The organism is Streptomyces sp. NPDC014727, assembly GCF_043083485.1.
In the GTDB taxonomy this organism is placed as follows: Bacteria; Actinomycetota; Actinomycetes; order Streptomycetales; family Streptomycetaceae; genus Streptomyces.
Window position 1 is genome coordinate 1 of sequence record NZ_JBIBYR010000003.1, and the last position, 56,249, is coordinate 56,249.

Consider the following 56,249-nt stretch of genomic DNA (forward strand, 5'->3'; position numbering starts at 1 on the left):
CCGTCAGCACCATCGTGCCGCTCAAGCCATCTCCCAAGTCCGTGGTAGCACCGGGGAGACATGATCACCCCGGACAGATTCCACGTAACTTTTAAGATGCTCAAACGCCAGATGTTCGGCCGCGCAGGCTTCCACCTTCTACGCATTGAGGGGGACTACATGGGCCAGATCCATCCCGCCCCTGCCAACGACCCTCACCGCACATCGATCAGCGAACGGAACATCGCCGCGACCTGATCGAACTACGTTGCTTTGGCCAGAGTTGACTGATTTATACCAACACGGTGAACATCCTCGAAGAGTCGGTGATCAACCGTGCCATGGGCGGGCAACGGGGTCAGAGTCGCCCAGAATGACTACCGTGAGGCCCAAACAGTAAGAGCGCCGTCATCCACGGTTCCTGCTTCACGGAAAGTGAGCCAGAAACCGAGGAACGACAGCACTCCGGATCTTCGCAGCGCCTCCTGCTCAGCAGGTGATTCGGAGGTTGTCGCCGGGTTCGAGGCGTCCACGCACGGCCCGCACTGGCCATCGCTCTGGTTGCCTCAGGACTGTGCCCAGCCCCGTACCGCCTCCCAGCGGGCGTCGGTGAACTTCGCCCCGACGGCAGTCGGTGCACACCGGTCGGCGTGCCTCACGCTCAGCCGCCCGGCGGCGCGTCTCTTCCTCGTGGGCCTTCGCGGCCCGGAGACGGTAAAGGGTGTCGCCGTCGGGGGTGTCGAGCGCGTCGGTCGCGGTGTGGCCTCCGCCATCTGGCCGCCGCTCCCGTCCGTCGCGTACGAGGGGCAGGTGCGGTGGAACCGGTTGGACGCCCGGAGACCGGGCCGCCGACCGCGGACGCGAACGCGTGACGGGATCCACGAGGCTGTCAGGTTCCAGACATGCCGGTTTCAGACAGTGAACGACGCTTCTTGATCCGGTAGTTGGACTTACAGACTGAGCGTCGCCCTTGGATGCCCTACCGGGGCACCCTCGAAAGGAGACCTCGTGAAGAAGACCCTGTCTGTGGCAGCGAGCCTGGCGATCGCCGCGACCTGTGGCCTTGGCATGGCGCTTCCCGCGCACGCCGCTGACGCGACCGGTGTCACAACTGCGGCGAGCCGGTCGCTGCAGTCCTCCATCGACACCTCCTCCATGGACCCGCAGCACCAGGCCGTCGTCGACCGGATCCTGGCCAAGCTGCCCGCCGACTGGGAGGCCCGCCTCGACGCGGCCAAGGCCAAGTACGGTCTGAAGGGCGAGGAGTGGCAGCAGATCCGCGACAGCGCGATCAACCCCGGCGACTACCAGTGCCAGACGACCGATCTGTCGAAGTACGCCAACTCCCTCCTCGATGACGCCCAGGACCCGTGGACCATCTTCATCCTGTCGCTCTTCGGTGGCTTCGACATGCCCACCTACGACGCGCTGATCTACGGCAAGGAGTCGTCGTCGAACAGGTTCGGCGTCAAGGGTGAGTACACCCAGCAGCTCAACTCCGAGATGAAGAACCTCAAGCGCTTCTGGGACATCGACTCCGCGCGCATCGAGCTGATTCCCATGCACGGCGCGGACGTCTTCACCAGCCCGGACCGGCTTGCCCGCACGCTCTCCGTGCTGTACGGCGGCACGCCCGAGGAGAACCTCGACTTGGCCGACATGTTCATCGAGCTGGTCGACTCGGAGCCGGTCCTCCAGGGCGGCGCCAACCCGATCTTCACCTTCAACGCCTTCGCCTACAGCGAGAAGGACGACCCGGAGCCGCTCGGCATCACGGAGCGGATCATCATGGGTGACGGCATCCTGCAGGGCATGAACGCGGTGAGCCTGGGCGACGTCGCGCCGCGCGGCATCCTGGGCCACGAGTTCGGTCACCACGTCCAGTACCAGAAGAACCTCTTCGAGAGCGACCTGACCGGCCCCGAGGCCACCCGCCGCACCGAACTCATGGCGGACGCGTTCGGCACGTACTACCTGACCCACTCCCGCGGCGAGTCGCTGAACGCCGCCCGCGTCCTCAAGTCCGAGAAGTCGTTCTACCAGGTCGGCGACTGCAGCTTCACCAGCTCCGGTCACCATGGCACGCCCAACCAGCGGCTCGACTCGGCGACTTGGGCGGCGGGCGTGGCCAACGAGGCGCCGAACCAGGGCCACATCCTGCCCGCCCTCGCGTTCGACACGCTCTTCGAGGCCAAGCTGCCCGACCTGGTCAAGCCGGACAGCAAGTGACAATCACCGCCACATCGCGGGGCGATGAACGCCTGAGCGGCTGAGGACCCGCGCGGGGCGGGCCGGATCACGCACCGGCCCGCCCCGCGCGCCCACGCCGCGAGCCGGGCCGTGGTCCGGGGTCACAGCCAGCCGCGGCGGCTGGCCTGGACGCCGAGCTGGAACCGGGTCTTGGCGCCGAGCATCTCCTGGAGGCGGGCGATGCGCCGGGCGACGGTGCGCTCGCTCACCCCGAGCTCACGGGCGATCGACTCGTCGGTCAACCCAGTGCTGAGGTAGCTCAGGAGCTGCCGTCCCTCGGAGGTCGCCTCGCTCTTGACGGCTTCACCGGCCGGCGGGAGCGGAACGGCGATCTGCCAGTACGACTCGAAGACGCCGATCAGACCCTCCAGGAGCCCCGACGGCTGCACGACGACACTGTGGTGTCCCGTACGGTTCGGGGCGGCGACGGAAACCACGGCGAAACGGTCGTCGCAGACCAGCACGTTCAGCGCGACATCGGGGAAGACCCTGGCCTGTTCTCCTCGGGCGACGCACTCGTGCGCCACTTCCAGCGCTTTGGGGTCCTGCAGGATGTTGGCGCTGTACACCACCCGGTAGGCGATCCCGCGGTCCAGCGCGTCGAGCGTGCCGGGGCCGACCTCCGGCATCCGGTCGCCCCCGCCCACCGGCCCGATCGACAGCGCGCGCACCTGGGACACGGCCCCGTTGTGCACCCGCGACTGGATCTCTCCGCGCCGCTCGGAGGTGTCGACGACCTCGACGTAGCTCGCTCCGGCGGTGTGGTCGAGCCAGTACTGCGACAGGGCCGTGGCGCTCTCGTAGGCGATCCGGGCCTGGCGCGCGCGCCGCTCGGCGACCGCCTCCAGCACCGCGCGGGGCGGCTGGGCGGTCAGCCTGCCGTCCGTACGGGACACCAAGCCGATGTCGCTGAGTTCGGCGACGGCGTCCTTGAGACCGTCAAGCAGCGACCCGACCAGCGCCGGCCGGTCGGTGAGTTCGGTCAGGGTCTGCGGTCCCCATTCCACGAGCGCGAGGTAGGTGGCCTCCGCTGTCGCGGAGAGACCGAGAGCCTGCAACGGGCGCAGCGTGCGCATGTCCCCCCAACCCGGCGGTACCGCACGGCACCACCCCCGACCCCATTTCTACGGTGGCTGTCATTCCGCCAAAGATCGTCACCCTAACACCGGCATGATCACGCGGACCAGGAGCGGACGGTGTGACGAGCGCGCTGGTGAAAGCGTCGGCGTGAACGCCGACGGAGACGCCGGCGGAAGCGTCGGCAGTCGGCCCGCGCCCGCCGGTACCGGGGGCGGCCGGTCACCCCACCGGCTGACCCGAGGAGAAGCCACCCGTGCCGAAAGGTGTCACCAAGCGCGCCGCCCCGCACCCGCGCTGCCCTGCTGAGGGCGGCCCTGTTCAACCTCCCCGGCAACTGGGCCCTCCCCGGCGCGGGCTGACCGCGCAACCGCCCGGTGCGGTGTCCACCGGCTGGGCCTGTTTCGCCACCCGGTTGTCCCACTCGCCGACTGCGCCTGGAGCGACAACGGCCCGTGACACTCCTGCACGTCCGACAGGCGCCGGATGCGTACGCGTACCGGAAGCCGTAGCGGTGGGCCATTGAAATCGGGCCATGCGAAAGTCGAGCGATTTCGCCGTTCGGTCAGCCGATACTGCGGCTGGTCCGCGAAAGGTTCGTAACCAGTGCCGCCGGGCACTTGTCCCGCATCGGCCCGCGTCCCGTCTCACGGGATCTTGCCGCTGATCCACCTGACGTTCTGCGATGCGCACGCGAGGACAAGCCCGCGCGAGACTGCAAGTCGCAGGAGGCACAGGATTTCCCGGATAGTGCTCCGTACGACGGGGAGGACACCTGGGAGAAACACGCGGCGGAGGCCGCCCGGTGCGAGTTCTGGCAGGAGGGGCCGTGGCTCATGGGACGGGTGGGAGACGGTGAGTGCGCGGCGGCGGCTGCGCCGGTTCGGTGCGTGGGCGCGCAGCGCAGTGAAGGTCGCGGGCGGGGTGGCCGTGACGGCTTTGGCGGCGTTGCTCGTCGTCCTCGGGTACGGATTCGTCCGCCAAGGGCTCGACGGGCTGAACGACGCCTCCGCGACAGCCGCGCGTGGACAGCCGGTCGACGGGGTCGTCCTGGCGAAGGACGAGGTGGCCGGGCCCCAGGGAAGCCGCTTCAAGAGGATCGAAGTTCGTTTCACAACGGCCGCCGGCCCTATCAGTTCTGGGAGGCCGGCGACGCGGACATCGGCGACACGATCCGCGTCCACTACGAGCCGGGGCATCCCGAGACGGCGAGCACCCACTCCGTGACAGGCAACAGGGTGGCGTACGGCATTCTGGCCCTGAATGGGCTCGCGCTCGTGATCCTCATGCCGCTACTGGTACTCAGGGGCGGCTGGGAAGGTCTCCGCGGCATTCGGCGGGCGACACGGAAGCGGATTCGGCCGGCGGCGGGATGACGCTGCCGGCCCGGAGACAGCCTCGTCCTTGCGCTCACGGATGCCGTGAGCCGGTCGGCGCGGACGGAGCCGGCCCGGATTCCGGGTGCCCGACCGCCGCAGGGCAGTCGTCACAGCCGCCGCGTCATGACGGCTTCGCGGACTCCTTCGACCGCCTTCCGGCAGGCCTCGATTCGGGCTGTGTCGCGCATCACATCCGGTCCATGTCACGTCCAGGCCGCCTGCTCCCATCTGGTGTGTGTCCGCAGGCGAGCCGAGGAGGACGGAACGTTGAACGCACGACAGGAGACCGGCACCACGACCGCGCACCGCGTGGTGGTCCTGGGGGCGGGGTACGCGGGCATGGCCGCGGCGATCCAGCTCGCGGCCCGGGTCAGGGGGCGCGAGGGCGTAGAGGTGACCTTGGTGAACGCACAGGAGCTCTTCACCGAGCGGATGCGGCTGCACATGACGGGGACCGGGCAGCGGTCCGCCGAGCTGAGCATCCCGGAGCTGCTGGAGGGCGCGGGCGCGCGGTTCGTGCGCGGCTGGGTGACGGCGATGGACGCGGACGCCAGAACCGTGCGGATCGACGACGACCGGGTGCTGCACTACGACACGCTGGTGTACGCGCTGGGCGGGGCCGCCGACACCTCGACGGTGCCGGGGGCCGAGGACCACGCGTACACCCTGAGCAGTGCCCAGGACGCCGAGTTGCTGGCCGCCCGGCTGAAGCGACTCGGAAGCGGCACCGTGGTGGTCGCCGGCAGCGGGCTGACCGGCATCGAGTCGGCTGCGGAGATCGCCGAACAGCATCCGGAGCTGAATGTCGTGCTGTTGGGCCGGGCCGGGCCCGGTGCGGCCATGAACCCCAAGGCCAAGGCGTACGTGCGGGCCGCGCTCGACCGACTGGGCGTCCAGGTGCGCGCCGGAGTCGAGGTGGTGAAGGTGCTGCCCGATGCGGTCGAACTGGCGGGCGGGGAGAGCATCGCCGCCGACGCCGTTCTGTGGACCAGTGGTACGCGGGTGTCGCCGCTGGCGGCCGCCGCCGGGGTGACGGTCGACGAGCGCGGACGCATCGTCACCGACGCCACGCTGCGGTCGGTGTCGCACGCCGACGTGTACGCGGTCGGTGACGCGGCCGCGATCCGCCAGGGCTACGGCGTCATGCACGGCACTTGCCAGGGCGGCATGCCGACCGGGGTGCACGCCGCGCTGTCGATCGACCGCGTGCTGAAGGGCAAGCAGCCCAGGCCGTTCCGCTTCGGCTACTACCACACGCCGGTGAGCCTGGGGCGGCACGACGCGGTGGTGCAGTTCACCCGCCCCGACGACAGCCCTCGGCGAATTCACCTGACCGGCCGTATGGCGGCCCGGTATAAGGAGACAGTGACTGCCTCGCCCTGGCCGACCTACGGCCGCATGAAGAAGATGCCCGCCTCGGGCGCGTTCTGGCCCCGAGGGGGCCGCTTCACCCGGGTCGGGGAGGCCCGATGACCAACCTGGCCGCCCGCCCCGACCAGCAGGTCTTCCACGAGCACCGGCGGCTGCTGTTCTCCGTGGCCTACCGCCTCCTCGGCTCCGCCGCCGACGCCGAGGACGCGGTCCAGGACACCTGGATCAAGTGGTCCGCCGCCGACCGCTCGCAGGTGGCCGACCCCAAGGCGTACCTGACGCGGATCGTCTCGAACCTGGCGCTGGAACGGCTGCGCTCCACCCGGCACAAGCGCGAAACGTACGTGGGCCCGTGGCTGCCGGAGCCCATCCTCACCGGCGGGGACGCCTCCGAGATCGTCACGGACGCCGAATCGGTGTCGATGGCCATGCTGGTGGTGCTGGAGACACTCAGCCCGCTGGAGCGCGCGGTGTTCGTGCTGAAGGAAGTCTTCGACTTCAGCCACGCCGAGATCGCGCAGGCGGTGGAACGTTCCGAAGCCGCAGTGCGACAGGCCGCGCACCGGGCCCGCGAGCACGTGCAGGCCCGGCGGCCGCGCTTCGCCGCCGACAGGTCAAGGCAGCGCGAGGCCACCGAGCGGTTCTTCGCCGCCGCGACCGGCGGGGACGTCAACTCCCTGATGGAACTGCTCTCCCCGGACGTGACCCTGTGGACCGACGGCGGCGGCAAGGTCCGCCAGGCCCTGCGCCCGGTCGTCGGCGCGGCCACGGTGGCCGCCTGGTTCGCGGCGATCGGCACCGTCACCTACCAGGGAGTCGATCCCGCTGACATGAATGCCCGACTCGTCGGGATCAACGGTGGGCCGGGCATAGTGTTCAGCGGGCCCGAACGCGTGATGGCCACCGTCACCTTCGACTTCGACGCCGACGGCCGTATCACCGCCATCCACAACGTGGCCAACCCGGACAAACTCAAGGCAGTCACCGACGGCACCACTCACGGCATCGGCACGCGGTGAGCACCGCAACCGCGTGCTGCCGCCGGGTGCAGGAGACACCGTCGAGTGCCGCCTCGTCCGCCAGCGGCTGCGGGGCACCCAGGGTGATCCGGGCGTCGTAGGTGTGCACCGCGACCTCCTGGAGCTGATGTCGGGCGACGGCGCCGGAGACCGGGGAAGCCGCAGCCGGGCCGGTGACCGTGGCCCAGAAGCGGTGCACACCGCCCAGATGCTGCACCAGATCGAAGCGTCCACTCAGGACAGGTCGGCACCTGCACGTCGAGGCTGGGCGTGGAGGCGACCGCGGCCCGGACGCGGTCGACCGTTCGTCGATCAGGCGCAGCAAAGCACAGAACCCAGGTGTCGTTGTCACGCCGACTGTCCGTCACTCGTGCTCCGACAACGGACGGGAAATCCCCGGCCGACGCGGCGGGCGCGCGAACGACTTGAGTCCGCATCACAAGAGCGGAGACTCCACTGGAGTGTGATAGATTTCCTTTCAGTATTTAAGCCTCCCCGGCCGGGCCCCGCCCCCGCCAGGGAGGCTTTTTTCATGCCCTGATCCACCCCGGGCACAACGGGAGACCACCGCCGTCCTGCCACAGCCGAACAACCCCGTGATGCCCCGGACACCACCCGACCGCCGAACATGGAGGAAATTCATGACCGACATATCCGTGCGCCTCGCCGGCCAGGCCGACCGACCGACACTGGAGCGCCTCTGGTTACTGTTTCGACATGACATGTCGGAGTTCAGCGGTGTGCTGCCCCGCCCGGACGGAACCTTCCGAAGCGATCGGCTCCACGCCGCCTTCACACAGGCCGACTGGGCGCCCTATCTCGTGACCAGGGGCGAGTTCCCCGTCGGGCTCGCATTCGTACGCAGCCTGACAGGCCCGACGCGCGTGCTGAGCAGCTTCTTCGTGGTGCGTGGCGTACGCAGGACGGGGATCGGGCTACGCGCTGTTCACGAGGTCGTGACGAAGCACCCGGGGCCCTGGGAAGTCGCCTTCCAGGAAGGCAACGACACCGCAGTCGGATTCTGGCGCCGCGTTGCTGCCGAGATCGCAGGCGACGCATGGGCCGAGGAGCGCAGAGCGGTACCGGGTCGCCCGGACCTGCCACCCGATACCTGGATCTCGTTCACCGCCCCGGCTACGACCCAGGACTGAATGCCGAGCGCAGCGTTGCTGCCGAGAAGGACTCGGCAGCAACGAATGCCCCGTGCCCGAGGGCATTGCACCATCCGTAACACCCGGCGCCACCAAGAGGATTGCAGTTCTCCGGGGTGGCCGAGGTGCGCGGTGGTGGGGATGCGCGAGCGTGCCGTACGCGGTCTGTCCGTGCGGCCGAGATCACCGGCCGGGGCGGCGCCCGCGCATGAGCCGCAGAGTCCACGAGGCCGACTGACCACTGCCGTTGCCGCACGCATCAAGGGCTGGCCGCACCGGCACGAGGCTTCGGCCGACTCGCGGCATGCGACCTGAGGGTGACGACATCTACGTCGCACGGCGTGAGCGAACGCCGGGACGTCCAGCCTGCCGACGGATGACCGGGACCACGCGAACTCGCAGGATGGATCCCGTCAAACACCGGCTCCTCAAGAAAGGCAGGAGATCATCATGGCGTCTCTTCCACTGGGCAGGACCGTGGCCGTCCTGGCCGCACTCGCCACAGGTCTCACCCTGTCCGGTTCCGCCGTCGCTTCTCCCGGACACCGGGAGGAGAAGCCGATCCGCGCGAGCGTCGTCGGAAGCGCCGAGTTCGTGCTGCCCTACTACAAGGACGACGACATCCGCTCGTTCACCTTCGACGCCCATGGCGCCCCGTACAGCCGTCCGCTGCCCACGATCCCCACAGGTCTGCCCACCGACGCACGGGGGACGATCGAGATCTCTCACTACTCGGCCGAGCGACACATCACGTACACGTCCAAGGGGCGCGTGGACTGCTTGGTCACCGGACCGCGAACCGCGACACTGACAGCGGTCATCACCGAGGTGAGCCCCGGCGGACCGCCCACCGTCGGGCACCGGGTCGGGCTGAGCGTCTACGACGGGGGCAAGGACGAGGGCCGTTCTGCCGACCGTGTCGGCTTCTCCTGGAACGGCGTGAACCTGCTGACGGAGAGCGGCACCCCACCCGAGGAGGCCCCGGTCGGCACCTGCATGGCCCCCGCCCCGTACGCCCCGGTGACCAACGGCGGGTACACGGTCACGCACGCCGAGCTGCCGCCGCCACCGCCGACGCCCAGCCAACCGGAACATCCCCTCTCAGGCCTCCCCGGCAACACGGCGCACCCCCAACCGTCATGGGCGGCTCACAGATAAGTGTCGACGGGCAGCTGCCGGGCCACCGGGGGAAGCGGCATCGGCAAACGATCAGGACGCAGTGCGGCGGTGCCGGCCAGTTCCTCACGGATGCAGGTGTAGGCATGGTCGAGTTCCCTGACCCGAATGCGGGGGTCGGCCTGCCGGCAGGCCACCGGCTCCCGCCCGGGCCCGACGATCCCGCCCTCGGACTCCTGCCCGAACGGTCCGCCCCCACATCCCCTCGTATTCTGTTCCCGTGCCAGCCTCCCGCCTGCATCGCGTCGCCGTCCTTGTTCTCGAGGGCGCGAAGCCGCTCGATGTCGGCATTCCTGCTCAGGTGTTCACGACCCGCGCGAGCATGCCGTACGAGGTGCGGGTGTGCGGCGCCGCGCCCGGTCTCGTGACCGGTGGCGACGGCCTGTCGTACTGCGTCGCCCACGGCCTCGACGCGCTCGCGTGGGCCGACATCGTCTTCATTCCCGGCTACCGGTTCCCGGACCGCGACGACCCGCCCCAGGCCGTCGTCGATGCGCTGCTCGCGGCCCACGATCGGGGCGCACGCCTCGCCGCCATCTCGACGGGCGCCTTCGCGCTCGCCGCCACCGGCCTGCTCGACGGCAAGCGCGCCACGACGCACTGGCATTACACGCGCGCGCTTGCGGCGAAGCATCCGCTCCTCCAGGTCGACGAGAACGTCCTGTTCGTCGACGAGGGAAGCGTGCTGACGTCGGCCGGCGCCGCCTCCGGCATCGACCTGTGCCTGCACATTCTGCGCGGCGACCTCGGAGTGGCCGCATCGAACCACGCGGCCCGACGCCTGGTCGCGGCCCCCTACCGCAGCGGCGGCCAGGCGCAGTACGTGCCACGCAGCGTGCCCGAGCCGCTCGGCGAGCGGTTCGCCGCCACCCGCGAGTGGGCGTTGCACCGGCTGGGCGAGCCCCTCACCCTCGACGTGCTCGCCCGGCACGCGACGGTGTCGCCACGCACGCTCTCGCGGCGCTTCGCCGAAGACACGGGATACACGCCGATGCAGTGGGTCATGCGTGCCCGCATCGACGTGGCCCGCGAGCTGCTCGAACGTTCGGAACGGAGCATCGAGCAGATCGCCGCCGACACCGGCCTCGGCACCGGTACGAATCTGCGGCTGCACTTCCAGCGCATCCTCGGCACCACGCCTAGCGAGTATCGGCGCACCTTCACCCAGGGCGAGTAGCCCGCCACCGTGGCGCGATCCTTTCGAGCCGTGGCACTCACGCCGCTGTCACGGGCGGACGGTGCAAGCGAACCTGATGGCGAACCGAAGGGACACCACTCATGACTCGTATCGCCATCAACGGATTCGGCCGCATCGGACGCAATGTGCTGCGCGCGCTGCTCGAACGCGACAGCGACCTCGAGGTCGTCGCTGTCAACGACCTCACGGAGCCCGCCACCCTTGCGCGGCTGCTCGCGTACGACACGACGGCCGGCCGGCTCGGCCGCCCGGTGACCGTCGACGGAAACGTCCTTGTCGTCGACGGCCGTCGCATCACGGTGCTCGCCGAACGCGAACCGGCGCAGCTGCCGTGGGCCGAGCTCGGCGTCGGCATCGTGCTCGAGGCGACCGGCCGCTTCACGTCGGCCACGGCCGCCCGAGCCCACCTCGACGCAGGCGCGAAGAAGGTGCTCGTCAGTGCTCCGTCGGACGGCGCCGATGTCACGCTCGCGTTCGGGGTCAACACCGACGCGTACGACCCGGCCGTGCACACGATCATCTCGAACGCCTCGTGCACGACCAACGCGCTTGCACCGCTGGCCGCGGTCCTCGACGAGCTCGCCGGCATAGAGCACGGCTTCATGACGACGGTTCACGCCTACACCCAGGAACAGAACCTGCAGGACGGCCCGCACCGTGACGCCCGCCGCGCCCGCGCCGCCGCTGTCAACATCGTGCCGACCACGACGGGCGCCGCCAAAGCCATCGGCCTCGTGCTGCCGAACCTCGATGGCAAACTGGCGGGCGACTCGATCCGCGTACCGGTTCCGGTGGGTTCGATCGTCGAACTCAACACGACCGTCGCCCGCGACGTGACGCGCGACGACGTGCTGGCGGCGTACCGCACCGCAGCACAAGGGCCGCTCGCCGGCACCCTCGAGTACTCGGACGACCCGCTCGTGTCCTCCGACATCACGGGCAATCCCGCCTCATCGATCTTCGACGCGGCCCTCACCCGCGTCGACGGCCGCCACATCAAGGTGGTCGCCTGGTACGACAACGAATGGGGCTTCTCGAACCGCGTGATCGACACACTTGAGCTCATCGCCACGCACTGACCGGACGTCAGGACACCCGCCACCTGCCCAGAGCTTGAACCTTCGTTTGGATCAGGCCGGATCAACGAGCGGGGGCCCGGTGCCGTGGACGCAAGGCGGAGGAGGGAGTCATGGCGACCGACGACAGCGCGGCGAGGCGCGGCACCGGGCCCCGCGAGCCCGGCCTCACCCGAACGAAGCACCTCAGCCGCGGCGGATCCGCGCGAGCAGACGTGGAGGTGCATCGCGGGCGTGAAGTCCGCCGGCATGGGCTCCGCCACGAAGCGATCGCGGTCTGCGTGACCGCGATCCGATCAGTCGGTCTTGGCGGCGAAGGGACCGCCGTCGCCGAAAGCGAGCCGCGCGAAGTTCTCGCCGATGCGGCGGTGTGCTGCGGGATCGGGATGGACCTCGTCCGGCAGGGGGAACTCGGCGTAGTCCGTCTCGCCGTACAGGTCGCGTCCGTCCAGGTAGTGCAGGTTCCGGTCGTCGGCCGCCCGCTGGTGGACGATCCTGGTGAGTTCGTCGCGGATGACGTTGAGCGTCAGTCGTCCGGCTGCGCGTTCGGCTGGATCGCCCGTGGCCTTGAACCGCAGGGTGCCGCCGTCGAAGTCGGGCGCGAGGGGGCCGGGAGTGTCCTCCTGGACCGGGCACAGGATGGAGGACACGACCAGTAGCGGCGTGGTCGGATGCCCCTCGCGGATGGTGTCCAGGAAGCCGTGGACTGCGGGGGTGAAGGCGCGCAGGCGCATCACGTCGGAGTTGACGACATTGATGCCGATCTTGAGGCTGATCAGATCCGCGGGTGCGTCCCGCATCGCGCGGGCGGTGAACGGGTCGAGCAGCGCGCTGCCACCGAACCCCATGTTGACCAGCTCCACTCCGCCCAGGGCGGCTGCCAGGGCCGGCCAGATGGCACTCGGATGAGCGGCGTTCGAGCCGTGGCTGATGGAACTGCCGTGGTGCAGCCACACCCTGCGCCCGTTGTCCGGAGCCTGTTCGATGGAGGCGTTGGTGCGCAGCGCGATCAACTCGGTGATCTCCGTATGCGGGAGCCAGATCTCGATGTTCTTGTCACCCGTCGGCAGACCGTGGAAGCGGGCGGTGCCGGGAGGCCCCTCGGACAGCTCGGCGGACTGGGTGAGCATGTCTGTGATGGTGCGGACGTTACCGCCGGTCACCGTGGCCTGGGCGGCGAGATCGCCATCGACCAGCAGGTCGTACACGCCGTCCGCCGGGGCGGGGAAGCCTTGGTAGACCCGCTTGGTGGGCAGCGTGTCGAGTTCAATCGCGGTGGCCCGAGTACGAAAAGCCAATCGCACGCCGGAGGGCTGCGCCTCGGCCATGGCCAGTTGGTCGTCGGGGATCTGTCGGCGCGCCCGGGCGGGCAGCCGATGCGGCAGCAGACCGTGCGAGGTCGCCTCCACATCGAGGAAGCCGCGCAGGATGTCCGCAGTGACAGGTGTGGTGATCCAGTGGTGCTCGGTGTTCATTGCCTCTGCCTGTTGATCAAGAATTTCGGAATGTTCATTTGCGCCGGGGCTCGGCGCGACGGACCCCTCCGGTTCCGCGGTCAGTCCCACTCGAACCATAGCCTTCCCCCCATCCAGCTATATCGATCATGCATTTGCCTAATAGATTTAGGCAAATTAGCGTGTCGTTCATGAAGCCTCTGTCTGAGCAAGAGATCCACCAAGATCACCACATGAAGCGTCCAGCCAGGCACACACCTGAGACCGTGTACCGGCACGTCGGCACCGGCCACCTCTCGCCCCGGATGGCCAAAGGCCGTCGGCGGCACTCGGGCTGGCGATCACCGACGCGATGGTCGAGCGCGGCTGTTCCACCAGGCGATGCAGCGGCGGAACACGCTGCTCTGCTCCTTGTGGCCGGCGCGGTCGGTGTCGCCCAGGGCGAAGTGGCGCAGGGCGGTACCGGTCGACCGCCGCCCTGTGGAGTCACAGTTGGGGAGGTACGTCACCACCGAGGAGGGTGATCAGCTGAGCGAGGAGGGCGTCGAGTTCGCGGCCGACGTCGGCGATCCCCGGGTTGCCGTAGTCGGCGAACAGCAGGCTGGGCTGTTCGACGGCGAGTTTCGTGTCGCCGTCGGGGTCCGCGTAGAGCAAGGTCCGAAGCGGTGCATGCAGCATGACCGAAGGGTCGTGGCGGAACATGCGTTCGGCGATGGTGTGGTTGCCCATCAGGTACTGCGTGGCCTTCCAGAGGGATGGTGATCCCGCCATGACGGCGGTGATGTCGCTGCGGAAGTAGCGCATGAACCCGTGCGGTGCGTTGATCTCGGCGAGCTCGAGCGTGGCCTGCCAGGAGGCCATCTGGAAGAAGCGGTCGAGATCGACCTCGGGGACAAGCATCTCGTAGTGCTCGCGGGCAGCGTCGTAGGAGCGCGGGAGCGCCACAACGAGCCGTCGGGCGGGGTGGTCGATGACGGCGGTGTCCGTGGTCATGGTTGTGCCTGTTCGTCGCCGGAGTGAACGAGTTCGACGTCGTGGATGTCGAGTGTGATGGAGGGGAGGTTGAGGTTGACGCTGTTGTCGGGATTGCGACGGAAGACTCGTCGGCGCGTGGCAACGAGCAGACCGTCGAAGCTCTTGTGGCGGCTGGTGTAGTGGCCGACGAGTGTGCTGCCGTTGACTTCGGTGATGTAGTCCATGCGGCGCTGCATTCCGAGGGCGTCGAAGTAGAACACCTGGTCAGGGTTGTGCGTGGCGATCTCGGGCGGGAAACGCACCTGCAGGCGTCGCCAGGTCTGCCCGGCCTCGCGCCACGGTTCGATCTCGTGGACCCGCACGTCCGGATGGGTGAAGAGGAACGGGGTGGTGAAGTAGTTCCAGCACGCGTAGCCCAGAAAGTAACCGAGATGTGGAGCGTCCCAGGCGCTGTTGCGGAGCATTCCCTTGAAGCCGGCGCGTGCGGGGGCGAGGGTCTCGACCGGTTCACCGTCTAGGGTCTGCATGGTGACGCTGTCGGCGGCGGCGTCGAAGACCATCCGCTGGTCGGGGCGGGTGAACGGGGTGAACACGATGTGCTCTCTGACCGTGTCGAGCGTCAGGATCTGGTCGAACGTCTTGTCCGGCGGCCAGCCCTTCATCGCCCAGATCGGGCCGCCGATGGAGATGTCGACGTTCAGGCCACGCAGAGTGTCCCAGGACTCTTGGCCGCCGGCGGTGGCGATGGCCAGATCGAGGAGTTCGTTACTCATGAGCCACTTTCCGTCGCGATGTGTATGCCGGTCACAATCCGGGGACCACCAGGCCTTCCGGCGGCTGTCAGGGGCGGACGAGAACGAGGCCGACCTTGCCGGGCCGTACCGCGTGCTCCACGGCGTCGGCCAGCTCGCCGAGGCCGTACGTGGCGGCCACCTCGAACTGGTCCTTGAGCTCCAGCGCGATCTGCTTCGCGGTGGCGACGTCGGATGCCCTCCTCTCGGCGGAGGCCTCGGACAGCCACCGGCCGATGTTCTTGCCCCTCAGCGTCAACGATTTGTTGAGCAGTGTCGACGCGTGCACCGGGATCGAGTCTTCGGCAATTTGCCCGTAGCTGACGAGTCTCCCGCCCGGCACCAACAGGTCCAGAAGGCTCTCTGCCAGCTTCCCGCCGATCGGGTCGAGGGCCACACCGACCGGACGGCCGCCGGCTGCCTTGCGGACCTCCTCGGCCCAGCCCGAATGCGCTGTCGACACGACCGGCACGTCGGGGAACCGCTTACGCAGCTCGGCAGCCCCGCGGTCGCTGCGGACGACATTGACCAGTGCCAGGTGGTGAAACCGGCATATGCCAGTCACCAGCCGCCCGACCGACGAGCCCGCGGCGGTCTGCACCACAAGACCGTCGTATCCGAAGGCCAGGTGCTCCTGCGCCTCACGGCGCAGCATCACCGCGGTGAGCGGGTTCGCGAGCATCTGCGCGGCGACCTCGTCCGACAACTCGTCCGGTACGGCGACGACCACCTCGGAGTCCGCCACGATCCGCTGGGACCACGCCCCCGGCTGGGGGAAGACCGTTACGCGGCCACCGACCTCGACACCCGGGGCCAAGCGCGCTCCCGGGCCGATCGCCTCCACCACGCCGGTGGCCTCCAGGCCGGCCGGAACCGGCTGTGCACCCTTCCCCGGGTAGGCTTCGATGGCCTGGAGATCACCGGGGTGCACCGAGAAGGCCGTGGTGCGGATGAGGACCTGGCCGTGCCCGGGCGCTGCCGACTCCGGCTCCTCGATCACGGTCAGGACGTCGGCAGGCACCCCTCCACGTGTGTGGACAACACGACGGTTCATGGTTCTTCTCCTGCGCGCTGGTACGGCCCTGTTCTCCCGAAGCTACGGCGAAGTGACATGTAGCTCTCTGTAATCAGAGTGGCGCTCGGTCAGGGAGAGCGGGGCGAGGTCCGGGGACTTCGCCGATCTGGAGGGCGGCGAAGTCGGCGCGGGCCTGTTCGACGGCTTCGGGGTACGCCTCGCGCTTGGCGTGCTCGGCGAGCGCCCGGTAGATGCTCGCGACGGAGGGGTTGCGTCCCTTGCGCTTGCCGGTGGGGATGATCAGGTCGGGCTGGATCTGCTCGACGGACTCGCCGCCCGCGCGGCGGCGGAGCACGGTGTGGAGCATGTCGTCGGTGATGACCGGCGGCCGGCCGCCGTGCTGGCCCTTGCGGGCCGCGGTGTCGAGCCCTTCGAGCGTGGACTCTCGGATGTTCTCCCGTTCGGTCTCCGCCATCGCCGCGAAGAACGCGAACAGCAGCTTGCCCGGACCGGTGGGGTCGTAGATGCCGGGCAGGGGGCCGGCGAGCATCTCCAGGACCAGGCCGTGGGCGGTGAGGTGGTCGGCGAGGGCGGTGAGTTCGGCGGCGTCGCGGCCGAGCCGCTTCATCTCGTACACGGTGAAGATGACCCGGCAGTGCGGCGCGTGCGCCTTGACCTCCCGCGCCGTCCTCAGCGCCTCCTCGAACTTCGGGCGGACCCGCACCCGGGTGCTGATCTTCTCGCTGAAGATCTTGTCGCGCGGGATGCCGTGCCCCGCGAGCGCGTCGAGCTGGGAGTCGAGTTCCTGCCCGAGCGTCGAGCACCGCGCGTACCCGATGCGGATGTCCGCGCTCGGCAGGTCCGGGTCGATCGGCGCCGGGGGCGGGGTGCCCGGCCGCCACGGCCGGCCCGGGCCGCGGTCGGCCGGGGTGGGCACGCGCAGTGCCTTCTTCAGCCAGGGCACCAGGGTGAAGCGGCGGGTGTGGTAGGCGGAGGCGACCGCGCCGCCGCGCGAGCGGCACGGCGAGCCGGGCTGGGCGTCACACTTCGGACAGGCGTGCTGTTCGACGTTGTCGGCGTCCGACCGGTCGGTTGAGGAAGGCTGCTGAGGGCCCGTCATGAGCCTGGATTTTCGCACAATGCAACTCTCAGAAGGGGGGTCCGTCCTGCTTTTGAGCGAGAACGGGTTCTGAGAACGAATCCGGGTGCGGCGGGGGTCCGGCGGCCGGTTGCTGATCTTGCTCGCGCAAAGGAACGTTTGTGAGAGTAACCGCGTGTGTCAGTCCCCGAAGTCGGCTGCACAGATGGCTGGAGTCGGGTGCAGTGAGCACCGCCTCCGCTCGCGGGCCGTCGGCCTCTGGCGGCTGCTCAGTCGGGTGGGACGGCTGGGTCGATGATCCGATACCCCACGCCGGGTGTGGTGGCGATGGCCGGGGGGTCACCGAGTTTGCGGCGCAGGCGGCTGATGGTCACGGTGACGGTGTTGGTGAACGGGTCGGCGTGTTCGTCCCAGACCTGTTCGAGGAGGTTCTCCGTGCTGAGGAAGGCGGGGCTCGCGTTCATGAGGGCTTCGAGTACCGCGAATTCCTTGACGGAGAGGTCGAGTTGGTGGCCGTCGCGGCTGGCGGTGCGGCGCATAGGATCGAGTTCGATGCCCGCCGTGCTCAGGGTGCGGGACCGGGCGGCGGGGCGGCGGCGGGCCAGGGCGCGGATGCGCAGGATGAGTTCGGGAAAGTGGAAGGGCTTGGCGAGGTAGTCGTCGGCGCCCAGGGTCAGGCCGCTGACGCGGTCGCCGGGTGAGTCGGCGGCGGTCAGCATCAGGACCATCACGCGGCCGTCCCGCTCGGTGATCATCTGGCAGAGGGTGTCGCCGTGGATACCTGGCAGATCGCGATCGAGCACGACGACGTCGTACGCGTTGACGTCCAGCTTGGCCGCGGCGTCGAGCCCGTCGTGGGCCACGTCCACGGCCATGCCCTGGTCGCGCAGTCCCTCGGCGATGACTTCGGCGAGGGGGCGGGCGTCCTCGACCACCAGGACTCTCAACGCGCCACGTCCATCTCTGTGTTGGGAGCTTTCGCCGTCGCCCTGCCGTCCGTACGGGGGAAGGTGATGGTGACGCGCAGTCCGCCGTCGGGGCGGGCGCGCAGGTTCAGGGTGCCGTGGTGGGCCTGGGTGATGGCCGCGACGATGGACAGGCCGAGGCCGCTGCCCTGGCCGGTGCCGGAAGTCCGGTCGGCGCCAAGGCGGCGGAAGGGCTGCGAGAGGTCCGCCACCCGCCGCTGGTCGAGGACCGGGCCGCTGGACTCGACGACTAGGGACACTGCGCCTGCGTCGTCTCCTTCGGCCCGTACCGCGACACTGATCCAGCCCCCGGGGTCGTTGTGCGCGATCGCGTTGTCGACCACGTTGTCGACCGCGCGGCGCAGCAGCGTCTGGCTGCCCCACACCCACGCGGAGTCGTCGATCCCGTTTTCACGCACGGTCAAGCCCTTGGCCGCAATGTCCTTTGCCCGTCCGGTCAGGGCGGTCAGCGCGAGTTGGCCGAGGGTGAGGGGCGCCGAGTCGGTGAACTCGGCGTGCTGGGTACGAGCCAGGACGAGGAAGCTCTCCAGTAGCCGGTCCACTTGGTCGAGTTCGGCGCGCATCCGGGCGGCCAGCGTGGCCGTGGTCTCGGGTACCGGGCCCGGTTTGGCGAGGGCCACATCCAGGGAGGCCCGCATCGTGGTGAGCGGGGTGCGCAGCTCGTGGGAGGCGTTGGCGACGAAGAGGCGCTGGGCGTCGAAGGAGCCCTCCAGGCGGCCGAGGAGGTCGTCGATGGTGTCGGCGAGGTCCTTCACCTCGTCGCCGGGGCCGCCGATGGCCAGGCGTTCGTGCAGGCTGTCGGCGGTGATCCGGCGGGTGGCCGCTGTCATCACGCGCAGCGGGCGCAGCACGCGGCCGGCGACGAACCAGCCGAGGCCGACCGAGATCACCGCCATGACGCCGAGGGCGATGGCGGAGCCGATCAGGATCTGCCGGGACTGGGTGTCGTGCGCCTGGGCCAGCTGCTGCTCCAGCTCGTCGATGCGGCCCTGGGCGTGTGCCGCCGTGGCGGGCTGATCGGTGCCGCCATTGGGGGCGGTCTGGCTGGAGCGGGATCCGCCGGATGCCACCACGGCCGCGATGGCCAGCAGCGCCGTTCCCGACAGCAGGAACAGGGTCACGTACAAGGCGGTGAAGCGGGTGCGGGCAGTGCCACGGCGCAGGCCGAGCCGGGCGGTCAGGCCCGCGAGCCGTCGGGGCGGACCCCATGTCATACGCATGCTTCCCTCTCGCCACCGCACCAGGACACGTACCGGGCCAGGCTAAGCCGAGGCGCCTAACAGCGAGATGACAGTGGCCGTTCGGCCCCTGTAATTCGGTCCGTCACAGGGTGGGGGCCATGAGCGATGAGAGTACGAAGGCGACGATCGAGGTCATCGGTCTGCGTAAACGCTTCGGGCCACAGCTGGCTCTGGACGGGATGACGTTCACCGTGCGGCCCGGACGGGTGACCGGCTTCGTCGGCCCGAACGGCGCGGGCAAGTCCACCACCATGCGCGTGATCCTGGGCCTTGACGCAGCTGAGGAGGGAAAGGCCCTGGTCGGCGGGGTGCCGTACCGCACCCTGCGTCGCCCGCTTCGGCATCTGGGGGCACTGCTCGACGCCTCCGCGCTGCAGCCGAGCCGCACCGCCCGTAACCACCTGCTGTGGCTGGCCCACTCGCAGGGCGTGCCACCCCGGCGCGTGGACGAGGTCATCGAACAGGCCGGCCTGGGCACGGCGGCCCGGCGCAAGGCCGGCGGCTTCTCGCTGGGCATGCGCCAGCGCCTGGGGATCGCGGCGGCGCTGCTTGGTGACCCGCCGGTGGTCATGCTGGACGAGCCGTTCAACGGCCTCGACCCCGACGGCATCGTGTGGATGCGCGGCTTCCTGGCCACGCTTGCCCGGCAGGGCCGCGCCGTCCTGGTCTCCAGTCACCTGATGAGCGAACTCGAAGACACCGCGGACCATCTCGTGGTGATCGGTCGCGGCCGGGTCGTCGCCGACACCAGCGTGTCCGAGCTGCTCGCCGAGGCGTCCGGCGGCAGGGTCACCCTGCGTACCTCCGCGCCTCCGCGCGCCGCCCAGGTCCTGCACGGCGCGGGCGCCACCGTTCTCACCACCGGCCACGACACCCTCGGCGTCACTGGCCTGCCCGACGAGGAGATCGTGGCCCTGCTCGCCCGGAACGGGGTGCCGTTCTCGCAGGTGTCCGCGCACCGGGCGACGCTCGAAGAGGCGTACATGGAGCTCACCCGGGACGCGGTGGAGTACCGGGGCATCCCGGCGGGGGAGGCCACGCGATGACCGCCACCCTCACCCCTCGCCCCCCGGTCACGAGGCGCGCTGAGCGGAGCGGGTTCCTCAGGACGCTGCACGCCGAGTGGACGAAGTTCCGTACGGTACGCGGCTGGGTCCTCGCCATGGCGGGGGCGCTCCTGGTGACGATCGTGGTCGGCCTCATCGGCACGGCCGCCCCCGCCCCCGGCGGTCGCGGCGCCGACTCCGCCTCGTACCCGAAGGGCCCCGGCGGCGAGGCCGTCAACGACAACTTCTACTTCGTCCACAGGACGCTCACCGGCGACGGCGCTCTCACCGTTGCCCTGCGGTCGCTGACCGGTGTGACCGACACCGGGATCGGCAAGACGGCCCAGGGCGCCCAGCCCTGGGCGAAGGCCGGGATCATCGTGAAGGAAAGCCTCCGCCAGGGAGCCCCGTACGCGGCGGTGATGGCCACCGGCGGACACGGCGTGCGCATGCAGTACGACTACACGCACGACACGGCGGGCCCTCCCGGCAAGGTCACCCAGGAGTCCCCGCGCTGGCTGCGGCTGGTCCGCTCCGAAGACAGCCTCACCGGTTACGTCTCCACCGACGGCTCCCACTGGACCAAGGTCGGCTATGCGAAGCTGCCTGGGCTTGCGCGCACCGTGCAGGCCGGGCTCTTCGCCACGTCACCGGAGGCGAAGCAGGACACCGCGGCGGGCACGGGCTTCAGCCCCGCCGTGGCCACCGGCACCTTCGGCCGTCCTGGCCTCACCGGTGGCTGGTCCCAGAGCGCGTGGAGCGGCACACCGGTGGGCGCCGACGCGGGCACCTCCGGCAGCTACACGAACACCACCAAGGGCGGCTTCACCCAGACCGACGGCGGCGGGTTCACCGTGACCGGGGCCGGTGACATCGCACCGGTCGTCGGCGGTCCCGTCATGGGCGTCGGCTTCTCCGTCGAGAACTTCCTCGTCGGCACCTTCGCCGGGCTGATCGTGATGATCGCCGTGGGCACGGTGTTCATCACCGGCGAGTACCGGCGCGGTCTGCTGCGTACGACCATGGCGGCAACTCCCCTGCGGGGCCGGGTGCTTGGTGCCAAAGCATTGGTGGCCGGGGGCGTCGCGTTCGCCATCGGCCTGGTCGCCGCCGCGATCACCATTCCCATCGGGGCACGCAGCGCGCGCGGCAGGGGCTTCCATGTCTTCCCCGTCACGTCGGCGACCGAAGTGCGCGTCATGGTCGGCACCGGCCTGCTCTGCTCAGCCGCCGCTGTGCTCGCTCTCGGCGTCGGTGCCCTGCTGCGGCGCAGCGGCACGGCGGTAGCCCTGGTCATCGCGTCGATCGTGCTGCCCTTCCTGCTTGCCACCTCCGGCGTACTGCCCCCGGGCGTCTCGGAGTGGCTGCTGCGGGTGACCCCGGCTGCGGGCTTCGCCATCCAGCAGACCCTGCCGCAGTACGCGCAGGTGCTCAGCGTGTACGAGCCGTCGACCGGCTACTACCCGCTGGCGCCATGGGCCGGCCTCGCCGTGCTGTGCGGATACGCCGCGCTCGCCTTCGGTCTGGCCGTGGTGCGGCTGCGCGGGAGGGACGTATGAGCCTCCTGAGCGGTGCACGACTCACGAACACGGCGGACGGCGCATGGCGAGGGGACTTCGGCCGCGCCCTGCGCGCGGAGTGGACGAAGCTGCGCACCGCGGGGGACATGGGCAAGTTGCTCCTGCTCGCCGTCGCGCTGACCATGGCCGTCGGCTGCGGCACCGCCAAGGCCGTGAAGTGCCCGGACGCGGGGTGCGGCCAGGACGCTGTCAAGCTCGCCCTGACCGGCGTCACCGTCGGGCAGGCAGTCATCGCCGTCCTCGCGGTGCTGGCCGTCAGCGGCGAGTACGGCACCGGGATGATCCGCACCACGCTCACTGCGATGCCGAACCGGATCACCGTACTCACCGCCAAGGCGACGGCCCTCACCACGGTCGTCCTGATCTCCGGGACGGCTGCCGTCCTCGCCTCGCTCCTTGCCGGCCGCTACATCCTGCCCGGCAACGGATTCACCGAGGCCCACGGCTATGCCCCGTTCTCCCTGGCCGACGGTCCGACCCTGCGCGCGGCCATAGGCTCGGTCCTCTACCTCGCCCTGGTCGCCCTGATCGGCCTCGGCGTGGCGACGGCGGTACGGGAGGCGGCGAGCGCCATCGGGATCGTGCTCGGGCTGCTCTATCTCTTCCCGGTCGTCACCCGGGTGGTCCACGACCCGGAGTGGCAGCGCCACCTCCAGCAGATCTCGCCCATGACCGCCGGGCTCGCGATCCAAGCCACCGTCCATCTGCACGAGCTGCCCATCGGCCCATGGGCCGGCCTGGGCGTGCTCGCCACGTGGGCCGCGGCCGCGCTGCTGGTCGGCAGCCTGCTGCTGCGCAGGCGCGACGCGTAGCCGAATCGCGCCGTCCGCGAGGCACGGTGGCTTCGGGCCCCTCCCCGGCCCGGCGCCTCACCCGGTTAACGATTCAGCCGCCCGCCAGCGACATCGGGGACAGGTCTTCAGGATGCCGACCCGGCCGCACCCTCTGGCGCCGGTTCGGGAGTCCGCGTATCGGGTGCGGTACGGGGGCCGGGCACCATGGACACCACGGCGGCGAGGGCGAGGTGCGAGTTCATGTCCAGCTCGAACCGGCCATAGGGGTTCACGTGGGTCCAGAACAGTGGGGACAGGGCCCGCCGGTCGGCGTCGGTGAGTCGCTTCTGCCACTTCTCCTCGCTCAGGGTGTCCTGGAGCAGCAGGGTGTTGACATGCACCAGAGCGGACTGGAGCAGGTGCAAGGCGAGCATGGAGACCTCCTGGGACTCCTTGTCGGAGCCGGTCAGGTCGCCGTCCTTGCCGTAGAACAGGTCGTGGTTGGCGGAGTTCCAGTTCTCCACGACCTGGAGGCCGTTGTTGATCTCGCGGCGCAGGTCGGCGTCGGCGAGGTAGTCACAGATGAACGCCGTACGCACCGTCCGCCCGAGTTCCTCGATCGCGCGGTAGGTGGGGTGCTTGGGCCCGCCGCGGGTGAAGCGGCGCAGGACCTGCTCGGCCTCGGCGGTGCCCAGGCGCAGGGCGGTGGTGTACTTCACGATCTGGTCGTACTGCTGGCGGATCAGGTCCCAGTCGATCGTTTTGGTCGACAGCACCGGCGCCAGGTTCGGCCACTTCTCATCCTGACCAGCCGCCGGCCGGTACAGCCGCGCCGAGCCGACGTTCTTCAGCCTGGGCAGCAGGTTGAAGCCGAGCATGTGGGCGAAGGCGAACCCGACGATGGAAGCGCCGTGCGTGTCGGTGTACTGCCGGTCGATTTCCACGTCCGTGCAGTGCCGCAGCACACCCTCGATCATCGCGGCGACCTCGGAGGCCGAGCACGACTTGAGCTGGCTGTAGACGCACAGCGACTTCTTCTCGACGTGCCAGTAGATCATCACCCCGGGCCCGCGGTACCGCTGGTGCCACTCGGTCATGAAGTTGCTGGACCAGGAGCCGAACCTCTTGGAATCGCTCGCGCACGCGGTGCCCTCGCCCCACCACGCCGCATCGCGGGCGGCGAAGGTGGCGTTGACCAGCCGCACCAGCGCCGCGCGCAGGTTGGTCCGGTTGACAAACAGGTGCCGCACCCGGCGCAGGACGGCCTCGCTCTCGCCGTGCTTGCCGGTGACCGCGACCCGCTTGATGCCCATGTTCGTGCCCAGGGCGAACAGCACCAGCAGCAGCCGGCGCCGCAGCACCGCCTTCGGGACCGCCTCCCTGGTGGCGACCGAGGTGAACTCACCGGTGAAGCCGGTGGCGAACTCGGCCTCCTTGAGGATGTCGATCAGGTCGATGGTGCCCCAGCGGCGTTCGATCTCCGCCTTCAGGGCGACGAGGTTCTCCGGCTCCTCCTGCTTACCCAACGGCGAGACCTTGATCCACGGCTCGCCGTGCTTCCTGACGATGTCCACCCCGCCCGTGGTCCCCAGCTCCAGCGCGGTGTCAAAGCGAGTCAGGGCCTCGCGCAGCCGCTTCTGAAGGGCCTCGATGAACTTCTCCGGGTCCTGCGGCTGGCGGATCGCGTCGTAGTGCACATCGCGGTTGTCCTCGAAGTCCGGCGGCAGATCGTCCTCCGGGTTCCGCCACCGGTTCGCGCCCGGCACCCAGATCTCGCGGCGCCGCAGCGCGTCCCGCAGCGCCACGAGCACGCACAGCTCGTACGGGATGCGCTCGACCCGGCTCCGCTCATCCACTACCGCCTTGCGCCACTCCTCGCGTACCACCCCGCCCAGCGGGATCCTCTCTGCCTCGTCGAAGAACGCCCCCTCCTTGGCGAGGGGCTGGTCCAGATACCGCTTGAGCAGGTCGATGGCGTCCATCACCGGCCGGTAGGCGGTGTTATTGCACTTCAGTTCCAGCGCGTTCAGCAGCGGCGAGAGCATCCGCCGCCAGTGGTTGGAGTATGACGAGCGCAGCACCGTACGCACCCGGGCCCGGTAGCGGGCCTCGTTCGCCGCGGCCTCCGCGGCGAGGGCCTTCAGTGTGGACTCCCCGGCCACTGGATAGATCACCTTGCGGACCGTGCCGCTCGGCTCGGCGACCGCCGCCTCCGCCAGCCGCAGCAGGATGCCCTCCTTGCCACGGACCCGCTTCATCTCCTTGTTGAACTCGCCCTCGACCTTCTTTTCCGCGCGCGTGTTGATCTTCTGCACGAGCTGGATGAACAGCTCCACCAGCGAGTCGGTGATCTCCGTCGCCCGTACGTGGCACAGCGTCGACAGCAGCGTGTACCGCACCGGCCCGGCCGCAGCGCGCAGGTCCGAGGGGTACTCCTTCGCCGCCCGCGCCCGCCAGGCCGCCACCAGCTTCTCCGACACGTCCGCGAACAGCTCCGGCGGAAGCTTTAGCCCGCGCACCCGCTGGAGCTTGTTCACCTCGGCCAGCAGGCTGTCCAGCCCCAGCGCGCCCGGGTCCGCCTTCAGCTCGGTGAAGAAGGTGCCCCCGCCGCCCGCGCTCTCCTCGTCCGCTCCGGCGTCCTCGGCGATCAGGTCGTCCAGCCGGGACCGGGTCGCCGCCGACAGCCTGCTCACGGTGGTCGCGCAGAACCGTTCCTCGAAGGTGCTGACCGCCTTGCCCACGAGCCGGGCGATCTGTCCTGGGGCTGGCGGCTCCAGCCGGTCCTTGCGGCAGCGGGCCACCACCGCCTCCGCGAGCCGGTCGCGGTTCAGCTCCACCCCGCACAGCTCGACCGCCAGCCACTCGGCGTGCTGGGCCTGGTCGTCCTCGGAGCACTCACGGAAGCCAAACGCTCCCCGGACCTCCATCCGGTGCCGCTTGATCGCCCGCCCCGACCAGTCGTACGCGGCCCACTCCTCCGCAGACACCTTCACCTGCTGGGCGACGTACGACACCGCCAGCACCGGGATCTCCCCGGCGTCCTCCGGGAACCGGGCCTCCACCTCGAAGAACTTCAGCAACAGCGCGAACCCCAACCGGTTCGCCCCCGACTTGTTCCGCAGCCGCTCCTGGTCCTCCTCCAGCAGCGTCCAGACCTCGATCAGGTCCTCCGGCTCCCACTCCTGCCGCACCCCGCGCTCCCTCCGGTCGTCATGACCGGACCAACCTCGCCGAGCACAGCCCCCGATGGGCCCAGAAGATCAAAAACCCTGACAAGCGCACCCCAGATCCGCTACAGAGAGCTACTTGTCACTTCGCCGTAGCCTCGGGAGAACAGGGCCGGTACGTGTGGGTCCTGGCCCGGACATCGACCGCCGTCCTGCGGCCCCAGTTGCACTCCGCCGACTGCACTGCGGAACAAGCGTTTCGTAGCGCACGCGGCCTGCGCCGTACGGGCGGTCCTTGCCGTCGGTTCGTCGTGATTGCCAGGTCAAGCAGTTCGTCATTCACGGGCCGGGTCCTTTCGGGGCGGTGTCGGCATGAGAACCCGATCCGGCGTCCGTGTGGCGGCCGGCCCCATGCACGACGGCCCGTCGGCGCCTCCAACGGGTCAGCCCGTAACACGCTCGACAACGAACGACGAGGAGGTGACTTCAGGGGCTGAACAGCCCGGGGTTCTCGCGGACGTAATCGGCCACTCCCGACGGAGGCCGCCCGGTGACCTGCTCGACCCCGTCCGCCTTGCGGTCGTAGCGATTCTCCGCGTGAAGGCGAGCCATGGTGGAGATGTGCTGGAAGACGTGGTCGGCCAGCCGCAACGGCCTGAGATCGTCGTCGATCCATTCCTGCAAGGGGACGTCGATGTAGCCGACCTGTCGGCCCAGGACTGCGGAGACCTCCGCCGCCATGGCCGCGACGTCCTGCGACCGCGGGCCGGTCAGCTCATAGATCCGGCCGACGTGCGGGGCAGGATCGGCCAGGATCTCCCCCACGACCGCAGCGACATCCCTGGCCGCCACAGGGGAAGTCTTCGCCCGGCCGAAGGGCAGCCTGATGCTTCCGTACTTCACGATCGAGGAAAAGCCCACACGGAACAGCGGGTTCTCCATGAACACGGTGGGCCTGACCTGGACGACGGGCAGGCCCGACCAGCCGAGGACCTGCTCCACCAGCCACTGCTGCCGCTGCTGCACGGACTCGGAGGTGCTGGTGAGGTGCATCTCGGAGACAGTCAACTGCGACATGTTCACGAACACTTCCAGGGACCCGTACGCACGCGTGACGGCCGCCACCGTCACCGCGGCCTCCAGATACTGCGCCGACACGCTCATGCCGAAGTACATACGTCCACAACCGGCCAGGGCGTCAGCGACGTCGCCCGCGCGCGTGAGGTCGCCGACGACGGTCTCGGCGCCCGTCGCGCGCAGCGCCTCCGCCCGCTCGTCATCGCGGTGCACCATGGCCCGGACGGGCAGGCCCCGACGTCGAAGGCCTTCGACCACGGAGCGCCCGACGCCGCCGACACTGCCCGCCGCGCCTGTCACCAGAATGGGTAGCGCACTGGCTTCCGGGGTGCGGTCCATAGGTGCAGCTTGTGACGCGTACGACCAGGGCGCAACCGGAGCCCGCAGAACCGTAGGCACCGCGACATCGGTCGTCGCCACGGACTTTCGTGGCATGCGCCTCGGACGGATCATCACAGCCGACGGAGGACGTCGCCTCGTCGCCGTGCAGCCGCAGGGCCGGCCTGATGTCCCCCCGAGTGGTTGCCGGGGGCATATCGGCTGCAGGCGCCGTCGGCTTCGCGCCGGTGCGGAGCCGGAGTTCCCGGCGGGTCCGCAGGCATCGACCCGGGTGGCGCCTTGAGTTGTGACGGTTTGCGTTCGTGATGCTGTGTGTTCGCGTCCTGCTCCGCGATCGAGGCGAGGGCCTTGTGGACCTGCCCGGCAGCGAGGGAAGCCGGGGCCGTTGTCAGTGGGGCCGTCTACTGTGCCGATCATGTCTGACGATCTGCGGAACGACGGCCTGCGGGCCGAACCCATGGCTGTGGATGAGTGGTTGCCGGATCCCGGGCTCCCGATGGTGCCGTTGGAGCCCGGGACGCGGAGGGGGGCAGCCGCGTACTGGGGAGCCCGCTCCCCTGTCGCCCTTCGTTCCGCCGACGAACTCGACACCGGGGCCGGGGAGAAGCACTTCACCGGGGACTTCGAGATCCATCTGACGGTACGTCTGCGCGAGAGGGAAGAAGCGTCGTTGCTTCGCTTCGCGGAGCACAACGGGGTGAAGTACTCCCGAATCGTCCTGGATAGGGGGAAGACGCCGGACCAACCGATGCTCACCACCACCGGCCGTGGGACTTTGGCCCTGCAACGGGCCACTGCCGGAGGGCGCGTGGAACAACTGCGCAGTGAGGGCTTCGAGGTCGCACGTGTGAAGATCGAGGCGGCACCATGGAACAAGGACGTGCCGCAGACAACCCGGGAGGCTGCGGCGCTCCCGCCGCAGTGCTACTTCGAGCACCATGTGAAGCTGGCGCTGACCGATGTCGATCAGGTGGCAGCCGTACGGGAGCTGTGCGCGCCCCACGCGGCGCACGTCTCCCGCAATGCCCGCCGTCCACTCAGCGGGGGCCGCCACGAGCGCTTCGTCACGCAACGCTGCCGACCGGTCGGCCGTCCTGCTGCTCGCGCGCGACTGGACGCCCTGCTGGCATCGCTCGCCGACGCCGGGTTCTCGGCCGTGGAGGTCGAGGAGGAGTTCGTTGTGCACGACGACAACCTCCTCATGGACGAAGGCTGGATGGTCGCGGACGGGAGCGGTGCCGCATGACGAAGAGCGATCGGAACCGTCCGACTCCCCCGGCACCGAAGGAGGCGATCGAGGGCTGGGAACCACCGCCGGAGGAGTTCGACCGTCGATCGCGGGCCGGGGAGCCGGAGTTCGCGGACCCGGCACAGGCCGTACGCTGGCGGACCGCCCGCCGGGCGGCGATCGATCACGTGCTCGCTCTGATCGCCGGATCCTGGTGGAGCGACAGTCTGGTACTGCGGGGCAGCCTGCCGCTACAGGCATGGGCCGGTGAGCCGGCCCGGGAGCCGGCTGACCTCGACTGGGTGGTGGTTGGCGACATGCTCAACACGGGCTGGCAGTATGGAAACCTCATCGACCTGACCCGCACCTGGCCCGCCGTGGTGGACGCGCTGGAGCCAGCTGACGATGCGCACGGCATTCAGGGGACCTGGGATGCGAGGCAGCCGTCGTCGGACCTGAAGCGGCTGCTGGAGGCCGCCTCGACGGACGGGGAAGCCGAATCCTTGTACGGGGACCTGCTTGAGCGGATCAGGGAACGACCCGAGGCACCGGGCGGCGTGCTGCTCGACGCCGATCAGGCGTACGCGGAGTCGAGCGACGGGGGATGGTCGTACCACGGGCCGGGGGTGCGGCTGGAAGTGCCCTGGCGGGCATTCGGGTTGCCGCCCGGCCGGATACGCGTGGACTTCGCCACCGACGACATGTTCTCCGATCCGCCGGAGTTGGCGGCCTTGCCGGTCGGCTGCGGCGAACCACCCGCCGTGGTCCAGACGGCCAGCCGGGAACTGTCGCTTGCCTGGAAGATCCTCTGGCTGCAAGTCGAGTCCGAGGAGGACGGCGGCGCCCAGGGCAAGGACCTCTACGACGCCGTCCTCCTGGCCGAGGACAGCCGTACCAGGCTGTCCACGAGTCTCCTGGAAGACGTCTTGTCCGGCGGATACGGCCACACAGACGCCAATGGGCTCGACCCGGACCGGGTACGCCAATGGCCAATGGCATGGGGGCAGTTCCAAACCGAGTATCCCTGGGTGCAGGGGAGCGCGGAGGAATGGTTGTCCCGCTTGACCGCGGCACTCACTTCGATGTTCGCGGCGGCGGTACCCACAACGACCGATCTCGAGGTCGGCGACTCGGTGACAATCAGCGGTGGCCCCTTTGCCACCTTCCAGGCAATCGTCAACGAGGTCAGTCCGCACTCGAAAAGGGCCAGGGTTCTGGTCCATGCGTTCCACCGGGAGACCACGGTCGACCTCTCCTTCGACCAAGTGCGGAAGAATTGATGAGGTGGGCACCGGACGTGTTCCTGGCTCACGCCCAGGGCCGCGAGTTCCGTGTGACCGATGGCTTCAAGTCGGTGCCCATGACCACACATCCGCCATCCCCCAGGGCTGTCGCCGGACGGATCCTCCGCCGCCCCGAACTCTTTCCGAGATCGAACAGCTCCAGCTCAAGAACGCCCGAGCCCGCCGCCCAGGGCCGGATGCCCTCACCTGCTACGTCCGACCCTTCGCGACCAGGCTCTCCCGGCTCCGCAATCGGGTCGACGCCGGGCTCGGCCGGGACTTACGATCGGGCGTGGCGATCAAGTACGTGTGGCGCGGCGACTTCGACAACACTTCACTCAACGCGCTGCACGCCGACGGCTTCGGTCACCCGGTCGCTCGGACCGACTGGCGGGCACGACTCGAACGCCACAGCCTCGGCTGGGTCTGCGCCTGGGAAGACGACTCCCTGATCGGCTTCGTCAACGTTGTCTGGGACGGCGGAGCCCATGCTTTCATCCTGGACACGGTGGTCGCTCGGCATCGCCAGGCAAAAGGAATCGGTGCCGGGCTCGTTGCGATCGCAGCAGACGAAGCCCGTGCCGCGAAGTGCGCGTGGCTTCACGTCGACTTCGAGGACCACCTGCGTCCGTTCTATTTCGATGCCTGTGGCTTCAAAGCGACGACAGCCGGACTGATCGCGCTGTAGCGCGGCAATACCAGCCCTCGATCTTCTGTACACGACCAGGCGCGGAGCAACGGTATCTCCTACGAACTCCGCCCGACCTCAGCTGTCACGGAGCGTGGCCTCGCCACAGAAGTTTGCCTGTACGTGGCGGCCGGCGCGTCGTTGCTCGGCCGTGAGCCCTCGGCCAGGAACCACCCGATCGGCTGCAGGCAGGGGCCTCCGTCCGCACGCCAGAGGTGATCGTGCCGGCCTTCGCGTTGGCGCGCAGCAGGCGGTCGGGCGCCTGGGCCTCCGGGCCGAGCGCCGGTGCTGCCGGGCCGCCCGGTGAATGGGCGGCCCGGCGGAGCGCGGCGGACCGGCTCGGCAACGACGTGTCCGATCCCCGCACCCACGCCCTGGCGTGGTCGCACTGGCGCGGACACCACCAAGCCGTCTCGCAACGCTCCCCTACGGAAAGAGAGGCATTGCAGGAATCGAAATCCCACTGGAGTACCGGATCACCGGCCCATCGGCGGCGTCCCGGACGTTCGTCGGACTCGACTGCCTTGAAACGCCGTGGCCCCGATCCCTATGGCACTACGACAGTCAGTGATGTGTCGATCAACTGGAAGCCGAGCTTCTCGTAGACGCGGCGGGCCGGATTCGCATCACTCACGGCAAGCGAGACCTCGGCCAACCCGTCGGCCGCAGCCACACCGAGCACCCGTCGCAACAGATCGGCACCAAGGCCCTTGTAGCAGGCTTCGGGGCGGCGGAATACGTCCGCAATCCATGGCCGACCGTCACGGTCGGTGAGGATCGCCCCAGCGACAACGCGGTCCGTCTCGTCCACCACCAGGGCACTGCATGGAAGGACCGGCCCGAGGACGGAGCCCGCCAGCATCGGTTTCAGGAGCTCGTTCAGGGCTTCTTCGTCGCTGCCACGGTGATGGTCCGGATGACCGGCAGGAAAGGCGGCTCGCCACGCCGGGAACACGGCGCCGGCATCACGGTCGCAAGGGACTGCCCGCAGTCCCTTGCCCAAGACCCGCGAGGACCAGTCGGTCGGCGGCGGGCATCCGACCAAGTCTCTCCGCATCTCGTGGGCGTGTCTCATCACCCGTCCACCACGGCGCAGCAGGTGCTCGCCGAGCTCCATAGATCCCGAGACCGCCCATCCGGACATGCCGGAGACGATGGTGTCCACCGGGTCGGGGCCGACCACTTCGACCAGGTCCGCCCACGGGTGCCCCTCGCGAACACCCTGCTGATAGGTCAGGACCGGCACTCCCTGCCGATTGGTCAGGGTCTGGCGCTGCTCGTCGTTCTCAGTCACTCGTCATCCTTGATAGACCGCATGTACCTCGGTGCGGCATTCTCCGGTTCCGCATTCGGCATGGCAACAGAATTCCGCAGTTCACACGCCTGCACGACAGCTCGATGGTCTGCAAACCGCAGCAGCGGGGCAGATCACCGCCAAGGCCCGGGATCCGCCCCAGCAGCCCCGCTGAACTTCCAGGCAGTGGCTACCCGCTGCACCGTGAGTTGCGTCGAAAGCCCGGATGCGGTGTGCACCGCCACCACTCGGACAGAACCAGGCCCCGCTCGGCCACGGCAGGCCCAGAAGTCATGGCCCCCCTTCGCACGCCGACCGCCCCGCCCCGGGAAACACGCACACCCGACCGTTGGCTCGCGGGCCCCGCACGCCTCCCCTTCGGCAGCCGTGCGGGTCCCGCGTACTCACCGTGCGCGACACACAGGAAGAACCAGCGGCGCGCGGAAGGGCCCCGGACCGAACCGACGATGCTGTTGGGTTAATCCGGGGCATGGCGTGACGTCTGCCTTCGAGACCCGGTTGTGGTCTTGAAGGCCGACGTTGTCGTATGGGGTGGGTGCGGATGTCGATGCAGCCGAAGGGATCCGGGGAGATCCCGGCGGAGCGGGTTCCGGGACCGGCTGGTGGAGGCTGACGCCGGGCGGCGGGTGCTGGACGGCATCCTGGTCGCGGCCCGGGAGAAGGGTCTGCTGAAGACGGCGGGCCGAGCCCGCACTGACGCCACGCATGTGCTGTCGTCGGTGCGGGAGCTGTCGTGGTTGGAGATGGTGGCCGAGACCCTGCGATCCGCGCTCGACGCACTTGCCCAGGCTGCCCCGGACTGGCTGGTGGGTGTCGCGGAGCCGGACTGGTTCAGGCACTACGCCACCAGGGCCGAGGACTCCCGGTTCCCCAAGGCTCGCGCCAGGCGCGATGAGGTGGGCTTACGGGTCGGTCGTGACGGGATGCTTCTGCTTGAGGCGGTCTTCGCCGCTGACGCACCGCCTGGCCTGGGCACCCTGACGGAGGTGGAGACCTTGCGGCAGATGTGGGTCCAGCACTTCCACCTGGTGGAGGGCGAGGTGAGGCGGCGGGACCCAAAAGACCGCCCGCCGGGCACGTTGCGCCTGGTCACCCCCTATGACACCGAGGCCGGCAGGGCTGCTCCGAGCCGGACCGGCCGGGCCTGCCATGGGGGTCGGTGCCAATGGCGCGGGAGAGGCATGTCCGGGCACATGCCGATGAACCGGACGCCGCGGCCGAGCACGGAGAGGCGACCGGATGAGGCGAACCAGGTGGCCGCATCGATCAGGAATCGAGAAGCGCGGGTCACAGAGTCGCACCTAGCATGATCTCCATGGACATCACCATTCACACGAGCGTTCTTCCGCACGACGACCCGGACGCGTCCCTGGCCTTCTACCGCGACATCCTCGGCTTCGAGGTCCGCAGCGATGTCGGACAGGGCAAGATGCGCTGGATCACGGTCGGTCCCGCCGGCCAGCCCGACACGTCCATCCTCCTGGCACCGCCGGCCGTCGACCCCGGAGTCACCGAGGACGAGCGCCGCACCATCACCGAGATGATGGCCAAGGGCACCTACGGCTGGATCCTGCTGGCCACCCGGGACCTCGACGGCACCTTCGAGAGGGTCCAGGCCGACAACGCCGAGGTCGTCCAGGAGCCGACCGAACAGCCCTACGGCATCCGCGACTGCGCCTTCCGTGACCCCGCGGGCAACCTGGTCCGCATCCAGGAACTCCGCTGAGCCGCCCAACGGCATGCCACCCAGCACCTACCGCCGGCACGCGATGAGTTCCGCGGCGGGGATACCGCCATGCGTGGCAAAACACGTGACCAGACCGGTCAGGAACCAACAAGCGCCGACCACCGAGCTGCAACCGGCTTGACGACCAAGACATCCACCAACCCGGTCACCCTCCACTCGGCCGGCCTCACGACCAACCAGTCACCAGGGCGCGCTCGATCCGCCCGGTCCACCGGTCGGGTCCCGGTCGAACAGCATGTGCCACCACCAGCAGCAGAACCCGCCGGCTGCAGAGCCCACCGGCTCGCGACATCCCTGTGGCAGCCGGCCGGACGTGGCCGTGCCACCATCCGGTTCATCGATACGCCCGGCCCCGCACATAGGCGATGACGAGGGCAACAGCGGTGACGGCGCACACCAGCATGCCGAGGGCCAGGAAGGCGTAGCCCGCCTCGCTGATACCCGGTTCGGAGGTCTGTACCGCGGTCATGCCGTTGCCGACGGAGATCCGGTGTTCCTTGTCCGGGTGGGCGACGATGTAGAGGACCATGGCGGCGACGGCCGCCACGCACACCACCACCCCGGCCAGCGGCCAGGCGCCCGCTCTGCCGTACCAGGGGACCTTGGGGACCAGAGCGACATGCGGGCACCGCGTCAGCAGCGCACGCCCCAGATCAGCAGGGCGCTCGGCCAACCCGTCCGCCCGGAGCCGTCGGCCGTCGTCCAAGCCGATCACGCAACGGTGTCCATTCCCCAGCCGGGCTGCGAGGGCGTTGACGGATTCGCCATCGACGTGGAGCGAGGTGACACGGTCCCAGGACCAGCCCGACACCCCGCGCCCGGACCCGTGGACCAGCCCGCCCTCCCGCACCTCGAAGTACTCCCCCGGCTCGCCGCGCACCGCCCGGACGACCTGGGTCACCGCCACGCCCATGGCGCCCAGCGCCACACCGAGCAACAGCCCGATCGCCTTGTTGCTGCCGGCCGACCCGTCGCCTGTCGCGGATATGCCCCACACGCCCAGCCAGCCGCAGGGGACGGCTATGAGCAGGGCCCAGCCAGCGTTCACCCACCGCTTGCGGTGGTCGACCGCGTGCCGGCTGACCACGGGGCCGAGCTCCTCGAAAGCGTTTGCTCCCTCGATTTCCATCACTGCGCAAGTCAAACACCAGGCGTGGCCGGCCTCAAGATCCAGGCGATACAGTTCGGTTGCTGTCGAACGGAAGAGCTCGGAGGACCTCGGGATCACGGGCTGCCGCTCAGGCGGCTGGGGGCGCCCGCCTGTCCGGCACCCGGGCGATGAGATCTGCGTGTCCGATCGGTCCACAGAACGGGCCGGTGGCGAAATCGCGCGCCGGTGCGCTGGTTGACAAGGTTGACACGGCGCCGGGCGGATCACTCATGCCGTCCCGGCGGAACAGGGGGGTCGAGGCCTTCCCCGACTGCGAACCGAGACGTGCCTGGATCCGTTCGACGTCGGGTACGTCCAGTCGTCTGGCGATCACGAGGGAGAGCGACAGCCAGGCTACATCTGGGATCTGCGGCCGTCCCCGCCCGGCTCCGCCCGTTGGGCCGGGAGACCGGCCGGCTCACGCTGGCGCAACCACTTCCCCTGCATGTCGGAGAGCGTGTCCTGCTGCGCGACCCCGGTATGTACCGGATCGTCGCCGGAGCGACGATCCTCGAAACGAGGTCCGCGCCCCTGCGTCGCCGCGGCGCGGCAACCGCGCGTGCCGTGGAACTCTCGTCACTGCCACAAACCCCCGACTGCGCGCGGTACATGCGGCTGCACCACTGCGCCAAGCGGTCCGATCTGCTGGAAGCCGGCCTGCTGCGGCCCGGTGCCGAGCCTCCCCCGACGACCAGGAGAGTCGGGGGCTGGGTGATCCACAACAACCTCTGGGAATCGTGGCGCCAGCGGCGGCTGCGCACCGGAGGGCCGGCGGCCTTCGGACCGTACGGATCCGACGGGTGAGCGACCTCGGGCGTGAGCCGTTCCCGATCCGAAACGCTCAGTACCGGGGCCGCCGTCACGCTCGTGATCAGGCGTGTCCCCTGGAAAATGCCGACCTCCCTGAGACTCTTCCGGCGCCCGGGACACCTTCGCCGCGGCCGGACCGGGCCACTGCGCCACCCGGACCTCGCGCCGGCCCCGTCCACGCGCGTCCGGTCATCGGGATGCGTCGGTCGGCTGTGCGGGACACCATGGGGGAATGGCGACAGCACCCATCACCGTCCATGCGCCGACCCCGTCCGGCGGGCGCCCCGTGACGGTGCACATCAACAACCGTGAGGAGAGACTCGGCCTCGCTCACAGCGACCACGACCTCGTCGTCTTTCTCGCCGATGCCGGAATGGCGGATCCGGAACGGATCCTCGACAACCCCGCCGTGGTCCGATGGACAGGCGCCGAGGCCCATCGGTACGAGTCCCCCGCGCAGCGGTCCGACCCCGGCTGAGCACCGGCCGAGCGGTCCCGGTCCGCTACGGCACCTTCCCGTCGGCGCCGCTCTACCGATCATGTACCGGGACGGAGTGGCCCTCGGAGTAGTCATTGACCCATCCGCACCCCGCGCAGGCGTAGCGGCCGTCGAGTCCCGCGATGTGGGTGCCGCAGCGGGAACAGTCCATATAGGTGATCACTGGCTGGTGGGCAGGCAACCGGTCACCGGAGCGGCTTCGAGCTGTGGGGCGTTCGTCAGCCATGGTCCGAGGCTACCGAAGCAGCGCCACCCCTGACCCCGGAAGACCAGCCGCAACGGCCGGAGCATGCCTCCCGGCTTCCCGAGGCCGTACACCCGTGGCACACCGGTCCGTGAGGGCCCCGCCCGGTCCCGCACGGGGCCGTCCGGCGTGCACCGCGCGGTGGAATCGGGTATCGGAACTGTCTGAATGCCTGCGGTCCGGGGCCCATGTGCCGCCCCGGCCGCCGGTGCCGGTTGCCGTGCGTGGACGTGTATGACGTGGACGTGTATGACGTGGACGTGTCCGGAGCGGTCAGACCTGTTCGAAGTGGAACGCTTTGATGAAGCAGTCGCGGGGTTGGGCGACCGCGAAGAGGATGCACCCCACGAGTGACTGCGCGGTGAGGGCGTCCTTGGCCTCGCGCGGTGTGGTCTCCCACTCCTCGGACAGCGGGTCAGGGTTGTCGAAGTCGGGTGGGTAGAGGGAGATCACCCGTACTCCCTGGGGCCGCAGGCGCTTGGAGAGGATCTCGGTGAAGCCTGCCTGGGCGCTCTTGGCCGCGTAGAAGGCGTCGTGTGCGTCCGAGCGCTGATGACCAGCTGTTCCGCAGGCGGAGACCATGGTCACCACATCGGGTCTGTCCGAGTTGAGCAGGAGAGGGAGGAAGTTCTTCACGGTCAGGACGGTTCCTGTGGCGCCGGATGCGATGGTGTCGACGACATCGGTGTCCGAGGCGGACGCGAGGTCCGGGCCTCCGAGGTAGCGGGAGCCGTTGTTGATCAGCACGTCGATGTGATCGGTGTGTCGGGCGACGCCAGCAGCGAAGTCGCGGACAGAGGCAGGGTCCGTCAGGTCGCAAGCGAACGCGTGGACCTGCTGGTGCCCTCGGTCGCGAATCTCGTCACGGACACGCTCAGCGGCGGCGAGAGTGCGCGCGGAGAGGAAGACCTCGGCGCCGAGGTCCGCAAAACGGATGGCCAGAGTGCGGCCGAAATCGCGGCCGGCGGCGGTGATGACCACTCGGTGGTCGTCGAGTCGCATGGGGGTACTCCTGATTCATGGGATCGGATGTTGCGGTGGAGTGCGGATACTGACCTCGGCAGCGTAGGCGGCCCAGTATCCGCCGCCCGCCCGCTGCCACCAGGCCGGCGGGCGGCGACGACGTCCCGGTCGCGTCAGCGGGCGCCGTACACCGGCTGGGGCGTCTCGGACGCGGCGAGCAGCTCGGCCGCCGCCGCCCCGGCCTCGGCCGGGCTCCAGCGGGCACCCTTGTCGACGGTGGGGCCCGGCCGCCAGCCCTCCATCACGGTGATCCGGCCGGCCTCGGCCTCGAAGACCCGGCCGGTCACCCCGGCGCATGCCGCCGATCCCAGCCAGACGACGAGCGGCGACACGTTCTCCGGGGCCATCGCGTCGAATCCGCCATCTCCGGGCGCCGCCATGGACTCGGCGAAGGTCTGCTCGGTCATCCGGGTGCGGGCGGCCGGGGCGATCGCGTTGACCTGGACCCCGTAACGGCCCATCTCGGCGGCGGCCACCAGTGTCAGGCCGACGATTCCGGCCTTTGCCGCGGAGTAGTTGCCCTGGCCGACACTGCCCGACAGCCCTGCCCCCGAGCTGGTGTTGACCACACGGGCCTCGGGGAGCCGGCCTGCCCTGGCCTCGGCGCGCCAGTGCGCCGCCGCGTGCTTGAGCGGCAGGAAATGCCCCTTGAGGTGGACGCGCATCACCGCGTCCCAGTCGTCCTCGTCCAGGTTCACGAGCATCCGGTCGCGGAGGAATCCGGCGTTGTTGACGAGGGTGTCCAGCCGGCCGAAGGAGTCGAGCGCGGTGGCGACGAGGGAGGCCGCGCCGTCGGTGGTGGCGATGTCGCCGCTGTGCGCGACGGCTTCACCGCCAAACGCACGGATCTCCTCGACGACCTGCTGCGCGGGACCGGTGCCCGCTCCGGAGCCGTCGAGGTCCACGCCGAGGTCGTTGACGACGACCCTGGCGCCCTCGGCGGCGAGGGCCAGGGCATGTGCGCGGCCGAGTCCGCGGCCGGCGCCGGTGACGACGGCGACGCGTCCGGCGCACAGGGCGGTCGGTGTGGTCATGTCGGGTGTCCTTCCGGTTGGGGCGGGAGCGGGGCGGCCGTACCGCTCAATGGCATGACGCTCTCCCGCGGCTTCCGCATCACTGCTACGTTTTACCTAACAAACATTTGGTGGAAAGGTAGCTGATCTGCTCATGGGTGTCTCCACCTCCGCCCCGGAAGAGGGCATCGCGGTCGTCACCGTGGACTTCCCCCCGGTCAACGCCCTCCCCGTGCAGGGCTGGTACGAGCTGGCGGCCGCAGTGCGTGCCGCCGGAGCCGACCCGAAGGTCCGGTGCGTGGTGCTCAGCGCCGAGGGCCGCGGCTTCAACGCGGGCGTGGACATCAAGGAGATGCAGCGCACGGCCGGGCACGAGGCGCTGATCGGCGCCAACCGGGGCTGCTACGAGGCGTTCGCCGCGGTCTACGAGTGCGAGGTTCCCGTGGTCGCCGCCGTACACGGCTTCTGCCTGGGCGGCGGCATCGGCCTGGTGGGCAACGCGGACGCCGTCGTGGCCAGCGACGACGCGACCTTCGGTCTCCCGGAGCTGGACCGCGGCGCACTCGGCGCGGCCACGCACCTCGCACGACTCGTCCCCCAGCACCTGATGCGGACCCTGTACTACACCTCGCGCACGGCGACGGCCGAGGAGTTGCACCGGCACGGCTCGGTGTGGCGGGTGGTCCCGCGCGACGGTCTCGCGGAGGCCGCCCTCGAACTCGCGCGTGAGATCTCCGCCAAGGACGGCAATCTGATCCGGCTGGCCAAGGCCGCCATCAACGGCATCGACCCGGTCGACGTACGCCGCAGCTACCGGTTCGAGCAGGGCTTCACCTTCGAGGCCAATCTCAGCGGCGTCGCCGACCGCGTGCGCGACACCTTCGGCACGGACAAGGAGCAGCAGGCGTGACACAGGACAAGACGATGACGGCCGACGATGTCGTCGGCCGTCTGGAGAGCGGCATGACGATCGGCATCGGTGGCTGGGGCTCGCGCCGCAAGCCGATGGCGCTGGTGCGGGCGCTGCTGCGCTCGGACCTCACCGACCTGACCGTGGTCTCGTACGGCGGCCCGGACGTCGGGCTGCTCGCGGCCGCGGGGAAGGTCCGCAAGCTGGTCGCGGCGTTCGGGACGCTCGACTCCATACCGCTCGAACCGCACTTCACCGCGGCCCGGCAACGGGGCGCGTTCGAGATGGTCGAGCTCGACGAGGCGATGCTGATGTGGGGCCTGACCGCCGGGGCGCACCGGCTGCCCTTCATGCCGGTACGGGCCGGCCTCGGATCGGACGTAATGAAGGTCAACCCGTCGCTGCGCACCGTCGTCTCACCGTACGAGGACGGTGAGGAGCTGGTCGCGGCACCGGCCCTGCGTCTGGACGCGGGCCTGGTCCACCTCAACCGCGCCGACGCACAGGGCAACGGCCAGTACCTGGGCCCCGACCCGTACTTCGACGACCTGTTCTGCGCGGCCGCCGACCACGCGTACGTCTCCTGCGAGCGGATCGTCGACACGGCGGACCTGCTCAAGGAGCACGGACCGCAGACCCTCCTGGTCAAGCGCCTGTTCGTGGACGGCGTCGTCGAGACACCGAACGGCGCGCACTTCACGTCCTGCGTGCCCGACCACGAACGCGACGAGGCCTTCCAGCGCGCCTACGTCCGAGCCGCCCGCGACCCCGAGGCGTGGCGGGCCTTCTACGAACGGTTCCTGTCCGGGGACGAAGCCGCGTACCAGGCCGCCGTGAGGGCGTTCCACCAGGAGGAAGCATGAGCGCCGACGAGACCGGCACCCCGACGGCGACCCGCGCCGACTACTGCGTGGTGGCCTGTGCCGAGGCCTGGCGGAACGCCGGCGAGGTCCTCGCCAGCCCCATGGGCACCGTCCCGGCGATCGGGGCGCGTCTGGCGAAGCTCACCTTCTCGCCCGACCTGCTGCTGACCGACGGCGAGGCGCTGCTCATGGGCGACGTGCCCGCGGTGGGGGTGAAGCCGGGGATCGTCGAGGGCTGGCTGCCGTTCCGTCAGCACCTCGCACTCACCGCCACCGGCCGTCGGCATGTGATGATGGGCGCCAGCCAGCTCGACCGGTACGGCAACCAGAACATCTCCTGCATCGGCGACTGGGCCAGGCCCGTGCGACAGCTGCTCGGAGTGCGCGGCGCTCCCGGCAACACCCTGAACAATCCGACGAGTTACTGGGTGCCCAGGCATTCGGCGCGGGTGTTCGTCGAGCGCGTCGACATGGTGAGCGGCGTCGGGTACGACCGGGCCGCGGCGGCCGGCCCCTCCGCGACCCGCTACCACCGCATCCCCGACGTCATCAGCAATCTGGGCGTCTTCGACTTCGAGACCCCCGACCGTACGATGCGGCTGCGCTCCCTGCATCCCGGAGTCACCGTCGAGCAGGTCTCCGAGGCCACCGGATTCGCCTTCACGATCCCCGACGAGGTGCCCCTCACCCGCGAGCCCACCGAGGCGGAACTGCGGCTGATCCGCGAGGTCATCGATCCGAAGGGGCAACGCGAGCGCGAGGTTCCGGCATGAGCGGGCCCGGGTCGATCCCCACCACGCTCACCGCACTGACGGGGGTCCGGCATCCGATCGTGCAGACCGGGATGGGCTGGGTGGCCGGCCCTCGCCTCGTGTCCGCCGCCGCGAACGCGGGAGCCCTCGGGATTCTCGCCTCCGCCACGATGAGCGTCGAACAGCTGCGCGCTGCGGTACGCGAGGTCCGGTCCCGTACGGACGCGCCGTTCGGCGTCAATCTGCGGGCGGACGCCGGGGACGCCGGCGAACGGGTGCGGATCATCATCGACGAGGAGGTGCGGGTGGCGTCCTTCGCGCTCGCGCCGTCGAAGGAGCTGATCGCCCGGCTCAAGGAGGCGGGCGTCGTCGTCATCCCTTCCGTGGGGGCCCGGCGGCACGCGGAGAAAGTGGCCGCGTGGGGTGCCGACGCGGTGATGGTGCAGGGCGGCGAGGGCGGCGGCCACACGGGGAACGTGGCCACCACGGTGCTGCTCCCCCAGGTCGTGGACGCCGTGGGCATCCCGGTGATCGCGGCCGGCGGCTTCCACGACGGCCGCGGTCTGCTCGCCGCGCTCGCCTACGGGGCGGCCGGGATCGGCATGGGCACGCGTTTCCTGCTCACCTCCGACAGCACCGTCCCGGCGGCGGTGAAGGCGAAGTACCTGGCCGCCACGGTGAAGGACGTCACGGTCACGACCAAGGTGGACGGGCTGCCGCACCGCATGCTGCGCACCGAACTGGTCGACGCCCTGGAGCGTTCGGGTCGGGCGGCCTCGCTGTTGCGGGCGCTGCGCCATGCCTCGGCCTTCAGGAAGGAGTCCGGGGCGAGCTGGCCCCGGCTGGTCCGCGACGGACTGGCGATGAGGCACGGCAGGGAGCTGACCTGGAGTCAGGTCCTCATGGCCGCCAACACCCCGATGCTCCTGAAGGCCTCGATGATCGACGGGCGCACCGATCTCGGGGTGATGGCCTCGGGGCAGGTGGCGGGCCTGATCGACGATCTGCCGTCCTGTGCGGAACTCGTCGACCGCATCATGGCCGAGGCGCAGGCCACGCTGAAGACGCTCTCCGGGACCGGTTGACGGTCTCCCGCGTACGCCGCCGGGGCGGTCCGGACTCGAAACCGCCCCGATCCGTGTGGAGGGGACGGCGACGGCCACCCGGTGTGCCCGTCCAGGAGGCAGCGCCCCGGTACATGGGCCGGCCGGGGCGTCAGGGGCGGATCTCCCTGGGCAGGCCGAGGACGCGCTCGGCGATGATGTTGCGCTGGATCTCGTTCGATCCGGCGTAGATGGTGTCGGAGCGGGAGAAGAGGAACAGCCGCTGCCAGTCGTCGAGTTCGTACGGTTCACCGGCGGCGAGCATGCCGCCCGCACCGCGGACGCTCATGGCGAGTTCGCCGAGCTCCCGGTGCCAGGTGGCCCAGAAGAGCTTGCCGATGGACGCTTCGGGTCCGGGTGCGCCCGCCGCCACGCCGTCGAGCATGCGCAGGGCGTGGCAGCGGATGGTCTCCAGCCCCGTCCAGGCCCGGGCCAGGCGGTCGCGGATCAGCGGATCGTCCGCGGCGCCGTTGCATCCGGCCAGTGCGATGAGGGCTTCGAGTTCGCGCCGGAAACCGACCTGCTGGCCGAGGGTGGAGACACCGCGTTCGAAGCCGAGCGTGGCCATGGCCACGCGCCAGCCCTCGCCCGGGGCTCCGACGATATGTTCGGCGCGTGTACGGGCCCCGTCGAAGAAGACCTCGTTGAACTCGCTGGTGCCGGTCAACTGGGCGATCGGCCGGATCTCGACGCCGGGCTGGTCCAGCGGGACCAGGAGGTACGACAGGCCCTCGTGGCGGGACGAGCCGGGCTCGGTGCGGGCCACCACGAAGCACCACTGCGCCTCGTGGGCGAGTGACGTCCAGATCTTCTGCCCGGTGACCACCCAGGAGTCGCCGTCGCGCTCGGCCCTGGTCCGGACGTTCGCCAGGTCGGAACCGGCGTCGGGCTCACTGTAGCCCTGGCACCACAGCTCCTCGGCCGCGACAATCGGCGGCAGGAAGCGGGCCCGCTGCTCCGGCGTGCCGAGGGCCACCAGGGTCGGGCCCAGCAGTTGTTCGCCGATGTGGTTGACGCGGGCGGGCGCGTCGGCGAGGGCGTACTCCTCGTGGAAGGCGACCTGCCGCTCGATGCTCGCGCCCCGGCCGCCGTACTCCTCGGGCCAGCCCACGCAGGTCCAGCCGGCTGCCGCCATGTGCCGCTCCCAGGCGAGCCGTTCGGCGAAGGCCTCGTGCTCGCGGCCCGGTCCGCCACGGCCTCGCAGACCCGCGAAGGGACCGGTGAGGTTGGCGGCCAGCCAGCCGCGGATCTCGGTGCGGAACTCCTCGACGCTGCTCATGGGATTACGTTAATCTACCAAACACTTGTTAGGGAAGCGACGAAGGCGCACAGGTACTTCGGCTGCACCGCCGCAAGCGGCCCGTCCCTGTGGATCCGCAGGGCCCGCCCGACGCGTGGCCGCCGGGACACCCCTGCCGCCTGCCGGGCCCATGTACTGGCCGCCCGACGCGCACGGCAGGGCGTGCCACACCGAGGGGAGCAGCCTGATGCGGCTGACTGAGGAGCAGGAAGAACTGCGGTCGGCCGTACGGTCACTGCTGACCCGGCACGAAGGAGCCGAGGCCTGGCGGCCGTTGACCGAGCAGATCGGCGTCGCCGGTCTCGCCGTGCCCGAGGACTACGGCGGGGCGGGCGGCGGCGCCCGGGATGTCCATGTGCTGATGGAGGAACTGGGCCGGAGCCTGAGTCCGCTGCCGTTCCTCGGCTCGGCGGTACTCACGGCCGGCGCACTGCTCGCCACCGGCGACAAGGCGGCCTGCGAGCGTCTGCTGCCGGGGCTCGCCGAGGGCGGCTCGGTGGGAACCCTGGCCTGGGCCGAGCAGGGATCCTGGGACCCGGAGGCAATACGCGCCGAGGCCGTGCCCGGACCCGGTGGAACCTGGCGCGTCACCGGGACGAAGGAGCATGTGCTGGACTGGCCCCGGCTCGACGTGCTGCTCGTCGCGGCCCGTACGGCGGCCGGGGTCTCGCTCTTCGACGTGGCGGTGGAAGCCGCCGGGGCGCACCGCGCACCCGTCGTCACCATGGACAGCACGCGGAGCCAGGCACAGTGGGTGCTGGACGACGCCGAGGCGCAGCTGATCGGCGTGGACGGCGACGGCGGACGAAGCCTGGCGCAGGTACGGGACCTGGCCTGCGCGGCGCTCGCCGCGGAGCAGGTGGGCGCGGCCGGGCGCTGCCTCGAACTCACCGTCGCCTACGCCCGGGACCGCGTCCAGTTCGGCCGCCCCATCGGCTCGTTCCAGGCCGTCAAGCACCGACTCGCAGACGCCTACGTCCTGGTGGAGTCGGCACGTTCGGCGGCGCTCGGCGCCGCCTTCGCCGCCGACCAGGACCCCGGCGCGCTGCCACGGGCCGCCGCTGTCGCGAAGTCGGTCTGTTCCGAGGCGTTCTCGGCGGTGGCCGGCGAGATGATCCAGTTGCACGGCGGCATCGGCATCACCTGGGAGCACGACGCGCACCGCTACTTCAAGCGGGCGCACGGGGCGGGCGAACTGTTCGGTTCGGCCGCGCGGCACCGGGCGCGGCTCGCCGCCGGGCTCGGGCTGGCCGCGAACTGACCACCGATCGGGCACACTCGGCAGAGAGGCCGTACATCATGGACATGGACAACCCGTTGGACTTCACGGGGCGCGTGGTGCTCGTCACCGGCGGCACGAAGGGCATCGGTGCCGCCATCGCCGAGGCGTTCCTCGATGCCGGGGCCGACGTCGTCGTCTGCGGCCGCAACGCCCCGGACACGACGCCGGCGGTGCGGGGCCGGGCGGCGGTCTTCGTCTCCGCCGACGTACGCGACCCCGCGGCGGCCGTCCGGCTCGTCGACGCGGCGGTGGAACGCTTCGGCCGCCTCGACGTGCTCGTCAACAACGCGGGCGGCTCCCCGGACGCCGACGCCGCCACCGTCTCGCCCCGTTTCGTGGAGAGGATCGTCGCGCTCAACCTGCTCGCGCCGTTCTACGTGGCGCAGGCGGCCCACCGCGTCATGAGGACCCAGCACGGCGGCGGTTCGGTCATCAACATCGGCAGCGTCTCCGCGCACGACCCGCAGCCCGGCACCGCCGCCTACACGGCCGCCAAGGCCGGACTGCTGGCCCTCACCAAGGCGCTTGCGCTGGAGTGGGCTCCCGAGGTGCGGGTCAATCACATCACCACCGGGCTGATCCGCACCGAGAGCGCGGCGGCCGTCTACGGCACGGACGGCGGGGCGTCGGTGGGTCGCGTCATCCCGATGGGACGGATGGCCGTCCCCCCGGACGTCGCCCACGCCTGCCTGTTCCTGGCGAGCGGGCTGTCCGGATATGTCAACGGGGCGGACCTCGCGGTGCACGGCGGTGGGGAGTTCCCCGCCCGCTATCTCGCCGCGAAGTCGGCCGACGTGCAGGAGTGAACGGGGCGGGGACGCTTCGACGGAGCACACTCGACGGGGTTGCCGCGCCGCAGCGCGTTGCCGCCGGCGGTCTTGAAGAGCAGATCGCTCGGGCGACGGCCGGTTCGGTGCCGCGGACCTGGTCCCGCCGCGTGCGCAGCCTCAGCCGCCGACGCGGCCGCTGCATCAGGGGCATGGGTACGCCTGCGTCGGAGCACATGACCGGACGAAGGCCGCCTCCGCGTCCCGCGATAGCCCGGGCGAGCTGTCCGTGCGGCGACAAACGCGGGCGCCTCGCGCTCAACCGGCGGCGCCGGTTCGGGCGTACCGGCCCGGTGTGATGCCCACGATTCGCTTGAAGTGCCGGGTGAGGTGGGACTGGTCGTAGAAGCCGGCGGCTGCCGCCGCCTCGCCCGGCGGCTGCCCGTCGAGGAGCAGACGGCGGGCCAGGTCGACACGGCGGGACGTCACGTACTGGTGGGGTGCGATGCCGAAGGCGGCGCTGAACGCCCGTACGAGATGCGTGGGATGGACGTGGAACAGACGTGCGGCCTCGGCCAGAGTGATGGCTTCACGCAGGCGCTCGTCGAGGAGGTCACGCAGTTCGTGAGCGACGCCACGGTCGGGCCCCGGACCGGCGACGGCCGACCCGGGGCGCAGGTGTTCGCGCAGGCGCTCGCTGATGAGGGCCAGACGGCTCTCCGCCTCGAACTCGTCGCCCCGGCCGGCGAGGGCTGTGTGCAGCTGCCCGACGCGTCTGCGCAGGACGCAATCGGCCAGGTCAGGGCTGTCCACCGCGGGATTGATGAAGCTTTTGTCCAGTTGCGACATGTCGAGATAGAGCACGCGCTTGCGGAAGCCGTGAGGAGTGGCGGGTGAGCCGTTGTGCGGGACCTCCGGCGGGAGCAGGCTCACGGTGTCGCCCGGGGTGGCGCGCTCATGGCGGGCCAGGTCGTAGCGGACCGCCCCGTCGTCGACGATCAGCAGGGTCCAGGCGTCGTGGACGTGCATGGGGTACGCGTGCTCGGTGAAGTGGGCGTGGAAGACCTCCACGACACCCGCGACCGGCGGGCGCCAGGCGGAGACTTCCTGCCGCAGCTTCACGCAAAGAACGTACAAGACCGAGCAGGCGTGAGCCCGGCAGTCTCAAAGCATGAGAACCAAGGATGAGACCGAGGCGGGGGTCCGCATCGTGACCGGTGCGGGATCCGAGGACGCGCCTGTCCGCTTCGACACCAAGATCGCCGTACTACTGCGCGACGACCTGGAGCCCTGGCAGCGGCTGAATGTGACCGCCTTCGTGGTCAGCGGACTCGGCACCGTGTCACCGGAGGTGGTCGGCGGGCCGTATGCGGACGCGGACGACACCACGTACCTGCCGATGTTCCGCCAGCCCGTGCTGGTCTTCCAGGGGGCGAAGGAGACGCTGACCACCGCGCACACTCGTGCGCTGTCCCGCTCGCTCCCGACGGCCGTGTTCACCTCGGAGCTGTTCGGCACGGGCAACGACCGGGACAACCGGGCAGCTGTGCGCACCGTGGGCAAGGACCGGCTCGATCTGGTGGGGATGGCCGTCTACGGGCCACGCAACGCGGTGGACAAGGTCCTCAAGGGTGCGCGGATGCATCCCTGACCAACGCGCCCCCGTGTGAGCACCTTGCAGGGAGAGGCACGCCCCCGCATCAGTGCGGGGGCCACTGCTCGACGTCTCCGCGGGCCGGAGCTCTGCCGGCGACAGCAGTCGTGTACACACGAATGACAAAGAGTTGTCACACAACAACCGGAATGCGCAGTCGACCGCAGTTGGTTCGCACTGACATGACCATAGGAGTAGCACTCAACGCGACGGACGCCACCAACCAGATCGATGCCACTGTGCAACTCGCGCACGAGGCTGCGGCTGCCGGGCTGCGGTCGGCCTGGTTCGGGCAGACCTTCGGCGCGGACTCGCCCCAGCTCGCGGCAGTCGTCGGGCGAGAAGTACCCGGGCTGCACGTGGGCACGTCGGCGATTCCTGTATTCGGCCGCCACCCCCTGCTGGTCTCCAGCCAGGCCCAGACCGCCCAGGCGGCCACGCACGGCCGCTACCATCTCGGACTGGCGCTCGGCACCAAACTCCTGACCGAGGCGGGCTTCGGCATCCCCTTCGAACGGCCCATCGCGCGCCTGCGTGAATTCCTCACCGCTCTGCGGCAGTTGACCGAGACCGGCACCGCCGACTTCCACGGAGAACTGCTCACCGCCACTACACCGATTCCCGCGCGTGTGCCGGGCGCCGAGAACGGTGTGCCGTTGCTCGTCGCCGCGATGGGCCCCCAGGCCCTGCGCGCCAGCGGTGAGCTGGCGGATGGGATCCTGCCCTATCTCGCCGGGCCGCGTGCCCTGAGCGAGCACATCGTTCCGGCTGTCACCGCGGCGGCAGAGACCGCCGGCCGGCCCGCGCCCCGGATCGTCGCGCTGGTGCACGGAGTGGTCACGGACGACGTCGACTCCGTACGCGGGAAGGCCACTGAACAGCTCGCCTTCTACGAGCAGATCCCGTCCTACGCACGTGTCATCGAACTCTCCGGTGCCCTGCGAGCCTCCGATGTCGCGGTGATCGGTGACGAGAAGGCGGTCGCCGCCGAGGTGCGACGGTACCGGGATGCCGGCGCGACGGAGGTGGTGTTCTCCGGCACCGAGGTCGCCGGGGCCGCCGATCGGCGCCGTACCTGGGAACTCCTTGGAGGGCTGGCCGGTTGAGTGCCGGCGGGTGGTTGTACGGCCGTCGGCGGCGTCCCCGCCACTCGTGCCAGTGGTGACGCGCAGCATGCTGGTTCCGTGACAACTGCCCTGCGCCGTCGCTGCAGACCCGCCGGCTTTGTCCACGGGTTTCGGTTCCTGCCCAGCTCGTGTGGTGTGGCCACGCTGGGTGATCAGCGGATGCCTGGGGGCACTCGGCCTTGACCGCCATGAGCGGGCGGTCGCACAGCACATTCTCATCGACCTCCTGGCGGGTCCGATCCTCCAGCAGGTCAACCACCCGCTCACCGGGCCACCAGGGGTTGCGTGAAGTGCGTCATGGGCCGACGGTACCTCCACCGCGGAACGGCCCCGTCAGCCCGCGAGGAAGGCAGTGTGCCGTCGAATCTCGGGGTCTGGCACACATTCTGCGGTCGGGTATCAGTGGTGGGCAGAACCATCACCGTTTTCCGCTCAGCCAGGCCGTTGGGCAAGGCGGTCACGCCGTCGCGGCGCAGAACTGGTGAGCACCGCGCAGCGTGGTGCTCAGATTCCGCTGGGTCGCCTCGCTGTCGAGGCGTACGTCGAGGGCCCCGGGAAGCGCGCTGTCCGCCCGCAGGCCCGTGGGCAGCCGGGAGGCATCGATTCCGTCCCGCCTGGCGATGAGGATGCCGAGTTCGTGACGGCTCACAGCGTCGGTACCGGCGAGGTGCTGGATGCCGGCCTTGTCGTGCGATGCCAGTTCCAGGAGGGCAGCGGCCAGGTCGACGACGTGTACCGGGCAGCGTATGTCGTCGGTGAACAGGGCGCCGTCGCGGGTTCCCGCGGCGAGTTCGTGCACGGCGCGCTCATGTACGGAACGTCCATACCCGATGATCAGCGATGTCCGGGCAACGACGGCCTCCGGATTTACGAAGAGGACCCCGGTCTCCGCTGCCGCCTTCGCCGCTCCGTACGGGGTTACGGGGTCAGGGAGGCACGACTCGTCGTAATGGACCCGGGCGCCGGAAAACACCGCGTCCGAGGAGACGTGGACCATGCGGGCTCCGTACTTCGCCGCCGCCATCGCCAGCCGGACGGGGCCCTCCGCCGTGACCGCCCAGTCGGCTCCAGCGCTCGATGCGTTGACGACAAGATGCGGGCCGACCTCTGCCATGACAGCGTCCACGCGTGCGGCATGCCGCAGGTCAAGCTCATGCCACGCAACTTCGGAAGTGCCGCCGGGCCTGGTCGCGTAGGTGGCGGCCGTTGTGTGCCCGGCCGCTATTGCCTGCCGGATCAGCTCGGCCCCCAGGAAGCCGCTCCCGCCGGTGATCAGAACTGTCATGGCGCGACATCGTAGGCGTGTCCCGCGCACATCCCGTGGTCGGCAGCCGCAGACCACTGCTGAACTCTTGCACCCGAGAACCGGACGTGCGCGGCCTTCAGCACATCCGGCTCGGGCAAAGCCCCAAAGGTCTTCTCGGTTCGGCAGGGTCTTGCTTCCCTGCCTCCATCGCCCGCACGGTACCGATGCAGGCATTTGCCGTGCGCAAGGCGCACGTCGTCGGCGTTCTGAACCGTCACGAACCGACTCCGGACCGAAGACGTACATGGGGAGGCCCCGACCACGGTCGGGGTCAGACGGCCATACACCCGGCGCTGTCCTGCCGGCACTTCGGTGCTGCTTGCGGGGCGGTTGCGGCCAATCGTCCTCCCTCAACTCTCCTACGGATGCGCCTGGTTCACGGCCGGTTTCGAAGTGGCTGGCCAGAACGTCGACCGACGTCGAGAATATCGTCATGACCAACGGCCAGGACGAGCGCATATTCATCCGCAGCAAGTGGGGCACAAACCGGTACGTCTACAACCCGGGCCATCCCGTCGGCCGCGCCCTCATCCTCGGATCGCTGCTGTTCGGCCTCGGCGGCATGTACCTGCTCTACCACCCCGGCCTCCTCAACGGGGCCGACACCTGGGACGCGGGCGAACTGCGGTCCGCGGTGGCAGCGGCGACCACCGAGCTGTCGAACGATGCTCGCTTCGGGCCGGGGACCGTCAACTTCGAGGACATCCTGGAGGCCGACATCGCGAAGCACGGTCACAGTTCCCAGCACGCGCTGACCGTCGTCCTCGCCTCCGAGCCGCCGAAGTCCGCCCTGATCGACGGAGGCGCGGAACAGGCCGACTACACCGTCACCGCCGAAGGCACGGACGCCGCGTTCTGTGTCGAGGTCCACGCCATGAAACGCAAGTTGGCCACGGGCTACGAATCCGTCGCCATCTCCGTCGGCGACGGCGCATGCCTTGACGCAGATACCTGATGCCCGAGTCTGTTGCGAGGCGGTGTCCCGGTGGTTCACCGGGCGCGCACGGGGTGGTCAGCCTCCGTGGGGCGCGCGGTGACCGCGTAGAACCGTGGGCTCGGTCTGGCTCCGGATGCGGGCTGCTGACGACGCAGCGGCGGACGTGGGAAGGCCCGAAGAACGGACACGGCATCCTTGCAGATCGTGAAGCTTCGACACCTCCGTGATCCACCACGGGTCGTGTCCACTTGCTTCCCGCACTCCTGCCCCACGATCACCGTGAACCGGGGCAACCCACCTGAATTTCGGGGCCCTGCTAGTAGGGCTCGCCTGCCGTTCCATGAGGAGGGCGCCCGGCGTCAGGAGCGGCTGAGTTCGTGGCCCATTCGGTGAGGGCGGTGAGGGCGTCCACCGGGTGTCTGGCACGGATCCGGATCCGTCGGTAGCGGTCGCCCGGCTCCGGAAACTGCGGGGATCGGTCCCATCTGCGGGCGAAGCGCCAGATCCAGGTGCCGTGGTGAAGCCTTCGGGCCGAGGCGAAGCCGTGGTCGCCGCGCAGCCGTACCTCGACGTTCAGCGGCTCGCGGAACGGAGTCAGCTCGGTCGTGTCGTAGCCGATGCGGAAGCTGACCTCGGCGTCCTTCCAGTCCAGCCGATCGACTTCCGCGATTCGCTCGCGCGCGATCCGGGCGCCCTTGCGGAGGAACACGGGGTCATGGATGACCAGGGCGTCGGCCTCCAGGGTGAGCCGGGGTCTGGACAGCAGAGCCCTCACAGTTTGCACCTGAGCCGGAACGGTTGCGAAGGAGACCGCAGCGGCCGCCACAGCCATCGAGGTGCCCAGCACATCAGGCTGCCCCGTGACGGCGTCCCATCCGATTGTGACGGCCGCCAACGGCAGGCCCAGCCCCCACGGAAGCACGGCGAACACGGCGAGTACGGCCCGCCATCGTGAACGGACAAGCGCGATGTCCATGACCGGCGATGCTAAGGGTTGTCCCGTAATCCCTGGTGGGCGCGCGGCGTCAGCTACGGCACCTCGCCGCGTTGTCGGAACGTCCGCATACAACCAGTATGCGGACGCCCCTCCGCCTTGCGATGCACCGCATCTGACGCCGCGCGCTGTTCCACCAGGGATTACGGGACAACCCTTAGGCGGCCAGGGCCTGCCATGCCAATATCGCTCGCACCATCAGACATCATGGCCGCGATGACCGCCGAATCCTGAAACTCTAGAGATTTGGACAACCGGCCAGATCACCAACTCGCCAGGGCCCTGGCCGCTCGATACAGGCGTCCGCGCCCCGGCAAAAGAAGACCGAGGCCGCAGGGTTGTCGGGAGAAAGGGCATCAGACCTGTGAAGCCACTGGGTCCGATGCCCTCAAAGGGTCACGGGAAGGAACCCCGAACCGATGCCGCCGAGGGGTCAGTCCCCGGTGTTGGTGGCCCAGACGGGGCGCCTGTCCGCGTTGTAGACGACTACGTTGCCGTCGTCCTGGATGGCGAGGTAGGCGCCCTTGCGCCAGGTGTCGGAGGCCCACAGCGGCTTGCCGCCGCGGTCGTAGAGGACGAAGTTCCCGTCTTCCTGCATGACCGCGTGGTCACCGTTGGGATAGGCACCAGGGGCCTGCCACACCGGGCGGCCGTCCTTGTACAGGACGAAGTTCCCGTCCTGCTGCACCCGCAGGATGGCCCGGCCGTTGCCCGAGGTCCAGGCCTGGTTCTTCTGCAGCGTCGCCCTCGGGTAGATCAGCGTGTCGGACGTGGGGCGTGCACCGGATACCTGAGTGTGGCGGGCCCCGCCCGGTGCGGACACGGAGGCCTGAGCTGTGCCCGCCAGCATTCCGCCGACCGCGAGTACCGCGGCCGCGACGGCGAGGGACGGGAAGGTACGGAGTTTCATCGATTTCCTTTACGGGATCGGGACGCCCTGTTTTCAGGGCCACGCCTTGAAGCTGCCACAAATCCATCGAAGAAAACTCATTCCGAGAAATCAAGAATTAGTCAGGATTACTTAAATCCATATCAGCACGAGAGGAATCTTGTTTCACGAAAAGCCATCTCCTGAACCCAGGAAAATATCCGCCACAAACGCAATGCGAGTGCCGTACGAATCTCGGAACGCCGCAGGTCCGCACCAGTGTGACGTCGGCCGATGCTCGGCCGGTACGATCGACAGCCGGCCGGCGCCCCGCCTGTACCGCCGCAGCGCATCGAATGGCAATCAACTACGACATTCCACATGAGGATTCTCGCCCCGCGCCGCTGCGCGGTGCGCGGTGCGCGGTGCGCTCCGTGCCCTCGCCATGGCGCATATCGGGGTTCACCCCACCAGCCGAGCACAGTTTCGGTGGCCACCGATGCACGGACGTGGTGAGAACGCGCAGCGGACGACGAACGGCCGTGCCACGCCTCACCACCCGTGCCCGCCGCGGGTCAGCACGACTCCGCTGCCGGCCACGCGCGCGGGTGCGGCACACGTAGCGACTCCGGTGCGACCGGGGCGTGTTCGGCGGCCGCTTGGAGGCGTCCGCCGCGCAGGACGACGGCGCCGCTGCGGAGCATCGTGGTGGTCAGCTCGGCGGCGAGCGCCTGGGGCGTGCGATCCAGGAGCCGTGCAGCGTCGGCCAGCCAGGCCCGCGCGTGCAGGTAGGGCTCAACCTCGTCCGCCGGGATGCCGCCGCGGATCATCAGGGCGAACGCGAAGATGCGCCGGGCTCCGTACCAGACCGCTCCGTCCGGGTCGTTCACGAGACGCCGGGCGCGGCGCAGCCGCGTGGCGAACGCCGCACCGGGATCCGCCGGGACAGCCCCGTGCGAGGGGAGCAGTACGCGCGGGGAGAGTTCGGCCATCCGCTTCAAGGAGGCGAGCGCCGTCGTAGCGGCGTCGAGACCGTCGAGGGCGAGGTTCACCCAGCCGACGTCGTAGTCCGACAGCGCGTCCCCGACCACCAGCAGGCGCTCCTCCGGTTGCCACAGCGCCAGATGTCCGGGAGTGTGCCCGGCAGTGCGGATGATCTCCCAGTCGGCTTCCCCGAGCCGGAGGATCTGTGCGTCGTCGAGCGGTACGTCGACCGTGTACGGCGCGACCGGCTGGTCGAGGTACTCGGCCGCGCAACAGCCCGGGTCCCTGCGGGAGATCGCCTCCGCCTCGGGTGCTCCGGCCGCGATACCGGCGCCCCTTGCCTGGAGAAGGGCGTTGCCGCCGACGTGGTCGGAGTGCCAGTGCGTGTTCACGGCCAGGTGGTTTTCCCGGCGTGCGCACGGGCCCAGTCGGCCGTCTCCTCGGCGTGGCCGACGAACCGGCTGTCGACCAGGGCCGGTTGGCGTCCTGGCAACAGAAGTGTGTTGGCGTCGGGGAACGGCCTCTGCCACCAGGTCACCCAGGACGGCAACGACGGCTGCGGGCTCACGGAGCGGCCCTGTTCACGCGGATCAGCGTCTGCTGCCCGTTGGCGACAAGTTTCCGCTGTCCGTCCTGGACTCCGAACACCTCCAGTTGGCACACGGTCAGGGTGCGTCCGGACTTCAGGACGGTCCCGACGGCCTCTATGTGGTCGCCGACCGCGGGCGCCAGCAGGTTGATCTTGTACTCGACGGTGAGCACATCGGTGTTCTCGGGGAACAGCGTGAAGGCGGCGTAGCCGCCGGCGCTGTCCGCGATGGCACTGGTGGCGCCGGCGTGGAAGTAGCCGTTCTGCTGGGTGACTTCGGGACGGCTCGGGAGCGTGATGTGCACACGTCCGGGTCCGATGCGGGTCATCCGCGCACCGAGGTGACCCATGAGCCCCTGGCGGTCAAAACTGGCCCGGATCCGGGCTTGGATCTCGGGGCTCGCCTGTTCCAGCTCCGCCTGGTCTTCCACGTGCTCTCCTTCGACGGACATCACGGTCTGTGAACGCGGTGAGACGGGGTCTGTCAACCGGCCGAGCGCTCCACCAGCACGAGCCCCGCCGGTGACGATCATCATGGCACTGAAGGCCCGGGAAGCCGCCCGGGCCTTCAGCACCCGACCCGCCCGAATGAAAGCGTTCAATCCCTGATTACCTCGTCGGACAATGAGACCCTGACTCATTTCACTGGTCACCGGCTTTCATTCGCGTCCGCCAGGGGCGGTCCGCCCCACGGCCCGGAGCCACCGAAGGAGTACAGGGCCGAGTCCTTCGGGCCCGCCACCGGAAGCGCGCGTACGGCATCGACGAAGAGCGCGTGATGACCGCCGCGTCGTAGGTGAGTGTGCTCTGAACGAACTTCGGGTGGACCTTGACCGAGGCAACGTGCCGGACTGTCCCCTTGGTGCTGCCCATGTCGGTGCGCCCACCTATGACCAGCAGGTCGAGGGGCACAGCGGCGTCCTTGATGCAGTGGGCGGCGGTGAGCACCTTGGTGGGGGCCACGAGCGTGCCGCCGCAGAACTGCTCTCCGTCCGGAGTCTCGATGAGCATGGCGTAGGGGTGATCCACCACGGTGGTGTTCCCCGCCGTGGATGGCGGCGGCCGGTGTCGCAGTGGCGGCAAGACCGGCCGCGGTGAGAAGGGAGGCGGCGAGTGCGGCAGCCGCCGTGCGCCTGTTGAGCGTGAACATGTGATTCCTCCAGGGAGTGGCGTGCGGCCCGGCGGCCCACCAGCACGTGGCCGTGTGCCGACGCCGCGATGACGGAACGTGCTCATGGAGGTTCCCCCGAATGTAAAGGTGCTGCGGACGCCCGGTCGTCCGGTGAGCCGCCCCTGACCCGAGGGCCTCAATCCCCCTTCCGGCGCTCACGTCCTGATGCCGCGTCGCTGACGTCAGGCTGACGTCCGCCCCTGTTTCCCGACGCAGGACGGGGCGACGCGCCGCTGGTGACGTGTCACCTTCTCCCCGACCGCCTCACCCGTCTCGGCGGCACCGGTGCCCGCCCTGGTCCGAATTGCCGAGCGCCCAGCCGGGCAGGCCACGCGCGGAGAGGTGGGCGGGGACGTCATCGCGTCTCAGCCCTCCGAGCACGTGGGCCCGCGCGGTGAGCTCGTGGACCGCACAGGGGAGCTCGCGGCAGCCGGATTCAGCCGATGGCGGCTCTCTTGCCCTCGGCAGCCGGTTCCCCGCCCGCGCGTCGCATCTGCCTAGTGCAGCCTCCAGTGGAACTTGCCGCCACCCACCCAACGGATCAGGCCCGGGTCGTCGAGGTCATGGACGGTGATACCTGCGGCCGCGGCGGTGAGCAGCACGTCCGTCACCGAGGTGGCCTCGCTGACGACCTCGCCATCGATCTCCACCAGGCGAAAGGGCGGATCGCCGGGCTGCACGCCGAGCACGACGATCCTGGGCGTCGAGATATAAGGGCTCCCACTTTCAGTCATGCATAGATCGGTTCCACGCCGTGGTCGGCGGTAAGCCCGCCAGCAGGATGGGTGACACGGCACCGCACGGCCTCCCTGCGGCACCCCCGGCGCCGGCCAGGAGCGCTCTCCTGCGTGGGGGTGTCGACACGCTCGCCTGACTGCAGCATCCCGGCGCGCGCAGCGAACCTGCCACCGCAAAGCTGTGGACATACGCGCTCCCGCCGTCCTCTCAGCGAAAGAAGAAGAAGGTTTCCCTGTGCGTTTGTATCGAATAGCGCTGTGGGTCGCGACTCCTATGGCGGTTCCTCTGTTGGCTGCGCCCCCAGGAGCAGCGACGGCCGGTGGTGCCGGCAGGACGACGCCGGAGGGCCCTCTCGCCGTGTGGCGGGCCGGGACGGTTCCGGAGGGGGCGGCTGTCGGCCCCTCCCGGCCGTTCCCGGCCCTCGGAGCGGCTTCCATGGCGTTCCCCCGTGCGGCACCGCAGCCCGCCATCGTGTCGCGTACGCGGTGGCGGGCGGACGAGACCAAACGCGACCCCCATGCCCACTATGCGGAAGGGGTGAGGGCGGTCTTCATCCATCACACCGACACACCCAACGACTACGACTGCGCGGACGTCCCGCGTACATTGCGCAATCTCTACACGGGCCAGATCCGTGACCGGAGATGGGGAGACCTCGGCTACAACTTCCTCGTCGACAAGTGCG

The 56,249-nt window shown here is 69.6% G+C and carries 52 protein-coding genes and 2 pseudogenes (1 of these 54 running past the window's edge); 28 read left to right on the forward strand and 26 right to left on the reverse strand.

The features are described 5' to 3' along the window. Positions 1–60 precede the first annotated feature (60 nt). Both ACF1B9_RS06045 and ACF1B9_RS06050 read left to right on the forward strand, forming a co-directional pair. Positions 61–237, forward strand: coding sequence for a hypothetical protein (locus ACF1B9_RS06045; protein ID WP_391739343.1), 177 nt, complete (start codon positions 61–63; stop codon positions 235–237). Between the two features lie 750 nt (positions 238–987). Beyond that, complete coding sequence (locus ACF1B9_RS06050) at positions 988–2,208, forward strand: hypothetical protein (protein ID WP_391739344.1); 1,221 nt, start codon at positions 988–990, stop codon at positions 2,206–2,208. Positions 2,209–2,330: 122 nt separating this feature from the next. On the opposite strand, the gene ACF1B9_RS06055 is transcribed toward ACF1B9_RS06050, so the two are convergent. Further along, positions 2,331–3,305 (reverse strand): LuxR C-terminal-related transcriptional regulator, encoded by a 975-nt coding sequence (locus ACF1B9_RS06055; RefSeq protein WP_391739345.1) that lies wholly within the window; start codon positions 3,303–3,305, stop codon positions 2,331–2,333. A 1,647-nt stretch (positions 3,306–4,952) separates the two neighbouring features. Between ACF1B9_RS06055 and ACF1B9_RS06060 the strand changes: the two genes are divergently transcribed. Next, positions 4,953–6,158 carry an NAD(P)/FAD-dependent oxidoreductase gene (locus ACF1B9_RS06060; protein ID WP_391739346.1) on the forward strand — a complete coding sequence of 402 codons (1,206 nt, stop codon included), beginning with the start codon at positions 4,953–4,955 and terminating at the stop codon, positions 6,156–6,158. Continuing rightward, complete coding sequence (locus ACF1B9_RS06065) at positions 6,155–7,075, forward strand: RNA polymerase sigma-70 factor (protein WP_391739347.1); 921 nt, start codon at positions 6,155–6,157, stop codon at positions 7,073–7,075. The genes ACF1B9_RS06060 and ACF1B9_RS06065 overlap by 4 nt, the downstream gene beginning before the upstream one ends. A gap of 34 nt (positions 7,076–7,109) precedes the next feature. Here ACF1B9_RS06065 and ACF1B9_RS06070 read toward each other — a convergent pair. After that, positions 7,110–7,427: pseudogene (locus ACF1B9_RS06070) on the reverse strand (maleylpyruvate isomerase N-terminal domain-containing protein); the annotation flags it as partial. Between the two features lie 289 nt (positions 7,428–7,716). On the opposite strand from ACF1B9_RS06070, the gene ACF1B9_RS06075 reads away from it, so the two are divergent. The 4 genes from ACF1B9_RS06075 (at position 7,717) to gap (ending at position 11,679) form a co-directional block, all read left to right on the forward strand. Continuing rightward, complete coding sequence (locus tag ACF1B9_RS06075) at positions 7,717–8,226, forward strand: GNAT family N-acetyltransferase (protein WP_391739348.1); 510 nt, start codon at positions 7,717–7,719, stop codon at positions 8,224–8,226. A gap of 450 nt (positions 8,227–8,676) precedes the next feature. After that, positions 8,677–9,384: a hypothetical protein gene (locus ACF1B9_RS06080; RefSeq protein WP_391739349.1), complete on the forward strand. Its 708-nt coding sequence runs from the start codon at positions 8,677–8,679 to the stop codon at positions 9,382–9,384. Positions 9,385–9,622: 238 nt separating this feature from the next. Next, positions 9,623–10,579 carry a GlxA family transcriptional regulator gene (locus tag ACF1B9_RS06085; RefSeq protein WP_391739350.1) on the forward strand — a complete coding sequence of 319 codons (957 nt, stop codon included), beginning with the start codon at positions 9,623–9,625 and terminating at the stop codon, positions 10,577–10,579. A 101-nt stretch (positions 10,580–10,680) separates the two neighbouring features. Next, positions 10,681–11,679 carry a type I glyceraldehyde-3-phosphate dehydrogenase gene (gene gap, locus ACF1B9_RS06090; protein WP_391739351.1) on the forward strand — a complete coding sequence of 333 codons (999 nt, stop codon included), beginning with the start codon at positions 10,681–10,683 and terminating at the stop codon, positions 11,677–11,679. Between the two features lie 293 nt (positions 11,680–11,972). Here the strand turns inward: gap and ACF1B9_RS06095 are convergent, their stop codons facing one another. The 7 genes from ACF1B9_RS06095 to ACF1B9_RS06125 all read right to left on the reverse strand — a co-directional run bounded on the left by ACF1B9_RS06095 (position 11,973) and on the right by ACF1B9_RS06125 (position 19,216). After that, on the reverse strand, positions 11,973–13,151 hold the full coding sequence (locus tag ACF1B9_RS06095; RefSeq protein ID WP_391739352.1) for a GDSL-type esterase/lipase family protein: 1,179 nt from the start codon (positions 13,149–13,151) through the stop codon (positions 11,973–11,975). A 465-nt stretch (positions 13,152–13,616) separates the two neighbouring features. Then, positions 13,617–14,123: a DUF302 domain-containing protein gene (locus ACF1B9_RS06100; RefSeq protein WP_391739353.1), complete on the reverse strand. Its 507-nt coding sequence runs from the start codon at positions 14,121–14,123 to the stop codon at positions 13,617–13,619. Continuing rightward, on the reverse strand, positions 14,120–14,878 hold the full coding sequence (locus tag ACF1B9_RS06105; RefSeq protein ID WP_391739354.1) for a hypothetical protein: 759 nt from the start codon (positions 14,876–14,878) through the stop codon (positions 14,120–14,122). Before ACF1B9_RS06105 ends, ACF1B9_RS06100 begins: the two co-directional genes overlap by 4 nt. Positions 14,879–14,945: 67 nt before the next feature. Beyond that, positions 14,946–15,950 carry a zinc-binding dehydrogenase gene (locus ACF1B9_RS06110; RefSeq protein ID WP_391739355.1) on the reverse strand — a complete coding sequence of 335 codons (1,005 nt, stop codon included), beginning with the start codon at positions 15,948–15,950 and terminating at the stop codon, positions 14,946–14,948. 73 nt (positions 15,951–16,023) lie between these two features. Further along, a complete protein-coding gene (locus ACF1B9_RS06115; protein ID WP_391739356.1) occupies positions 16,024–17,031 on the reverse strand; it encodes a recombinase family protein in 1,008 nt (335 codons plus the stop codon). A gap of 248 nt (positions 17,032–17,279) precedes the next feature. Then, the gene (locus ACF1B9_RS06120) at positions 17,280–17,957 is read right to left on the reverse strand and encodes a response regulator transcription factor (RefSeq protein ID WP_391739357.1); all 678 of its coding nucleotides are present in this window, start codon (positions 17,955–17,957) and stop codon (positions 17,280–17,282) included. Further along, positions 17,954–19,216 (reverse strand): sensor histidine kinase, encoded by a 1,263-nt coding sequence (locus tag ACF1B9_RS06125; RefSeq protein WP_391739358.1) that lies wholly within the window; start codon positions 19,214–19,216, stop codon positions 17,954–17,956. Before ACF1B9_RS06125 ends, ACF1B9_RS06120 begins: the two co-directional genes overlap by 4 nt. A 119-nt stretch (positions 19,217–19,335) precedes the next feature. Between ACF1B9_RS06125 and ACF1B9_RS06130 the strand changes: the two genes are divergently transcribed. From ACF1B9_RS06130 to ACF1B9_RS06140, 3 genes are read left to right on the forward strand one after another with little or no spacing between them, the layout of a single operon-like run. Beyond that, complete coding sequence (locus tag ACF1B9_RS06130) at positions 19,336–20,283, forward strand: ABC transporter ATP-binding protein (RefSeq protein ID WP_391739359.1); 948 nt, start codon at positions 19,336–19,338, stop codon at positions 20,281–20,283. Beyond that, a complete protein-coding gene (locus ACF1B9_RS06135; protein WP_391739360.1) occupies positions 20,280–21,842 on the forward strand; it encodes an ABC transporter permease subunit in 1,563 nt (520 codons plus the stop codon). The genes ACF1B9_RS06130 and ACF1B9_RS06135 overlap by 4 nt, the downstream gene beginning before the upstream one ends. Further along, positions 21,839–22,675 (forward strand): ABC transporter permease subunit, encoded by an 837-nt coding sequence (locus tag ACF1B9_RS06140; RefSeq protein WP_391739361.1) that lies wholly within the window; start codon positions 21,839–21,841, stop codon positions 22,673–22,675. The genes ACF1B9_RS06135 and ACF1B9_RS06140 overlap by 4 nt, the downstream gene beginning before the upstream one ends. A gap of 107 nt (positions 22,676–22,782) precedes the next feature. Here ACF1B9_RS06140 and ACF1B9_RS06145 read toward each other — a convergent pair whose 3' ends face one another. Then, positions 22,783–25,827, reverse strand: coding sequence for a Tn3 family transposase (locus ACF1B9_RS06145; RefSeq protein ID WP_391739362.1), 3,045 nt, complete (start codon positions 25,825–25,827; stop codon positions 22,783–22,785). Between the two features lie 462 nt (positions 25,828–26,289). Further along, positions 26,290–27,219, reverse strand: a complete 930-nt coding sequence (locus ACF1B9_RS06150) for an NAD(P)H-binding protein (protein ID WP_391739363.1) — start codon at positions 27,217–27,219, stop codon at positions 26,290–26,292. Between the two features lie 415 nt (positions 27,220–27,634). On the opposite strand from ACF1B9_RS06150, the gene ACF1B9_RS06155 reads away from it, so the two are divergent. The 3 genes from ACF1B9_RS06155 (at position 27,635) to ACF1B9_RS06165 (ending at position 30,418) form a co-directional block, all read left to right on the forward strand. Further along, complete coding sequence (locus ACF1B9_RS06155) at positions 27,635–28,465, forward strand: hypothetical protein (RefSeq protein ID WP_391739364.1); 831 nt, start codon at positions 27,635–27,637, stop codon at positions 28,463–28,465. Then, a complete protein-coding gene (locus ACF1B9_RS06160; RefSeq protein ID WP_391739365.1) occupies positions 28,462–29,727 on the forward strand; it encodes a nucleotidyl transferase AbiEii/AbiGii toxin family protein in 1,266 nt (421 codons plus the stop codon). Before ACF1B9_RS06155 ends, ACF1B9_RS06160 begins: the two co-directional genes overlap by 4 nt. A 295-nt stretch (positions 29,728–30,022) precedes the next feature. Next, positions 30,023–30,418, forward strand: a complete 396-nt coding sequence (locus ACF1B9_RS06165) for a GNAT family N-acetyltransferase (protein WP_391739366.1) — start codon at positions 30,023–30,025, stop codon at positions 30,416–30,418. A gap of 547 nt (positions 30,419–30,965) precedes the next feature. Here ACF1B9_RS06165 and ACF1B9_RS06170 read toward each other — a convergent pair. Then, positions 30,966–31,712: a GNAT family N-acetyltransferase gene (locus ACF1B9_RS06170; RefSeq protein ID WP_391739367.1), complete on the reverse strand. Its 747-nt coding sequence runs from the start codon at positions 31,710–31,712 to the stop codon at positions 30,966–30,968. A gap of 581 nt (positions 31,713–32,293) precedes the next feature. Here ACF1B9_RS06170 and ACF1B9_RS06175 point away from each other — a divergent pair. Both ACF1B9_RS06175 and ACF1B9_RS06180 read left to right on the forward strand, forming a co-directional pair. Beyond that, positions 32,294–32,845, forward strand: a pseudogene (locus ACF1B9_RS06175) (IS5/IS1182 family transposase); the annotation flags it as partial. A 203-nt stretch (positions 32,846–33,048) separates the two neighbouring features. Continuing rightward, the gene (locus ACF1B9_RS06180; RefSeq protein ID WP_391739368.1) at positions 33,049–33,459 is read left to right on the forward strand and encodes a VOC family protein; all 411 of its coding nucleotides are present in this window, start codon (positions 33,049–33,051) and stop codon (positions 33,457–33,459) included. A 355-nt stretch (positions 33,460–33,814) separates the two neighbouring features. On the opposite strand, the gene ACF1B9_RS06185 is transcribed toward ACF1B9_RS06180, so the two are convergent. Beyond that, positions 33,815–34,567, reverse strand: a complete 753-nt coding sequence (locus ACF1B9_RS06185; RefSeq protein WP_391739369.1) for a hypothetical protein — start codon at positions 34,565–34,567, stop codon at positions 33,815–33,817. Positions 34,568–35,026: 459 nt separating this feature from the next. Here ACF1B9_RS06185 and ACF1B9_RS06190 point away from each other — a divergent pair, with 459 nt between their 5' ends. After that, entirely contained in the window at positions 35,027–35,434 is a 408-nt protein-coding gene (locus ACF1B9_RS06190; RefSeq protein ID WP_391739370.1) for a hypothetical protein, read from the forward strand. 238 nt (positions 35,435–35,672) lie between these two features. Further along, positions 35,673–35,918, forward strand: coding sequence for a hypothetical protein (locus ACF1B9_RS06195; protein WP_376278112.1), 246 nt, complete (start codon positions 35,673–35,675; stop codon positions 35,916–35,918). Between the two features lie 52 nt (positions 35,919–35,970). Here ACF1B9_RS06195 and ACF1B9_RS06200 read toward each other — a convergent pair whose 3' ends face one another. From ACF1B9_RS06200 to ACF1B9_RS06210, 3 genes are all read right to left on the reverse strand, one after another. Continuing rightward, positions 35,971–36,165 carry a hypothetical protein gene (locus tag ACF1B9_RS06200; protein WP_391739371.1) on the reverse strand — a complete coding sequence of 65 codons (195 nt, stop codon included), beginning with the start codon at positions 36,163–36,165 and terminating at the stop codon, positions 35,971–35,973. Positions 36,166–36,456: 291 nt separating this feature from the next. Further along, the gene (locus ACF1B9_RS06205; protein ID WP_391739372.1) at positions 36,457–37,185 is read right to left on the reverse strand and encodes an SDR family oxidoreductase; all 729 of its coding nucleotides are present in this window, start codon (positions 37,183–37,185) and stop codon (positions 36,457–36,459) included. A 134-nt stretch (positions 37,186–37,319) separates the two neighbouring features. Continuing rightward, positions 37,320–38,240 carry an SDR family oxidoreductase gene (locus ACF1B9_RS06210; protein WP_391739373.1) on the reverse strand — a complete coding sequence of 307 codons (921 nt, stop codon included), beginning with the start codon at positions 38,238–38,240 and terminating at the stop codon, positions 37,320–37,322. A gap of 133 nt (positions 38,241–38,373) precedes the next feature. Between ACF1B9_RS06210 and ACF1B9_RS06215 the strand changes: the two genes are divergently transcribed. The 4 genes from ACF1B9_RS06215 to ACF1B9_RS06230 are packed head-to-tail and all read left to right on the forward strand — an operon-like array spanning position 38,374 to position 41,829. Continuing rightward, positions 38,374–39,129 (forward strand): enoyl-CoA hydratase family protein, encoded by a 756-nt coding sequence (locus ACF1B9_RS06215; RefSeq protein WP_391739374.1) that lies wholly within the window; start codon positions 38,374–38,376, stop codon positions 39,127–39,129. A gap of 14 nt (positions 39,130–39,143) precedes the next feature. After that, a complete protein-coding gene (locus ACF1B9_RS06220) occupies positions 39,144–39,992 on the forward strand; it encodes a CoA transferase subunit A (protein WP_391739746.1) in 849 nt (282 codons plus the stop codon). Continuing rightward, complete coding sequence (locus ACF1B9_RS06225) at positions 39,989–40,765, forward strand: CoA-transferase subunit beta (protein ID WP_391739375.1); 777 nt, start codon at positions 39,989–39,991, stop codon at positions 40,763–40,765. The genes ACF1B9_RS06220 and ACF1B9_RS06225 overlap by 4 nt, the downstream gene beginning before the upstream one ends. Next, positions 40,762–41,829, forward strand: a complete 1,068-nt coding sequence (locus ACF1B9_RS06230; protein WP_391739376.1) for an NAD(P)H-dependent flavin oxidoreductase — start codon at positions 40,762–40,764, stop codon at positions 41,827–41,829. The genes ACF1B9_RS06225 and ACF1B9_RS06230 overlap by 4 nt, the downstream gene beginning before the upstream one ends. Before the next feature lie 130 nt (positions 41,830–41,959). On the opposite strand, the gene ACF1B9_RS06235 is transcribed toward ACF1B9_RS06230, so the two are convergent. Continuing rightward, positions 41,960–43,126, reverse strand: a complete 1,167-nt coding sequence (locus ACF1B9_RS06235) for an acyl-CoA dehydrogenase family protein (RefSeq protein WP_391739377.1) — start codon at positions 43,124–43,126, stop codon at positions 41,960–41,962. Positions 43,127–43,334: 208 nt separating this feature from the next. On the opposite strand from ACF1B9_RS06235, the gene ACF1B9_RS06240 reads away from it, so the two are divergent. Both ACF1B9_RS06240 and ACF1B9_RS06245 read left to right on the forward strand, forming a co-directional pair. Then, positions 43,335–44,408 carry an acyl-CoA dehydrogenase family protein gene (locus ACF1B9_RS06240; RefSeq protein ID WP_391739378.1) on the forward strand — a complete coding sequence of 358 codons (1,074 nt, stop codon included), beginning with the start codon at positions 43,335–43,337 and terminating at the stop codon, positions 44,406–44,408. A 38-nt stretch (positions 44,409–44,446) separates the two neighbouring features. Next, complete coding sequence (locus ACF1B9_RS06245) at positions 44,447–45,235, forward strand: SDR family oxidoreductase (RefSeq protein WP_391739379.1); 789 nt, start codon at positions 44,447–44,449, stop codon at positions 45,233–45,235. Positions 45,236–45,514: 279 nt separating this feature from the next. Here ACF1B9_RS06245 and ACF1B9_RS06250 read toward each other — a convergent pair whose 3' ends face one another. Continuing rightward, positions 45,515–46,318, reverse strand: coding sequence for an AraC family transcriptional regulator (locus ACF1B9_RS06250; RefSeq protein ID WP_391739380.1), 804 nt, complete (start codon positions 46,316–46,318; stop codon positions 45,515–45,517). 49 nt (positions 46,319–46,367) lie between these two features. Between ACF1B9_RS06250 and ACF1B9_RS06255 the strand changes: the two genes are divergently transcribed. Then, entirely contained in the window at positions 46,368–46,847 is a 480-nt protein-coding gene (locus ACF1B9_RS06255) for a DUF2000 family protein (protein ID WP_391739381.1), read from the forward strand. A gap of 185 nt (positions 46,848–47,032) precedes the next feature. Then, positions 47,033–47,956: an LLM class F420-dependent oxidoreductase gene (locus ACF1B9_RS06260; RefSeq protein WP_391739382.1), complete on the forward strand. Its 924-nt coding sequence runs from the start codon at positions 47,033–47,035 to the stop codon at positions 47,954–47,956. A gap of 478 nt (positions 47,957–48,434) precedes the next feature. Here the strand turns inward: ACF1B9_RS06260 and ACF1B9_RS06265 are convergent, their stop codons facing one another. After that, a complete protein-coding gene (locus ACF1B9_RS06265; RefSeq protein ID WP_391739383.1) occupies positions 48,435–49,262 on the reverse strand; it encodes an SDR family oxidoreductase in 828 nt (275 codons plus the stop codon). 454 nt (positions 49,263–49,716) lie between these two features. On the opposite strand from ACF1B9_RS06265, the gene ACF1B9_RS06270 reads away from it, so the two are divergent. Further along, positions 49,717–50,238 carry a hypothetical protein gene (locus tag ACF1B9_RS06270; protein ID WP_391739384.1) on the forward strand — a complete coding sequence of 174 codons (522 nt, stop codon included), beginning with the start codon at positions 49,717–49,719 and terminating at the stop codon, positions 50,236–50,238. Positions 50,239–50,536: 298 nt separating this feature from the next. Here the strand turns inward: ACF1B9_RS06270 and ACF1B9_RS06275 are convergent, their stop codons facing one another. The 7 genes from ACF1B9_RS06275 to ACF1B9_RS06305 form a co-directional block, all read right to left on the reverse strand. Next, positions 50,537–51,196 (reverse strand): hypothetical protein, encoded by a 660-nt coding sequence (locus tag ACF1B9_RS06275; protein ID WP_391739385.1) that lies wholly within the window; start codon positions 51,194–51,196, stop codon positions 50,537–50,539. Between the two features lie 451 nt (positions 51,197–51,647). Next, positions 51,648–52,124 carry a hypothetical protein gene (locus ACF1B9_RS06280; RefSeq protein WP_391739386.1) on the reverse strand — a complete coding sequence of 159 codons (477 nt, stop codon included), beginning with the start codon at positions 52,122–52,124 and terminating at the stop codon, positions 51,648–51,650. Between the two features lie 533 nt (positions 52,125–52,657). Then, positions 52,658–53,458 (reverse strand): MBL fold metallo-hydrolase, encoded by an 801-nt coding sequence (locus ACF1B9_RS06285; RefSeq protein WP_391739387.1) that lies wholly within the window; start codon positions 53,456–53,458, stop codon positions 52,658–52,660. Next, complete coding sequence (locus tag ACF1B9_RS06290; RefSeq protein WP_391739388.1) at positions 53,455–53,634, reverse strand: hypothetical protein; 180 nt, start codon at positions 53,632–53,634, stop codon at positions 53,455–53,457. The genes ACF1B9_RS06285 and ACF1B9_RS06290 overlap by 4 nt, the downstream gene beginning before the upstream one ends. After that, positions 53,631–54,086 carry a PaaI family thioesterase gene (locus tag ACF1B9_RS06295; RefSeq protein ID WP_391739389.1) on the reverse strand — a complete coding sequence of 152 codons (456 nt, stop codon included), beginning with the start codon at positions 54,084–54,086 and terminating at the stop codon, positions 53,631–53,633. The genes ACF1B9_RS06290 and ACF1B9_RS06295 overlap by 4 nt, the downstream gene beginning before the upstream one ends. A 211-nt stretch (positions 54,087–54,297) precedes the next feature. Continuing rightward, entirely contained in the window at positions 54,298–54,687 is a 390-nt protein-coding gene (locus ACF1B9_RS06300; RefSeq protein ID WP_391739390.1) for a trypsin-like serine protease, read from the reverse strand. 636 nt (positions 54,688–55,323) lie between these two features. Next, on the reverse strand, positions 55,324–55,560 hold the full coding sequence (locus tag ACF1B9_RS06305) for a hypothetical protein (RefSeq protein ID WP_351081332.1): 237 nt from the start codon (positions 55,558–55,560) through the stop codon (positions 55,324–55,326). 439 nt (positions 55,561–55,999) lie between these two features. On the opposite strand from ACF1B9_RS06305, the gene ACF1B9_RS06310 reads away from it, so the two are divergent. Then, on the forward strand, positions 56,000–56,249 hold the beginning of the coding sequence (locus ACF1B9_RS06310; protein ID WP_391739391.1) for a peptidoglycan recognition protein. 440 nt of this gene lie beyond the right edge of the window; the window shows 250 of its 690 coding nt (coding positions 1–250); it begins with the start codon at positions 56,000–56,002; its stop codon lies beyond the right edge, outside the window.

Excerpts from the sequence above, each read along its gene's own strand:
- ACF1B9_RS06045 (WP_391739343.1), top strand. The coding sequence starts at position 61 with ATGATCACCCCGGACAGATTCCACGTAACTTTTAAGATGCTCAAACGC.
- ACF1B9_RS06055 (WP_391739345.1), bottom strand. The coding sequence starts at position 3,305 with ATGCGCACGCTGCGCCCGTTGCAGGCTCTCGGTCTCTCCGCGACAGCG.
- ACF1B9_RS06065 (WP_391739347.1), top strand. The coding sequence starts at position 6,155 with ATGACCAACCTGGCCGCCCGCCCCGACCAGCAGGTCTTCCACGAGCAC.
- ACF1B9_RS06075 (WP_391739348.1), top strand. The coding sequence starts at position 7,717 with ATGACCGACATATCCGTGCGCCTCGCCGGCCAGGCCGACCGACCGACA.
- ACF1B9_RS06080 (WP_391739349.1), top strand. The coding sequence starts at position 8,677 with ATGGCGTCTCTTCCACTGGGCAGGACCGTGGCCGTCCTGGCCGCACTC.
- gap (WP_391739351.1), top strand. The coding sequence starts at position 10,681 with ATGACTCGTATCGCCATCAACGGATTCGGCCGCATCGGACGCAATGTG.
- ACF1B9_RS06095 (WP_391739352.1), bottom strand. The coding sequence starts at position 13,151 with ATGAACACCGAGCACCACTGGATCACCACACCTGTCACTGCGGACATC.
- ACF1B9_RS06100 (WP_391739353.1), bottom strand. The coding sequence starts at position 14,123 with ATGACCACGGACACCGCCGTCATCGACCACCCCGCCCGACGGCTCGTT.
- ACF1B9_RS06105 (WP_391739354.1), bottom strand. The coding sequence starts at position 14,878 with ATGAGTAACGAACTCCTCGATCTGGCCATCGCCACCGCCGGCGGCCAA.
- ACF1B9_RS06110 (WP_391739355.1), bottom strand. The coding sequence starts at position 15,950 with ATGAACCGTCGTGTTGTCCACACACGTGGAGGGGTGCCTGCCGACGTC.
- ACF1B9_RS06115 (WP_391739356.1), bottom strand. The coding sequence starts at position 17,031 with ATGACGGGCCCTCAGCAGCCTTCCTCAACCGACCGGTCGGACGCCGAC.
- ACF1B9_RS06125 (WP_391739358.1), bottom strand. The coding sequence starts at position 19,216 with ATGCGTATGACATGGGGTCCGCCCCGACGGCTCGCGGGCCTGACCGCC.
- ACF1B9_RS06130 (WP_391739359.1), top strand. The coding sequence starts at position 19,336 with ATGAGCGATGAGAGTACGAAGGCGACGATCGAGGTCATCGGTCTGCGT.
- ACF1B9_RS06135 (WP_391739360.1), top strand. The coding sequence starts at position 20,280 with ATGACCGCCACCCTCACCCCTCGCCCCCCGGTCACGAGGCGCGCTGAG.
- ACF1B9_RS06140 (WP_391739361.1), top strand. The coding sequence starts at position 21,839 with ATGAGCCTCCTGAGCGGTGCACGACTCACGAACACGGCGGACGGCGCA.
- ACF1B9_RS06150 (WP_391739363.1), bottom strand. The coding sequence starts at position 27,219 with ATGGACCGCACCCCGGAAGCCAGTGCGCTACCCATTCTGGTGACAGGC.
- ACF1B9_RS06155 (WP_391739364.1), top strand. The coding sequence starts at position 27,635 with ATGTCTGACGATCTGCGGAACGACGGCCTGCGGGCCGAACCCATGGCT.
- ACF1B9_RS06160 (WP_391739365.1), top strand. The coding sequence starts at position 28,462 with ATGACGAAGAGCGATCGGAACCGTCCGACTCCCCCGGCACCGAAGGAG.
- ACF1B9_RS06180 (WP_391739368.1), top strand. The coding sequence starts at position 33,049 with ATGGACATCACCATTCACACGAGCGTTCTTCCGCACGACGACCCGGAC.
- ACF1B9_RS06195 (WP_376278112.1), top strand. The coding sequence starts at position 35,673 with ATGGCGACAGCACCCATCACCGTCCATGCGCCGACCCCGTCCGGCGGG.
- ACF1B9_RS06200 (WP_391739371.1), bottom strand. The coding sequence starts at position 36,165 with ATGGCTGACGAACGCCCCACAGCTCGAAGCCGCTCCGGTGACCGGTTG.
- ACF1B9_RS06205 (WP_391739372.1), bottom strand. The coding sequence starts at position 37,185 with ATGCGACTCGACGACCACCGAGTGGTCATCACCGCCGCCGGCCGCGAT.
- ACF1B9_RS06210 (WP_391739373.1), bottom strand. The coding sequence starts at position 38,240 with ATGACCACACCGACCGCCCTGTGCGCCGGACGCGTCGCCGTCGTCACC.
- ACF1B9_RS06215 (WP_391739374.1), top strand. The coding sequence starts at position 38,374 with ATGGGTGTCTCCACCTCCGCCCCGGAAGAGGGCATCGCGGTCGTCACC.
- ACF1B9_RS06220 (WP_391739746.1), top strand. The coding sequence starts at position 39,144 with ATGACGGCCGACGATGTCGTCGGCCGTCTGGAGAGCGGCATGACGATC.
- ACF1B9_RS06225 (WP_391739375.1), top strand. The coding sequence starts at position 39,989 with ATGAGCGCCGACGAGACCGGCACCCCGACGGCGACCCGCGCCGACTAC.
- ACF1B9_RS06230 (WP_391739376.1), top strand. The coding sequence starts at position 40,762 with ATGAGCGGGCCCGGGTCGATCCCCACCACGCTCACCGCACTGACGGGG.
- ACF1B9_RS06235 (WP_391739377.1), bottom strand. The coding sequence starts at position 43,126 with ATGAGCAGCGTCGAGGAGTTCCGCACCGAGATCCGCGGCTGGCTGGCC.
- ACF1B9_RS06240 (WP_391739378.1), top strand. The coding sequence starts at position 43,335 with ATGCGGCTGACTGAGGAGCAGGAAGAACTGCGGTCGGCCGTACGGTCA.
- ACF1B9_RS06245 (WP_391739379.1), top strand. The coding sequence starts at position 44,447 with ATGGACATGGACAACCCGTTGGACTTCACGGGGCGCGTGGTGCTCGTC.
- ACF1B9_RS06255 (WP_391739381.1), top strand. The coding sequence starts at position 46,368 with ATGAGAACCAAGGATGAGACCGAGGCGGGGGTCCGCATCGTGACCGGT.
- ACF1B9_RS06260 (WP_391739382.1), top strand. The coding sequence starts at position 47,033 with ATGACCATAGGAGTAGCACTCAACGCGACGGACGCCACCAACCAGATC.
- ACF1B9_RS06265 (WP_391739383.1), bottom strand. The coding sequence starts at position 49,262 with ATGACAGTTCTGATCACCGGCGGGAGCGGCTTCCTGGGGGCCGAGCTG.
- ACF1B9_RS06270 (WP_391739384.1), top strand. The coding sequence starts at position 49,717 with ATGACCAACGGCCAGGACGAGCGCATATTCATCCGCAGCAAGTGGGGC.
- ACF1B9_RS06275 (WP_391739385.1), bottom strand. The coding sequence starts at position 51,196 with ATGGACATCGCGCTTGTCCGTTCACGATGGCGGGCCGTACTCGCCGTG.
- ACF1B9_RS06280 (WP_391739386.1), bottom strand. The coding sequence starts at position 52,124 with ATGAAACTCCGTACCTTCCCGTCCCTCGCCGTCGCGGCCGCGGTACTC.
- ACF1B9_RS06305 (WP_351081332.1), bottom strand. The coding sequence starts at position 55,560 with ATGACTGAAAGTGGGAGCCCTTATATCTCGACGCCCAGGATCGTCGTG.